Annotated in this window: 54 protein-coding genes and 1 pseudogene; 30 read left to right on the top strand and 25 right to left on the bottom strand. The window is 64.4% G+C overall.

Annotated features, from left to right (window positions below):
- Positions 1–180: 180 nt before the first annotated feature.
- From HDG33_RS24775 to HDG33_RS24765, 3 genes are read left to right on the top strand one after another with little or no spacing between them, the layout of a single operon-like run.
- Positions 181–657 (top strand): type VI secretion system tube protein Hcp, encoded by a 477-nt coding sequence (locus HDG33_RS24775; protein WP_184034798.1) that lies wholly within the window; start codon positions 181–183, stop codon positions 655–657.
- Between the two features lie 4 nt (positions 658–661).
- The gene (locus HDG33_RS24770) at positions 662–1144 is read left to right on the top strand and encodes a DUF2778 domain-containing protein (protein ID WP_184034796.1); all 483 of its coding nucleotides are present in this window, start codon (positions 662–664) and stop codon (positions 1142–1144) included.
- On the top strand, positions 1141–1419 hold the full coding sequence (locus HDG33_RS24765) for a hypothetical protein (RefSeq protein WP_184034793.1): 279 nt from the start codon (positions 1141–1143) through the stop codon (positions 1417–1419). Before HDG33_RS24770 ends, HDG33_RS24765 begins: the two co-directional genes overlap by 4 nt.
- A gap of 119 nt (positions 1420–1538) precedes the next feature.
- Here the strand turns inward: HDG33_RS24765 and pxpA are convergent, their stop codons facing one another.
- The 3 genes from pxpA to pxpB are packed head-to-tail and all read right to left on the bottom strand — an operon-like array spanning position 1539 to position 4014.
- Positions 1539–2291, bottom strand: coding sequence for a 5-oxoprolinase subunit PxpA (gene pxpA / locus HDG33_RS24760; RefSeq protein ID WP_184034790.1), 753 nt, complete (start codon positions 2289–2291; stop codon positions 1539–1541).
- Positions 2292–2311: 20 nt separating this feature from the next.
- Complete coding sequence (locus tag HDG33_RS24755) at positions 2312–3364, bottom strand: biotin-dependent carboxyltransferase family protein (RefSeq protein ID WP_184034787.1); 1053 nt, start codon at positions 3362–3364, stop codon at positions 2312–2314.
- Positions 3361–4014: a 5-oxoprolinase subunit PxpB gene (gene pxpB / locus HDG33_RS24750; RefSeq protein WP_184034783.1), complete on the bottom strand. Its 654-nt coding sequence runs from the start codon at positions 4012–4014 to the stop codon at positions 3361–3363. The genes HDG33_RS24755 and pxpB overlap by 4 nt, the downstream gene beginning before the upstream one ends.
- Before the next feature lie 210 nt (positions 4015–4224).
- On the opposite strand from pxpB, the gene HDG33_RS24745 reads away from it, so the two are divergent.
- The gene (locus HDG33_RS24745; protein WP_184034766.1) at positions 4225–4737 is read left to right on the top strand and encodes a winged helix DNA-binding protein; all 513 of its coding nucleotides are present in this window, start codon (positions 4225–4227) and stop codon (positions 4735–4737) included.
- 51 nt (positions 4738–4788) lie between these two features.
- Here HDG33_RS24745 and HDG33_RS24740 read toward each other — a convergent pair whose 3' ends face one another.
- A complete protein-coding gene (locus tag HDG33_RS24740; protein WP_260330584.1) occupies positions 4789–5331 on the bottom strand; it encodes a 5-formyltetrahydrofolate cyclo-ligase in 543 nt (180 codons plus the stop codon).
- A gap of 77 nt (positions 5332–5408) precedes the next feature.
- On the opposite strand from HDG33_RS24740, the gene HDG33_RS24735 reads away from it, so the two are divergent.
- The 4 genes from HDG33_RS24735 to HDG33_RS24720 all read left to right on the top strand — a co-directional run bounded on the left by HDG33_RS24735 (position 5409) and on the right by HDG33_RS24720 (position 10321).
- Positions 5409–7376 (top strand): lytic transglycosylase domain-containing protein, encoded by a 1968-nt coding sequence (locus HDG33_RS24735; RefSeq protein ID WP_184034763.1) that lies wholly within the window; start codon positions 5409–5411, stop codon positions 7374–7376.
- An 81-nt stretch (positions 7377–7457) separates the two neighbouring features.
- Positions 7458–8411 carry a complex I NDUFA9 subunit family protein gene (locus HDG33_RS24730; protein ID WP_184034760.1) on the top strand — a complete coding sequence of 318 codons (954 nt, stop codon included), beginning with the start codon at positions 7458–7460 and terminating at the stop codon, positions 8409–8411.
- 27 nt (positions 8412–8438) lie between these two features.
- Complete coding sequence (locus tag HDG33_RS24725; RefSeq protein ID WP_184034757.1) at positions 8439–9092, top strand: glutathione S-transferase family protein; 654 nt, start codon at positions 8439–8441, stop codon at positions 9090–9092.
- Positions 9089–10321 carry a multifunctional CCA addition/repair protein gene (locus tag HDG33_RS24720; protein WP_184034754.1) on the top strand — a complete coding sequence of 411 codons (1233 nt, stop codon included), beginning with the start codon at positions 9089–9091 and terminating at the stop codon, positions 10319–10321. The genes HDG33_RS24725 and HDG33_RS24720 overlap by 4 nt, the downstream gene beginning before the upstream one ends.
- Before the next feature lie 34 nt (positions 10322–10355).
- Here HDG33_RS24720 and HDG33_RS24715 read toward each other — a convergent pair whose 3' ends face one another.
- On the bottom strand, positions 10356–10550 hold the full coding sequence (locus HDG33_RS24715) for a DUF2905 domain-containing protein (protein WP_018418711.1): 195 nt from the start codon (positions 10548–10550) through the stop codon (positions 10356–10358).
- A 31-nt stretch (positions 10551–10581) separates the two neighbouring features.
- Positions 10582–11784: a class I SAM-dependent methyltransferase gene (locus HDG33_RS24710; protein ID WP_184034751.1), complete on the bottom strand. Its 1203-nt coding sequence runs from the start codon at positions 11782–11784 to the stop codon at positions 10582–10584.
- Positions 11785–11797: 13 nt separating this feature from the next.
- On the opposite strand from HDG33_RS24710, the gene HDG33_RS24705 reads away from it, so the two are divergent.
- The 6 genes from HDG33_RS24705 to HDG33_RS24680 all read left to right on the top strand — a co-directional run bounded on the left by HDG33_RS24705 (position 11798) and on the right by HDG33_RS24680 (position 18259).
- Positions 11798–12625 (top strand): SDR family oxidoreductase, encoded by an 828-nt coding sequence (locus HDG33_RS24705; protein WP_184034748.1) that lies wholly within the window; start codon positions 11798–11800, stop codon positions 12623–12625.
- A 91-nt stretch (positions 12626–12716) separates the two neighbouring features.
- A complete protein-coding gene (locus HDG33_RS24700; RefSeq protein WP_090802589.1) occupies positions 12717–13112 on the top strand; it encodes a dihydroneopterin aldolase in 396 nt (131 codons plus the stop codon).
- A 3-nt stretch (positions 13113–13115) separates the two neighbouring features.
- On the top strand, positions 13116–14117 hold the full coding sequence (ttcA, locus tag HDG33_RS24695; RefSeq protein WP_184034746.1) for a tRNA 2-thiocytidine(32) synthetase TtcA: 1002 nt from the start codon (positions 13116–13118) through the stop codon (positions 14115–14117).
- 141 nt (positions 14118–14258) lie between these two features.
- Positions 14259–15620 carry a bifunctional UDP-N-acetylglucosamine diphosphorylase/glucosamine-1-phosphate N-acetyltransferase GlmU gene (gene glmU / locus HDG33_RS24690; RefSeq protein ID WP_184034743.1) on the top strand — a complete coding sequence of 454 codons (1362 nt, stop codon included), beginning with the start codon at positions 14259–14261 and terminating at the stop codon, positions 15618–15620.
- 59 nt (positions 15621–15679) lie between these two features.
- Entirely contained in the window at positions 15680–17497 is a 1818-nt protein-coding gene (gene glmS, locus HDG33_RS24685; protein ID WP_184034741.1) for a glutamine--fructose-6-phosphate transaminase (isomerizing), read from the top strand.
- A 162-nt stretch (positions 17498–17659) separates the two neighbouring features.
- Complete coding sequence (locus tag HDG33_RS24680; protein WP_184034738.1) at positions 17660–18259, top strand: rhomboid family intramembrane serine protease; 600 nt, start codon at positions 17660–17662, stop codon at positions 18257–18259.
- 51 nt (positions 18260–18310) lie between these two features.
- On the opposite strand, the gene HDG33_RS24675 is transcribed toward HDG33_RS24680, so the two are convergent.
- Positions 18311–18571 (bottom strand): DUF6723 family protein, encoded by a 261-nt coding sequence (locus tag HDG33_RS24675; RefSeq protein ID WP_184035068.1) that lies wholly within the window; start codon positions 18569–18571, stop codon positions 18311–18313.
- A 240-nt stretch (positions 18572–18811) separates the two neighbouring features.
- Here HDG33_RS24675 and HDG33_RS24670 point away from each other — a divergent pair, with 240 nt between their 5' ends.
- The 5 genes from HDG33_RS24670 (at position 18812) to HDG33_RS24650 (ending at position 24306) form a co-directional block, all read left to right on the top strand.
- Complete coding sequence (locus tag HDG33_RS24670; protein ID WP_184034723.1) at positions 18812–20047, top strand: alkaline phosphatase family protein; 1236 nt, start codon at positions 18812–18814, stop codon at positions 20045–20047.
- Between the two features lie 8 nt (positions 20048–20055).
- Positions 20056–21342 carry a cytochrome-c peroxidase gene (locus HDG33_RS24665; RefSeq protein WP_260330582.1) on the top strand — a complete coding sequence of 429 codons (1287 nt, stop codon included), beginning with the start codon at positions 20056–20058 and terminating at the stop codon, positions 21340–21342.
- Between the two features lie 125 nt (positions 21343–21467).
- Positions 21468–22160, top strand: a complete 693-nt coding sequence (locus HDG33_RS24660) for a lytic transglycosylase domain-containing protein (RefSeq protein WP_090802598.1) — start codon at positions 21468–21470, stop codon at positions 22158–22160.
- Between the two features lie 195 nt (positions 22161–22355).
- Positions 22356–23273, top strand: a complete 918-nt coding sequence (locus HDG33_RS24655; protein ID WP_184034720.1) for a DUF2242 domain-containing protein — start codon at positions 22356–22358, stop codon at positions 23271–23273.
- 781 nt (positions 23274–24054) lie between these two features.
- On the top strand, positions 24055–24306 hold the full coding sequence (locus HDG33_RS24650; protein WP_184034717.1) for a hypothetical protein: 252 nt from the start codon (positions 24055–24057) through the stop codon (positions 24304–24306).
- Between the two features lie 79 nt (positions 24307–24385).
- Here HDG33_RS24650 and HDG33_RS24645 read toward each other — a convergent pair whose 3' ends face one another.
- On the bottom strand, positions 24386–25315 hold the full coding sequence (locus HDG33_RS24645; protein WP_184034714.1) for a DMT family transporter: 930 nt from the start codon (positions 25313–25315) through the stop codon (positions 24386–24388).
- 236 nt (positions 25316–25551) lie between these two features.
- Between HDG33_RS24645 and HDG33_RS24640 the strand changes: the two genes are divergently transcribed.
- A complete protein-coding gene (locus tag HDG33_RS24640) occupies positions 25552–26304 on the top strand; it encodes an IclR family transcriptional regulator C-terminal domain-containing protein (RefSeq protein ID WP_184034711.1) in 753 nt (250 codons plus the stop codon).
- Between the two features lie 265 nt (positions 26305–26569).
- On the top strand, positions 26570–26779 hold the full coding sequence (locus HDG33_RS24635) for a hypothetical protein (protein ID WP_184034708.1): 210 nt from the start codon (positions 26570–26572) through the stop codon (positions 26777–26779).
- 149 nt (positions 26780–26928) lie between these two features.
- Here the strand turns inward: HDG33_RS24635 and HDG33_RS24630 are convergent, their stop codons facing one another.
- The gene (locus HDG33_RS24630) at positions 26929–27204 is read right to left on the bottom strand and encodes a hypothetical protein (RefSeq protein WP_018418694.1); all 276 of its coding nucleotides are present in this window, start codon (positions 27202–27204) and stop codon (positions 26929–26931) included.
- 53 nt (positions 27205–27257) lie between these two features.
- Entirely contained in the window at positions 27258–28016 is a 759-nt protein-coding gene (locus tag HDG33_RS24625; protein WP_184035063.1) for a Mut7-C RNAse domain-containing protein, read from the bottom strand.
- 93 nt (positions 28017–28109) lie between these two features.
- Here HDG33_RS24625 and HDG33_RS24620 point away from each other — a divergent pair, with 93 nt between their 5' ends.
- Together HDG33_RS24620 and HDG33_RS24615 are read left to right on the top strand one after the other, a co-directional pair.
- Positions 28110–28979: an NAD(P)-dependent oxidoreductase gene (locus tag HDG33_RS24620; protein ID WP_184034705.1), complete on the top strand. Its 870-nt coding sequence runs from the start codon at positions 28110–28112 to the stop codon at positions 28977–28979.
- A gap of 106 nt (positions 28980–29085) precedes the next feature.
- Positions 29086–29721, top strand: a complete 636-nt coding sequence (locus HDG33_RS24615; RefSeq protein ID WP_184034702.1) for a LysE family translocator — start codon at positions 29086–29088, stop codon at positions 29719–29721.
- A 242-nt stretch (positions 29722–29963) separates the two neighbouring features.
- On the opposite strand, the pseudogene HDG33_RS24610 reads toward HDG33_RS24615, so the two are convergent.
- The 4 genes and pseudogenes from HDG33_RS24610 to HDG33_RS24595 form a co-directional block, all read right to left on the bottom strand.
- Positions 29964–30239, bottom strand: a pseudogene (locus tag HDG33_RS24610) (OmpW family outer membrane protein); the annotation flags it as partial.
- A gap of 109 nt (positions 30240–30348) precedes the next feature.
- Positions 30349–31296: an N-acetyl-gamma-glutamyl-phosphate reductase gene (gene argC / locus HDG33_RS24605; protein ID WP_184034699.1), complete on the bottom strand. Its 948-nt coding sequence runs from the start codon at positions 31294–31296 to the stop codon at positions 30349–30351.
- Positions 31297–31518: 222 nt separating this feature from the next.
- Positions 31519–32091: a flavodoxin family protein gene (locus HDG33_RS24600; protein WP_026225500.1), complete on the bottom strand. Its 573-nt coding sequence runs from the start codon at positions 32089–32091 to the stop codon at positions 31519–31521.
- Positions 32092–32182: 91 nt separating this feature from the next.
- Positions 32183–32779: a YbhB/YbcL family Raf kinase inhibitor-like protein gene (locus tag HDG33_RS24595; protein ID WP_184035061.1), complete on the bottom strand. Its 597-nt coding sequence runs from the start codon at positions 32777–32779 to the stop codon at positions 32183–32185.
- 269 nt (positions 32780–33048) lie between these two features.
- Here HDG33_RS24595 and HDG33_RS24590 point away from each other — a divergent pair, with 269 nt between their 5' ends.
- Positions 33049–33738, top strand: coding sequence for a response regulator (locus HDG33_RS24590; RefSeq protein WP_184034696.1), 690 nt, complete (start codon positions 33049–33051; stop codon positions 33736–33738).
- A gap of 144 nt (positions 33739–33882) precedes the next feature.
- Here HDG33_RS24590 and HDG33_RS24585 read toward each other — a convergent pair whose 3' ends face one another.
- A complete protein-coding gene (locus HDG33_RS24585) occupies positions 33883–34569 on the bottom strand; it encodes an orotate phosphoribosyltransferase (RefSeq protein ID WP_018418686.1) in 687 nt (228 codons plus the stop codon).
- A 312-nt stretch (positions 34570–34881) separates the two neighbouring features.
- On the opposite strand from HDG33_RS24585, the gene HDG33_RS24580 reads away from it, so the two are divergent.
- On the top strand, positions 34882–36126 hold the full coding sequence (locus HDG33_RS24580; RefSeq protein WP_184034693.1) for an MFS transporter: 1245 nt from the start codon (positions 34882–34884) through the stop codon (positions 36124–36126).
- A gap of 360 nt (positions 36127–36486) precedes the next feature.
- Positions 36487–38769, top strand: coding sequence for an NADP-dependent malic enzyme (locus HDG33_RS24575; RefSeq protein ID WP_184034690.1), 2283 nt, complete (start codon positions 36487–36489; stop codon positions 38767–38769).
- A 160-nt stretch (positions 38770–38929) separates the two neighbouring features.
- Here HDG33_RS24575 and HDG33_RS24570 read toward each other — a convergent pair whose 3' ends face one another.
- On the bottom strand, positions 38930–42526 hold the full coding sequence (locus tag HDG33_RS24570) for an indolepyruvate ferredoxin oxidoreductase family protein (protein WP_184034688.1): 3597 nt from the start codon (positions 42524–42526) through the stop codon (positions 38930–38932).
- A gap of 387 nt (positions 42527–42913) precedes the next feature.
- On the opposite strand from HDG33_RS24570, the gene HDG33_RS24565 reads away from it, so the two are divergent.
- The gene (locus HDG33_RS24565; protein ID WP_184034686.1) at positions 42914–43099 is read left to right on the top strand and encodes a hypothetical protein; all 186 of its coding nucleotides are present in this window, start codon (positions 42914–42916) and stop codon (positions 43097–43099) included.
- Between the two features lie 138 nt (positions 43100–43237).
- Here the strand turns inward: HDG33_RS24565 and hppD are convergent, their stop codons facing one another.
- Complete coding sequence (gene hppD / locus HDG33_RS24560) at positions 43238–44335, bottom strand: 4-hydroxyphenylpyruvate dioxygenase (protein WP_184034684.1); 1098 nt, start codon at positions 44333–44335, stop codon at positions 43238–43240.
- Positions 44336–44524: 189 nt separating this feature from the next.
- Here hppD and HDG33_RS24555 point away from each other — a divergent pair, with 189 nt between their 5' ends.
- Complete coding sequence (locus HDG33_RS24555; protein WP_184034682.1) at positions 44525–45022, top strand: Lrp/AsnC family transcriptional regulator; 498 nt, start codon at positions 44525–44527, stop codon at positions 45020–45022.
- 99 nt (positions 45023–45121) lie between these two features.
- Here the strand turns inward: HDG33_RS24555 and HDG33_RS24550 are convergent, their stop codons facing one another.
- The 8 genes from HDG33_RS24550 to paaA all read right to left on the bottom strand — a co-directional run bounded on the left by HDG33_RS24550 (position 45122) and on the right by paaA (position 51508).
- Complete coding sequence (locus tag HDG33_RS24550; RefSeq protein ID WP_184034680.1) at positions 45122–45790, bottom strand: GNAT family N-acetyltransferase; 669 nt, start codon at positions 45788–45790, stop codon at positions 45122–45124.
- Positions 45791–46068: 278 nt separating this feature from the next.
- Positions 46069–46680 carry a TetR/AcrR family transcriptional regulator gene (locus tag HDG33_RS24545; protein ID WP_184034678.1) on the bottom strand — a complete coding sequence of 204 codons (612 nt, stop codon included), beginning with the start codon at positions 46678–46680 and terminating at the stop codon, positions 46069–46071.
- Positions 46681–46697: 17 nt separating this feature from the next.
- On the bottom strand, positions 46698–47513 hold the full coding sequence (locus tag HDG33_RS24540) for a DUF1835 domain-containing protein (protein WP_184034676.1): 816 nt from the start codon (positions 47511–47513) through the stop codon (positions 46698–46700).
- A gap of 175 nt (positions 47514–47688) precedes the next feature.
- Positions 47689–48777 carry a 1,2-phenylacetyl-CoA epoxidase subunit PaaE gene (paaE, locus tag HDG33_RS24535; protein ID WP_184034674.1) on the bottom strand — a complete coding sequence of 363 codons (1089 nt, stop codon included), beginning with the start codon at positions 48775–48777 and terminating at the stop codon, positions 47689–47691.
- A 1-nt stretch (position 48778) separates the two neighbouring features.
- Complete coding sequence (gene paaD / locus HDG33_RS24530) at positions 48779–49348, bottom strand: 1,2-phenylacetyl-CoA epoxidase subunit PaaD (RefSeq protein WP_184034671.1); 570 nt, start codon at positions 49346–49348, stop codon at positions 48779–48781.
- Positions 49349–49355: 7 nt separating this feature from the next.
- Positions 49356–50177, bottom strand: coding sequence for a 1,2-phenylacetyl-CoA epoxidase subunit PaaC (paaC, locus tag HDG33_RS24525; protein WP_184034668.1), 822 nt, complete (start codon positions 50175–50177; stop codon positions 49356–49358).
- An 8-nt stretch (positions 50178–50185) separates the two neighbouring features.
- Positions 50186–50470 (bottom strand): 1,2-phenylacetyl-CoA epoxidase subunit PaaB, encoded by a 285-nt coding sequence (paaB, locus tag HDG33_RS24520; protein WP_018418671.1) that lies wholly within the window; start codon positions 50468–50470, stop codon positions 50186–50188.
- 36 nt (positions 50471–50506) lie between these two features.
- Positions 50507–51508 carry a 1,2-phenylacetyl-CoA epoxidase subunit PaaA gene (gene paaA / locus HDG33_RS24515; protein ID WP_184034665.1) on the bottom strand — a complete coding sequence of 334 codons (1002 nt, stop codon included), beginning with the start codon at positions 51506–51508 and terminating at the stop codon, positions 50507–50509.
- A 247-nt stretch (positions 51509–51755) separates the two neighbouring features.
- On the opposite strand from paaA, the gene HDG33_RS24510 reads away from it, so the two are divergent.
- Together HDG33_RS24510 and HDG33_RS24505 are read left to right on the top strand one after the other, a co-directional pair.
- Complete coding sequence (locus HDG33_RS24510; RefSeq protein WP_184034662.1) at positions 51756–53378, top strand: NAD(P)/FAD-dependent oxidoreductase; 1623 nt, start codon at positions 51756–51758, stop codon at positions 53376–53378.
- 96 nt (positions 53379–53474) lie between these two features.
- A complete protein-coding gene (locus HDG33_RS24505) occupies positions 53475–54755 on the top strand; it encodes an SGNH/GDSL hydrolase family protein (protein WP_184034659.1) in 1281 nt (426 codons plus the stop codon).
- Positions 54756–54919: the final 164 nt, after the last annotated feature.

The raw sequence follows: 54919 nt of genomic DNA, 5'->3' as shown, positions 1-54919 counted from the left end.
GATCAGAAGGCAACTGCAGACCACCGTATAGCGCGATCGCCGTGCTGAGCCAGGCCATCGCGATCAGCGCCGTGAATCTCTGGCGCATTTCTCGGCGGAGTCCGAGTCGTGTTGCATCCTGTGCCTGTTAGCTTCGTCAGAACTTTTTTCGCAAGCAACTAACAGGAAGGAGATCCAAGGATGGAACAGGACATCTTTATCAAGATCGATGGTATCGATGGCGAATCGCAGGACGCGGCTCATCTCAACGAGATCGATGTAATCGGATGGCGCTGGCAAGTTACACAACCGACCGGGATGCTCGCCGGTTCAAGCCGACATGTCCCAACTGCCACTGTCTCCGACCTTGAATTTACTCATCTGATGGACCGTGCCAGTCCGAATCTGGCGAAATACTGCTTCTCCGGAGAGCATATCTCCGAAGCGAAACTTACGGTGCGAAGGACCGGCGGCGTTCCTCGCGAGTACGCAAGAATCACGATGTACGACGTGATTGTCTCGTACGTTGAACCGATTGGAGGCGGTCATTGCTGCCACGAACAGGTGCGTCTGTCGTTTGCACGGATGAAGCACGAATACATATTGCAGAACAATCAGGGCGGAAGCGGGGGCACGGTGACTGCCCTAATAGACATCCGGGCAAACAGGCAGGGTTAATCAAATGCCCGTGTCTTGCACTTTCACATTGAATCGACGCCCCATGTCTAGCTTGCTTTGTCCCGGTCTTGGTAGTGTTCCTGCATTTTCGGGTAATGGGCGATATATCGATGACCCAGATTTCACGAAAGTGGTAAGCGCTGGCGCCATCCCCGCAGGCGAGTACTACATCGTCGATAGGGAAAGTGGGGGGCATTTCGGTTGGCTCTGGGATGCTGCGAAAGACTTATTGGCGGACACGCACCGCGCGGAATGGTTTGCTCTGTACCGCAATGATCAACACATTGATGATTGGACGTTCGTAGACGGTGTGCGACGCGGCAGCTTTCGGTTGCACCCGGTAGGACGATTCGGAGAAAGCGACGGTTGCATTACGCTTTCGTCCCGCGAGGAGTTCAAGGCGCTGCGGTCATACCTGAAAGCCCAGCCGCCCGCATTCATTCCCGGAACGATGACCAGATACTACGGCACGATCAACGTGAAATGAAAAAGGCGCTGATTTGTGTTGCGCTGGCACTGGTGCTGACGCTTCCCATCGCAGTGGGAATTGCCCGCATGCCGGGTATTGATGAATGGTTTGCGAGCGGCGCGGGCTCTGAGTTTTTTGCTCCGCTTTTCAAGGTGCTGGATTCGGTTGGCGGAGAAAACGACACGGACATCATCGTCGCAACGTTGCTCGTTGTCAGTTTTCTGGTCTCCTTGATATTGGCCGTCGCTCTATTAGCGATCGATAGTCATTTGCGTCGGCCGCGCCACCGTTGATTGGACAGCAGCAGCTTTCGGACGACGAGGTACTGCGTCAGATGGCCAGCACCTCGTCGATATGAAAGGAACCGCCGGATCGGATCGGCGTGCGGCGTGATCGACGGTGATGCGAACGCTCAGACGCGCGCGGTGGCCGCCGCATGCACTTCGATGCCTGCGTCGGCGAGCGCGCCGCGAATGCGTCGCGCGAACGCCAGCGCATGCGGGCCGTCGCCGTGCAGGCAGATGGTCTGCGCGTTCAACGGCACCCACTGTCCATCGACGGCTTTCACGCGCTGCTCGCGGATCATCACGAGCGTGCGCGCGAGCACTTCGTCCTCGTCGTCGAGCAGCGCGCCCGGCTCCTTGCGCGGCACGAGCGAGCCGTCGGCGCGATAGCCGCGGTCGGCGAACACTTCCTCGATCGCGGTCAGGCCCGCGTTGCGCGCGGCGCTCACGAGCCCGCTGTTGGCGAGCGCGAACACCGCGACAGACGGATCGAAATCGTGCACCGCGGAGACGATCGCGTCAGCGATCTTCGCCTCGCGTGCGGCCTGGTTGTACAGTGCGCCGTGCGGCTTCACGTGCGCGATGCGCCCGCCCTCGGCCTGCGCGATCGCCGACAGCGCGCCGAGCTGATACAGCACGCCCGCGTAGATCTCGCCCGCCGGCAGATCCATTTCCTTGCGGCCGAAATTCTCGGGATCGTTGAAGCTCGGATGCGCGCCGATCGACACGCCTTTCTGCACGGCCCAGCGCACGCAGTCGCGCATCGCGTTGGGGCTGCCCGCATGCCAGCCGCATGCGATGTTGGCCGAGCTCACGAGGTCGAGCAGCGCCTCGTCGGAGCCGCAGCCTTCGCCGAGATCGGCGTTCAGATCGATTTCCATGGGGATTCCTTTACTTTGTGTCACAGCGCCGCGAGTGCCACCCGGCGCGCGCAACGCTCTTCATGCATCGCGATCGCGGCATCGATCTGCCGCAGATACGTGCGTTCTTCCAGCAAAGCCTGGCGCGCTTCGTAGGGCGTCGTCGCAATGAAACGGACAGCACCGTTCAGGCGCACCTGCGCGAGCTTCCACAGATCGGCCTGAATCACCGCGCCGATCTTCGGATAGCCGCCGGTGGTCTGCGCGTCGCTCATCAGCACGATCGGCTGACCGTTCGGGGGCACCTGGATCGTGCCGGGCAGCACCGCGTGCGACAGCAGGTCAGTCTTGTGCGTGCGCTTCAGCTCGGTGCCGGCAAGGCGATAGCCCATGCGGTTGCTGTTCGGCGTCACGAGCCACTCGTCGGACCAGAACGACTGCTGTGCATCCGCGGTGAAGCTGTCGTATTCGGGGCCGCGCAGCACGCGGATCGGTATGGCCCACGGCACGCCCGACGGATGACGACCGCGCCGCAGCGGCTCGTTGACCAGCACGAACTTGCACCAGGCGGGCGCCTTCACGCCGAACTCGGGCGCCTCGGGCGTGAAGCCGAGGTGACCGCGCTGCTGCGGCGCGCCGACCGGCAGACGGTCGCCGTCGTTGAGCGCGCGGCCGCCGAGTCCGCCGAAATGGCCGGCAAGGTCGGTGCTGCGCGAGCCGAGCATCGGCAGCACGTCGATGCCGCCCGCCACGCAGACATAGCCGCGCATGCCGCGCTTCGCCGCGTGCAGCACGAGCTCCTGGCCGGCCTGCACGGGCAGACTCCAAAATGAATAGACGGGTTTGCCGTCGAGCGTCGCGCCGAACTCGGTGCCGGTGATCGCGACGCGCGTCGCGCGCAAAAAGCGCAGCGCGGTCGGGCCGAAGGTGATTTCGAGGCCGGCCGCGTCGGGGCGGTTGCCGACCAGCCGGTTGCCGACTTCGAGCGACAGCCGGTCGAGCGCCCCCCCCATCGCGACGCCGAGATGCCGATAGCCGTGGCGGCCGAGGTCCTGGATCGTGGTCTGGAGACCCGCGCGGATCACGTCGATCATGCGTGCATCCCCGCGATCGTGAAGCGCACCCGGTCGCCGGGCTGCAGCAGCGTGGGCGGACGGCGCGCCGGATCGAACAGCGGCACCTCGGTGCGGCCGATCAGCTGCCAGCCGCCCGGCGACACCGCCGGATAGATGCCAGTCTGCTCGCCGCCGATGCCGACCGAGCCCGCTGGCACCTCGAGCCGCGGCGAGGCGCGGCGCGGCGTGTACAGCGCGGTGTCGAGCCCACCCATATAGGCGAAGCCGGGCTGGAAGCCGAGAAAGAACACCACGTAGGCGCCGCCCGCATGACGTTCGACGACCTCGCGCGCGCTCAAGCCCGTATGTTCGGCGACCGCCTGCAGATCGGGGCCGAATGCGCCGCCGTACTGCACTGCAATCTCGACGTCGCGACCGGGCGCGACGGCTTTGGCCGCTGCGTTCCAGGCCGTCAGCAACTGCTCGCCGAGCGCGTCGGCGTCGGTCGAGAGCGGGTCGAACACGAGCGTCAGATTGTTCATGCCGGGCACGACTTCGAGCACCTGCGGCCAGTCGCGCGCGGCTTCGGCCGCAGCCCACACGCGCTGCTGGCACTCCAGCGTGGCGGGCGGCGGCGCTTCGCAGACGAGCGCGGCATCGCCGAGGGGAAAAATTCGTGGTTGGCTCATGACTGGGTGGCCCGGATCGAGTCGGAGGATGAGGCGGACAGCGCGGTGCGTTGGCGCATGCCCGGCGCGAAGTCCGCGACGTTTGAAGCGTACATTATCAATAAAATATCGACGATTTACCAATAAGCGTTTTTGCCAGGCTCGTCGGCGGCGGGCATCGTCGTACACTTGCGACACTTTTCCAGCCCATTTTCGTCACGGGAACCTCGTATGACGCGTCATCCCACCAAGATCGTTTCGTCGGAACATCTCGTCTCCGAGAGCAGCGCGGAACTCTCGGAACTCGAATACGCGCTGATCATGGCGGGCAATGCGTTCAACCGCTGGATGGTGCGCTGCATGTCGGCGGCGGGCGACAAGGACATGACCGCGATCGAAGTGTCGCTGCTGCACCACGTGAGCCATCGCGAACGCCGCAAGAAGCTCGCGGACATCTGCTTCGTGCTGAACATCGAGGACACGCACGTCGCGACGTACGCGTTGAAAAAGCTCGTAGCTAGAGGGTACGTAAAAAGCGAAAAGACCGGCAAGGAAGTGTTCTTTTCCGCAACCGGCGCGGGCCGCGAACTATGCCTGAAGTATCGCGAGGTGCGCGAAAACTGCCTGATCTCGACGCTCAAGGAAAGCGGCCTGACCAACCAGCAGATCGGCGAGGCCGCGCAGTTGATGCGCAATGCGTCGGGCCTGTACGACACGGCGGCGCGCGCGGCGGCTTCGCTGTAACGACGAAACACCGCGCAAGCGCCGGCGCGTCACACGCCGCGCATCGCGCGTTCAGCCCGGCAGCGCCGGATGAAACCCCGCCTCTGTGACGATCAGATCGAGCGCAATGTCATGCGCCTCGCGTTCCAGCGTGTCGGTGCGGCACGCTTCGTAGGCGATGCCGACCGTGATCGGCTTGTGCGCCGCCGGCCAGCCGGCCAGCGTGCGGTCGTAATAGCCGCCGCCGTAGCCGAGGCGGTAGCCGTCCGAGTCGAAACCCACGCAGGGCACGAACAGCAGCTCGGGCAGCACCACGCGCCCCGAGGTGGGCTCGGCAATCTTGTGATGGCCGATTTTCATCGGCGTCGCGGGCGTCCAGGCATGGAATTCGAGCGCCATGCCACGTTCTTTAACGATTGGCAGGCTGGCTTCGTGGTGCGAGTCCGCGGCAAGCCAGAGCGCAATCGCCCCGCGCGCGTCGAACTCGCCGGCAAGCGGCCAGTAGAATCCCGCGCTGCGTACCGCGTAGTGCTTCAGCGCGTCGAGCATCCGACGCCCGAGCGCGGCATTCTTCGCCGGCTCGGAAGCCGCTTGCAGACGGCTTTCCAGCAACATCCGGCGCAGCGCCTTTTTCGTTGCCGGGACAGGGTTGCATGCTATGCTTGGGTCCAATTCGCGCTCCAGAAACAACGATGTCAAAACGCCTTTTTCGAGTATATCGCGCGGCCAGTATCGCGCTTGCCGCAGCGGCACTCGTGGCCTGCAGCACTGCCTCGGCCGTCAAGCCCCTTCCGATCTCGCAACTCACGAACGACGACCAGATTTTCGTCCAGCTTCGCGAAGCCTCGCGTACTAACGACGCGGCGCGCGCAGCCCAGCTCGCGAGCATGATCCCGAATTATCCGGCGCCCTCGTATCTGGAGTACTTCCAGATCAAGCCGCAGCTGTTCGATTCGACCGGCCATGCGCGCATCGACGCGCCGGACGCGCCCGTGCTCGCGTTCCTGCAGAAGTACGACGGCCAGGCGATCGCCGATCGCATGCGCAACGACTACCTGACGGTGCTCGGCACGCGTCACGACTGGCGCAACTTCGACCAGCAGTACGCGAAGTTCGTGCTCGACGACGACACTCAGGTCAAGTGCTACGCGCTCGAATCGCGCGCGTCGCGCGGCGAGAACGTCGCGGACGCGGCGCGCGCGCTGCTCGTAGAGCCAAAGTGGTACGGCGACGGCTGCGTCGATCTGATCACGGTGCTCGGCGTGAACCACCAGTTCAGCGCCGACGACATCTGGGCGCAAATTCGTCTCGCGTACGAGCAGAACTACACGAGCACCGGCAGCAAGCTCGTCGACGCGCTCGGCGACCAGCCGCCCGACCCGGTGCTGTTCAGCCAGGCGACCAATACGCCGCCGCTATTGCTCGCGCGCGGCGTCGGACCGGATGCGCAATCGCACCAGCTGGCGCTGCTCGCCATCACGCGCATGGCGCGCAACGATCCGGCCATGGCCGCGGCCACGTTCGCGTCGGTCGCGCCGTCGCTGAATTCGCCGGAGCGCGCGATCGGCTGGGGCACGATCGGCTATCAGGGCGCGCTCAAGCAGATGCCTGGCGCGGTCGACTGGTTCCGGCTGTCGGCCAACGCGCCGCTGTCGAATCCCGCGTATGAATGGCGCACACGCAGCGCGCTGCTCGCAGGCGACTGGAACATGGTGCGCTGGTCGATCGAGCAGATGCCCGAGTCGCTGCGAAAGCAATCGTCGTGGGTGTACTGGCACGCGCGCGCGCTGAAGCAGGCCGGCGACACGGCCACGGCCAGTCAGGAATTCCAGTCGATCGCGTCGAACTTCAACTTCTACGGCCAGCTCGCGCTCGAAGAGCTCGGCCAGAAGATCACCGTGCCGCCGAAAACCACCGTGACCGACGCAGAAGTGCAGCAAGCCGGCACCACGCCGGGCTTCGATCTCGCGCAGCGCTTCTATGGGCTGAATCTGCGGCTCGAAGGCAATCGCGAGTGGAACTGGCCGTTGCGCAACATGTCCGACCGGCAACTGCTCGCCGCCGCCGAGTACGCGCGCCGCATCGAGCTGTACGACCGCACCGTCAACACCGCGGACCGCACGAAGAGCGAGCACGATTTTTCGCTGCGCTATCTATCGCCGTTCCGCAACATCGTCGAGCAGGACGCGCAGTCGAGCGGGCTCGACGTCGAGTGGGCGTACGGGCTGATTCGCCAGGAGTCGCGCTTCATCATCAACGCGCGCTCTGGCGTCGGCGCGGGCGGACTGATGCAACTGATGCCCGCCACCGCGCAACTGGTCGCGAAGAAGATCGGTCTGGGACCGGTGTCGCGCGAGCAGATGAACGACATCGACACCAACATCCTGCTCGGCACGAACTACCTGGCGATGATCTACAATCAGTTCGACGGGTCCGCCGTGCTGGCCACCGCTGGCTACAACGCAGGTCCGGGCCGTCCGCGCAACTGGCGGCAGTCGCTGCAGCGCCCGGTCGAAGGCGCGGTCTTCGCCGAGGCGATTCCGTTTCAGGAAACTCGCGACTACGTAAAAAATGTGTTGTCCAACACGGTCTACTACGCGGCATTGTTCGAAGGCCGTCCGCAATCGCTGAAGGCGCGCCTGGGTTACATCGCACCGTAAGCGCCTTGGCGCCGCAATCTCGCTTCGAGGTTGCGGCGCGCTTCGCCAGCCGTTGCCGCGGCTTCCATCAGGGAGTCGAAAATGCGACATCAAGCCATCGCGGTCATCGGCGGTTCAGGGTTCATCGGCAGCTACCTCGTCAACGCGCTCGTCGAGACGGGCAAGGACGTGCGCGTCGCCACACGGCGACGCTACAACGCGCGACATCTGACCATGCTGCCGATCGACGTGCTCGAAACCGACGTGTTCGATCCGGTGCAACTCGCGCGCTTCGTCGAGGGCGCGGATTGCGTAATCAATCTCGTCGGTATCCTGAACGGCAAACGCGGCAAGCCCTATGGGCGGGAGTTCGCGCATGCGCACGTCGAGCTGCCGACGCGCATCGTCGCCGCCTGTGAAGGCAAGGGCGTGCATCGGCTGATTCATCTGAGTGCGCTAGGCGCCAATCCGAACGGCCCGAGCATGTATTCGCGCTCGAAGGCCGACGGCGAGAAAGCCGTGCATGCGGCCAACGTCGCGTGGACGATCTTCCGGCCGTCCGTCGTGTTCGGACCTGAGGACGCGTTTCTGAACAAGTTCGCGTTCCTGCAGCGCGTGTTTCCGGCCATTCCGCTCGCGATGCCGGACGCGCAGTTCCAACCGGTCTATGTCGGCGACGTCGCGAAGGCGATCGTCAACGTGCTCGATCTCGATGGCGCGAGCGGCCGCACCTACGAGCTTGGCGGCCCGACCGTCTACACGCTCGAAGACCTGGTTTCGTACTGCGGCGACGTGATCGGCAAGCATGCGCGCATCATCCGTCTGCCGGAGCCGCTCGCGCGCCTGCAGGCGTTGAGCTTCGAATTGGCGCCGGGCGAACCGGTGATTTCGCGCGACAATCTCGATTCGATGAAGGTCGCCAACATTCTGAGCGGGCCGCTCGCGCCCGAGCTCGGACTCGAACCGGTCAGCATCGAAGCGATCGTGCCGACGTACCTGACCGGTGCTGCCTCGGGTTCGCGACTCGACACGTTCCGCGCCAACGCCGGACGCTGAAGCCTTTCCCTCTACCTGATAACAAGTATGAAACTGCTGATTGGTGACAAGAACTATTCGTCGTGGTCGATGCGTCCGTGGCTGCTGCTCACGCACTTCGGCATTCCGTTCGACGAGGAACTGATCCTGCTGTACGAAGCCGACACGAATGCGAAGATCCGCGCTCAGGCGCCGCGCGGACCGGGCAAGGTGCCGTGCCTGATCGACGACGCCGGGCAGGCCGTGTGGGATTCGCTGGCGATCGCCGAAACGCTCGCCGAGCGCTTCCCGCAACACGCGCTGTGGCCGCGAGACGCGGCGGCGCGCGCGCATGCGCGCAGCGTCAGCGCCGAGATGCATTCGGGGTTCGGCGAGTTGCGCTCGAAGATGTGGATGAACATCCGTGCGTCGTTCCCGGGCAAGAACGCGACGCCGGGCGCGCTCGCCGATATCGCGCGGATCGAGACGATCTGGCGCGACTGCCTCGAGACCTACGGCGGTCCGTTCCTCTTCGGCGAATTCGGCATTGCCGACGCGATGTTCGCGCCGGTCGCGATGCGCTTCAACACGTGGAAGCCGGCGTTGTCGGAGACCGCAGCCGCCTATGTCGAGCGGCTCACCGAGCTGCCCGCGGTCAATGCATGGATCGACGCCTCGCGCCGCGAAACGCACGCGATCGCCTATCAAGACGAATGCCCATGAATATCTATGCAGTAGGTGGCGCGGTCCGCGACGAGCTGCTCGGCGTGCCGGTGCAGGACCGCGACTACGTGGTGGTGGGAGCGACACCCGAGCAGATGGTCGCGCAGGGCTATCGGCCGGTGGGCAAGGACTTTCCGGTATTCCTGCATCCGCAGACGCACGAGGAGTACGCGCTCGCGCGCACCGAGCGCAAGACGGCGGCCGGCTATCACGGCTTCCAGTTTTTCTATGCGCCCGACGTGACGCTCGAAGAAGACCTCGCGCGCCGCGATCTGACGATCAACGCGATGGCGCGCGAGGTGCGCCCGGACGGCGAGCTGACCGGCCCCGTCATCGATCCGTTCAACGGCCAGGCTGACTTGCAGGCGCGGCTTTTTCGCCATGTCAGCGCCGCGTTCCTCGAAGATCCGGTGCGGATTCTGCGCATCGCGCGTTTCGCGGCGCGTTTCGTCGATTTCACGGTCGCGCCGGAAACGCTGGCGCTGATGCGCGAGATGGTCGCCGACGGCGAAGCCGATGCGCTGGTGGCCGAGCGCGTGTGGCAGGAGGTGTCGCGCGGGTTGATGGAGAAGAAGCCGTCGCGGATGTTCGGCGTGCTGCGCGACTGCGGCGCGCTCGCGCGGATTCTGCCGGAGATCGACGCGCTGTTCGGCGTGCCGCAGCGCGCCGACTATCACCCCGAGGTCGATACCGGTGTCCACGTGATGATGGTGCTAGACCATGCCGCGCAGCAGGGCTACGCGCTGCCGGTGCGCTTCGCGGCGCTGACGCACGACCTCGGCAAGGCGACCACGCCGGAGGACCTGCTGCCGCGGCACATCGGCCACGAGGGCCGCAGCGTCGATCTGCTGAAGCCGCTGTGCGAGCGGCTGCGCGTGCCGAACGAGTGCCGCGATCTGGCGGTGCTGGTCGCGCGCGAGCACGGCAATATTCATCGCGTGATGCAGATGGGGGCGGCTGCTCTGGTGCGCCTGCTCGAGCGCAGCGACGCGATCAGGAAGCCGGCGCGCTTCGCCGAGGCGCTGCAGGCCTGCGAGTCGGATGCACGCGGGCGGCTCGGCCTCGAGATGAGCGAGTACCCGCAGGCCGAGCGGCTGAGGCTTGCACTGGTGGCCGCGCGAGGCGTGGATGCAGGGGCAGTGGCGCAGCGGCTCGCCGATGCGCCGGCCGGCATCAAGGACGCCGTGCATGAGGAGCGCGTGCGTGCGGTAGAGGCTGCGCTGGCTTGAAGTCGCGCGGGCGTAAAGTAGCGCGCGACGGCGCCTACAACACCCGCGCCAACAGCGACAACAGCATCGACAGCACCAGCGTCGACATGAACGGAAACGGATACTCGCGGCCGAACAGCCGCAAGGTCACGTCGCCGGGCATCCGGCCGATGCCGAGCTTCCTCAGCCACGGCCAGCACGACGACAGCACCGCGACGGCAACGAAGGTCGTCAAAAGCCAGCGAATCATCGCGAGTCCTCGAGCCAGAGCGGATTCACAATCACAGCGTATGCGAACGATCGCCGCTCGAAAAGGCGCGCAGCGTATCGTCGAGTCCACGCGAAAACGCGATCACCTTGAAGAGCTCGCCCATCTCCGCCTCGGACAGCAGCTTCTGTACCGCGCTGGCGGCGGGAAGAAAGCGCGCGGCGTCGGCGGGATCGATTTCGCCGAGCACCTGGGTGACGCCCGCGTTCAGCAGAAAGCGCGCTTGCGATGTGAAGCCGAGCAGGTCCGCGCCGGTCTCGACGCCCGCCTCGGCGATGCCGGTGAATTCGACGTGCGCGGTGATGTCCTGCAGACCGGGGTACAGGAACGGGTCGCCGTGCGCGCGGTGCCGGTAGTGGCACATCAGCGTGCCCTGCGCGCGCTGGTCGTGGTAGTACTCGTGGCGCGGAAAACCGTAGTCGATCAGCAAGATTGCGCCGCGCGCGAGCATCGTGCAGATGGTGCGCGTGAAGGCGCGCGCGGCTTCGTGCGTTTCTGTCACGTAGTCGTCGCCGGCCGGTTCGCGGGTCGCATCGATTTCGGTCAGCAGCGCGAGGTCCGCGGCGGCCGCGACGGGGCGGTCGTCGAACGCGAAGGCGCCGTCGCGCCACACCACGCCGCGCTCGCGCCAGACACCGCCGATTTGCGCGAAGAGCCGCACCGGCATCGCATCGAGCACCTCGTTGCCGATCACCACGCCTTCGAAGCGCTGCGGCAACGCGTCGAGCCAGCGCACTTTCGCGAGCAGCGCGGGCGCGGCCGCCGCGATCGTTTCGCGCTGCCGCTCGCGCAGCTCACCCGATAGATCGATGATCGAATAGCTGTCGAACCCGGCGCCGAGCGTGTCGAGCGCATTGAGCAAGCCCGCGGCGAGCTTGCCGGTGCCGGCGCCGAACTCCATCACATCGCGCGTGCCACTCGCCTCCAACGCTTCGGCGAGCGGGCGCGCGAGCGTCGCGGCGAACAGCGGCGACAATTCCGGCGCGGTGACGAAGTCGCTGCCGTCGTCGGCGCGCAGGCCGAATTTACGCGCACCGCCGCTGTAGTAGCCGAGACCCGGCGCGTACAACGCGCGCTCCATGTAGCGGTCGAACGGCAGCCAGCCGCCGGCCGTGTCGAGCTGCGCGCGGATCTGGGCGACGAGCGCGTCGGACTGCGCGAGCGCGCTCGGGCCGGGAGCAGGTAAACTATCGGGCTGGTGAGCTTTGGGATTCATCCCCGCATTGTAAATGACCGTTTCTCCGGACATCGCTGCCCGCGCGGCTGAACTGCCGCTCGAAACGCCCCGCGTCGTGCTGATTACGGGCGCCGCGCGCCGCATCGGGCGCGCGCTCGCCCTCGGCTTCGCCGCGCGCGGCTGGGACGTGGCCGTGCACTACGGTGCCTCGCGTGAGGACGCCGACGAAGTGGTCGCGCAAATCATCGCGCTGGGCCGCCGCGCGGTCGCGCTGCACGCCGATCTCGGCGACGAGACGCAGGTCGCCCGGCTGCTGCCGGACTGCGCCGCTGCGCTCGGGCGGCCGTCGTGCATCGTCAATAACGCGTCGCGCTTCGAGGAAGACACGGCGCGCGACGTCGGCTACGAACTGCTGCTGAAGCTGACCGCGATGAACGTCGGCGCGCCGCTCGTGCTCGCGCGCATGCTTTACGACGCGACGCCCGATGCGGCATTGCGCGACGAAAGCCAGCGCGGCGTCGTCATCAACGTGCTGGATCAGAAGCTGTACAACATGAACCCGGACTATCTGTCGTACACGCTGTCGAAGGCGGCGCTGCAGACCGCGACGGTCGCGCTCGCTCAGGCGCTCGCGCCGAAGCTCCGGGTGGTCGGGCTCGCGCCCGGGCTGACCATGCAATCGGGCGACCAGACCCAGCACGGGTTCGAGGCCGCTCACCGTATGACGCCTCTTGGCCGTGCGTCGCGGCCCGAGGATATCGTCGCAGCCGCGCTGTATCTCGCGGATGCAGCCGGCGTTACCGGAACGACGCTGGTGGTCGACGGCGGGCAGCATCTCGTGCCGCTGCCGCGCGACGTGATGTTTTTGACGGGCGCCTGACACGCGCGCGTGGCCGGCCTTCGAGGCGGCCAACGCGTGTGGCGAAGCGCCCCTTTGCGTGCCCCGCACGCTTTTTTGGACTGGAACGAACATGTTTGCCGCTCTTTCGCACCCCCGGCTCGCCGATTGCCGCCGGCTTTTTCTGCGCAATTACGAAGTGCACATCAATATCGGCGTGCACGACTTCGAAAAGCGCGGCGAGCAGCGCGTCGTGATCAACGTCGAACTGTTCGTGCCGCTCGCGATGTCCACGCCGGTGCACGACAAGCTCACCGAAGTCGTCGACTACGACTTCATGCGCTCGACGATCGCGAGGCGCGTCTCGCAAGGCCATATTCATCTGCAGGAAACGCTGTGCGACGACCTCGTGCGCGCGATGCTCGAACATCCGCAGGTGCGCGGCGCGCGCGTGTCGACCGAAAAGCCGGACGTGTATCCGGACTGCGATGCGGTCGGCGTCGAAGTCTTCCGCATCAAGGAGGACTGAGCGATGAACGCACCGGAAATCCTGAGCGCAGACAACGAAACCGCTGACGCCACCGCGGCACCGAGCGCCGCCCGCGCCTCGAAATCGCCGCTCACGCGCCGCGAGCAGAAGGAAGCGTACGAGAACAACAAGCTCTTCAAGCGTCTCGCGCGCCAGGTCGGCCAGGCGATCGGCGACTACAACATGATCGAGGATGGCGACAAGGTGATGGTGTGCCTGTCGGGCGGCAAGGACAGTTACGCGATGCTCGAGATCCTGATGCGGCTGCGCGAGCGCGCGCCGATCAATTTCGACATCGTCGCGGTAAACCTCGACCAGAAGCAGCCGGGCTTCCCCGAGCACGTGCTGCCCGAGTATCTGACCCAGCTCGACATCCCGTTTCACATCGAGAATCAGGACACCTACAGCATCGTCAAGCGGCTCGTGCCGGAGGGCAAGACCACCTGTTCGCTGTGCTCGCGGCTGCGGCGCGGCATCCTGTATCGCGTCGCCGGCGAGCTCGGCGCGACCAAGATCGCGCTCGGCCATCATCGCGACGACATCCTGCAAACGCTGCTGCTGAACCTGTTCTATGGCGGCAAGTTGAAGGGCATGCCGCCCAAGCTGCAATCGGACGACGGCAAGAACATCGTGATCCGGCCGCTCGCCTACGTGAAGGAAACCGATCTGGAGAAGTACGCCGAGCTGCGTGAATTCCCGATCATTCCGTGCAATCTGTGCGGTAGCCAACCAAACCTTAAGCGCGCGGAAATGAAGGCGCTGGTCCGCGACTGGGAAAAGCGTTTCCCGGGCCGCATCGAGAACATGTTCAATGCGTTGTCGAACGTGGTGCCGTCGCATCTGATGGATCACCAGCTGTTTCCGTTCGCGGGGCTGCGCGCGACCGGCGCAGCCGACCCGCAAGGTGACATCGCGTTCGACGAAGAACCATGCTCGAGCGGCGACGAAGGCGCGCCGCTCACCAGTGCGAAGACCATTTCGCTGGTCCAGTTCGACGACCTGTAACGAGCGAAAAGTGCCTGTTCCGGCGGCATTCCGGCGCTTTTCCACTGGCTTGCAAGCCCTGCCGAGGCCGCGTCTGCGGCCTTTTTTGCAGGTGCAGCATGATAGAATCGTCCGCTCCAAACTCGTCTATTTGCCGACGCCATGAACATCGTCATTTTGGCGGCAGGTACCGGCAAGCGCATGCGGTCCGCGCTTCCCAAGGTGCTCCATCCTCTGGCCGGCCGGCCGCTCCTCGCTCATGTCATCGACACCGCCCGCGCGCTGAAGCCCGCCCGCCTGATCGTCGTGATCGGCCACGGCGCCGAAGCCGTGCGCGAAGCCGTCGCGGCGCCCGATATCCAGTTCGCGGTGCAGGAGCAACAGTTCGGCACCGGCCACGCGGTGCAGCAGGCGCTGCCGCTGCTCGATCCTTCGTTGCCCACGCTGGTGCTTTATGGCGACGTGCCGCTCACGCGTGCGCAAACGCTGCGCGCACTGACCGGGCGTGCCGGCCAGGACGGCTACGGCGTGCTCACCGTCACGCTCGACGACCCGACCGGTTACGGCCGCATCGTGCGCGATCGGCACGGCAACGTGCAACGCATCGTCGAGCAGAAGGACGCGAGTCCCGAGCAGCTGAAGATCGCCGAAATCAACACCGGCATCATCGTCGCGCCGACCGCGCGCCTTGCCGGCTGGCTCGCGGCGCTCAAAAACGACAACGCGCAGGGCGAGTTCTATCTGACCGACGCGGTCGAAATGGCGATCGAAGCCGGCCTCGAAGTCGTCACCACGCAGCCCGACGACGAGTGGGAAACGCTCGGCGTCAACAGCAAGCAGCAGCTCGCCGAGCTCGAGCGGATTCATCAGCGCAATGTCGCCGACGCACTACTCGTCGCGGGCGTGACGCTCGCCGACCCGGCGCGCGTCGACGTGCGCGGCACGCTCGAATGCGGCCGCGACGTGTCGATCGACGTCAACTGCGTGTTCGAAGGCCGTGTGACGCTGGCCGACAACGTCAGCATCGGGCCGAACTGCGTGATTCGCAACGCGAGTATCGGCGCCGGTACGCGCGTCGATGCGTTCACGCACATCGAAGGCGCGGAAGTCGGCGCGAAGGCCGTTGTCGGTCCGTATGCGCGCTTGCGCACAGGCGCGACGCTGCAAGACGAGTCTCATGTAGGGAACTTCGTCGAGATCAAGAACGCGGTGCTCGGTCATGGCTCGAAGGCCAACCACCTCACCTACATCGGCGATGCGGATGTCGGCGCGCGCGTGAATATCGGCGCGGGCACGATCACCTGCAACTACGACGGCGCCAACAAATTCCGCACCGTGATCGAGGACGACGTGTTCGTCGGCTCGGACACGCAACTGGTCGCACCGGTGCGCGTGCAGCGCGGCGCGACGATCGCGGCCGGCACCACGGTGTGGAAGGACGTCGCCGCCGACGCGCTGGTGTTGAACGATAAAACCCAGACGAGCAAGACGGGCTACGTGCGCCCTGTCAAAAAGAAAAGCTGATCGATACGGCGTGCCCACGAGGCGCGCTCACTGAATCCGGCACTGAAAAGGAATACACCATGTGCGGCATTGTCGGCGCGGTTGCGCAACGTAATATCGTTCCCGTCCTGATCGAAGGACTGCGACGCCTCGAATATCGCGGCTACGATTCGTGCGGCGTCGCCGTGCTCGGCGCTCGCGGGCCGAGCCGCGCGCGCAGCGTCGCGCGCGTGGCCGACCTCGAAGGCCAGGTGCGCGACGGTCACCTCGAAGGCGTGACGGGCATCGCGCATACACGCTGGGCCACGCATGGCGCACCGGTCACCGACAACGCGCACCCGATCTTCTCGCGGGATGCGCTGGCGTTGGTACACAACGGCATCATCGAAAACTACGAGACCTTGCGCGAAATGCTGCGCGGCAAGGGTTACGAGTTCGTCTCGCAGACCGACACCGAGGTTATCGCGCACCTGGTCCATAGCCTGTATCGCGGCGACCTGTTCGCCGCGGTGCGCGAGGCGATCGCGCAACTGCACGGCGCGTATGCGATCGCGGTGCTGCACAAGGATCAGCCGCATACGGTGGTCGGCGCGCGTCAGGGCTCGCCGCTCGTGGTCGGGCTCGGGGACGGCGAAAACTTCCTCGCATCGGACGCGCTCGCGCTCGCAGGCAGCACCGAGCGCTTCATCTTCCTCGAGGAAGGCGACGTCTGCGAACTGTCGCTCGATGGCGTGCGCATCGCCGATCGCCAGGGCGAGGCCGCGCAACGCGAGGTGCGCCAGGTGGCGGCCTATGGCGGCGCGGTCGAACTCGGCCCGTATCGCCACTTCATGCAGAAGGAAATCTTCGAGCAGCCGCGCGCGATCACCGACACGATTCCGCAGGCCGACGCGTTCGATGCGTCGATCTTCGGCGAAGGCGCGCGCCAGGTGTTCGCGGACATCGACAGCCTGCTGATTCTCGCGTGCGGCACCAGCTACTACTCGGGGCTCACCGCCAAGTACTGGCTCGAATCGCTCGCGAAGATTCCGACTCAGGTCGAGATCGCGAGCGAGTATCGCTATCGCGAGTCAGTGCCGAATCCGAAGTCGCTGGTGGTGGTGATTTCGCAGTCGGGCGAAACCGCCGACACGCTCGCGGCGCTCAAGCACGCGCAGGCGCTCGGCCACAAGCACACGCTCGCGATCTGCAACGTCGGCACGAGCGCGATGGTGCGGCAGACCGGGTTGTCGTTCCTCACGCACGCGGGCCGCGAGATCGGCGTCGCGTCGACCAAGGCATTCACGACGCAGCTGGTTGCGCTGTTCACGCTGGCGGCAACGCTCGCGAAGCTGCGCGGACGTTTGAACGACGAGCAGGAAGCGAGTTATCTGAAGCAGTTGCGCCACCTGCCGGCGGCGCTTAACAGCGTGCTCGCGCTGGAGCCGCAGATCATCGCGTGGTCGGAGGAGTTTTCGCGCAAGGAACATGCGTTGTTCCTCGGACGCGGCATGCACTATCCGATCGCGCTCGAAGGCGCGCTGAAGCTCAAGGAGATTTCGTATATCCACGCCGAGGCGTATCCGGCTGGCGAGCTGAAGCACGGGCCGCTGGCGCTCGTGACCGAAGCGATGCCGGTGGTGACGGTCGCGCCGAACGACGCGCTGCTCGAAAAGCTGAAGTCGAACATCCAGGAAGTGCGCGCGCGCGGCGGCGAGCTTTATGTGTTCGCCGATGCCGATACGAAGATCGTCAACGGCGAAGGGCTGCATGTGATCCGGATGCCAGAGCACTATGGCTTGCTGTCGCCGATCCTGCACGTCGTGCCGCTGCAGTTGCTCGCGTATCACACCGCTTGTGCGCGTGGCACGGATGTGGATAAGCCGCGGAACCTGGCGAAGTCGGTGACGGTGGAGTGACGAAGACGTAGCGGCAAACCGGGCCGCAAGCTCACGCAATCAGCCGCGACGCCATGCGCTCCGGCGGAGGAAACACCATCGGCATCTGTCTTGCCACGATGCCTCGACGTGAGGACGCCACATCGACTACCCTCTGTCGACATCCCACGTGGCCTCGTCATCATGAAGACCTCACCTCCCAACACGCTAACCGAAAAGCTGAAGTCACGCGTCATGCTAATCGCGCTGTTCGTCGGTTCGATGTGGGCGGTGTTCTTTCTGTCGGTTGCGTTGCCGTTCCTGCATCTGAACGAACACGGCGTCGTGCCGCGTTCGCTCGACGGCTTGCAGGGCATCCTGTTCGCGCCGTGGCTGCATGCGAGCCTCGGGCACATCGCCGCCAACACGAGCGGGCTCGTCGTACTCGGCTGGCTGTGTACGTGGCCGAACATCGCCGGCTTCTGGCGCGCGACCATCGGCGCGATGCTCGGCGCCGGTCTTTGCGCGTGGCTATTCGGCGCGCCGTATTCGGTGCACATCGGCGCGAGCGGGCTGGTGTTCGGCTATGCGGGTCACCTGGTTGCGCGTGGTTACTACACGCGCAATCTCGTGTCGATCCTCGTGGCCCTGGTCGTCGTCAGCAGCTACGGTCTAAGCCTGCTGTTCGGCGTACTGCCGATCTATCCGGATGTGTCGTGGCAGAGCCATGTCGGCGGCGTGCTCGGTGGTGTGCTCGCCGCGCGTACGGGGGCCGGCGCGGCAAACCGGGTACGCGTGCGCTGACCCACCCGCATTTTTTCGCGTGTCGGCATATCGCCGGGTGATCGACGAATCCTACAACTCCGGCCGCGCCAGATCGCTCGCGACGATGTGTTCGCCATACACCTGCGCGGCCGCGAGCGCTTCGAGTCGGCTCGCGTGTGGGCCCAGTTCGGGCGCGCCATCGAATGGAAACAGCACGCGGCCGTCGGTCGTGCGCAGCACCTTCAACACGCCGAAGAAGCGCCGGTAGCCGGCCATTTTCGCGCTCGCCGAAATCTCGAAGTCGTCCTCCGACGTGCCCGGGACGCTGGGAATAAACGCGGTCTTGCTCATAGCTGAAAACATCGGTTGTTCGTTGAGGCGGCGCGCAACGATGCGCGCGGCCGACGCGCATTGTCTCAAATCGGCGCGAAGCGTGAATCGAGTCGGCAATCCGCTGGTCCGCCAATGGTTTCATCGGTAAACGAATGTCAACTTTCACGGCAATGTCATAGGCGCTCCATAAAGTCTGCCCGCAAATAAAACCGCATTCCCGACAGGGCAACAAAGAGACAGCAACAGAGGGCAACGAACATGTCACACCGCATTGGGCTACGCGCACTCATCATGGCCGCTTGCGCGGCTTTAATCGCTTTGATCGTGGCCGCCTGCGGCTCGTCTTCTTCGTCCGGCGGGCTGCAACTGACCGGACAGCAGCAGATTCGCCACGTCTTCGTGATCACGCTCGAAAACGAAAACTACGCGACCACATTCGGCGCCAACACCAAAGCGCCGTATCTCGCGCAAACGCTGGCATCGCAAGGCGCGCTCGTGCAGCAGTACTACGGCACGGGCCACGTCAGTCTCGACAACTACATCTCGATGATCAGCGGCCAGTCGCCGACCAACGAGACCGACAACGACTGCATGACCTATCAGGACTTCAAGCTGACCGGCATGACGTCCGATGGCCAGGCGATCGGCTCGGGCTGCGTGTATCCAGCGAGCGTGAAGACGTTGCCGGACCAGCTGAAGGCAGCGGGCTATACGTGGAAGGGCTATGAAGGCGACATGGGCAACGATCCGTCGCGCGAAGCCGCTACCTGCGGCCATCCGACGCTGAACACGACGGACCTGACGCAGTCGGCCGAAGCGCCGAGCGCGGCCGTGCCGCTCGGCGACCAGTATGCGACGCGCCACAATCCGTTCATGTACTTCCATTCGATCATCGATTCGCCGGACTGCGGACAGCACGTCGTCAATCTGAATAACCTGCAGAACGATCTGCAATCGGTCTCGACCACGGCGAACTTCAACCTGATCACGCCGAACCTGTGCGACGACGGCCACGACGCACCTTGCGTGAACGGCCAGCCGGGCGGCCTGACGAGCGCGAACACGTTCCTGCAGAAGTGGGTGCCGATCATTACCGCATCGCCGGCGTTCCAGAAGGATGGCCTGCTGATCATCAACTTCGACGAAAGCAGCTACGCGACGGTCACGCAGTCCGCGTCGGGCGAGGATCTGGTATTTGCGGGCACGACCTGCTGTAGCCAGCAACCCGGCCCGAACCTGCCGTCGTTCCCGGAGACTTCGTCGCTCGCCTATAACGGCATCACGATCAACCTGACCAAGTCGAGCTACGGCGGCGACCAGACCGGCGCTGTGATGATCTCGAAGTTCATCAAGCCGGGTACGGTGTCCACGGTGCCGTACAACCACTATTCGATGCTGAAGAGCATCGAGGACATCTTCCAGCTGGACCACCTTGGTTATGCGGGACAGGCCGGTCTGGTGGGGTTCGGCAGCGACATCTTCACGAACCTGTAAAAGACTCGATGCTGTCTTCTGTCATGCGATTCACGGCGCGCGCGAGCGCGCGTCGGATAGCGCTCGCCGCCCTGATGGGCGGCGCGTTACTGGGGGGCGCCGGTGCGGCGCCCGCTGTTGCGTCGAATGCGACACCGGCATCCGCCGATGCGAAGCCCGTCTATAGCGACGCCGCCGCGCTCGGCAAACTGATGTTCTTCGATCCGGCGCTGTCGGCCTCGGGCAAGATGTCGTGCGCGAGCTGTCACAGTCCCGAGCACGCGTACGGGCCGCCCAACGGTCTCGCCGCGCAACTGGGCGGCGTGGACTTGCATCAGCAGGGCACGCGCGCAGTGCCGAGCCTGCGCTACGTGCTGAACCGTACGCCGATCTGGACGCATGCGCAGGCGGCGAGCCTGTCCGAGCGGCTCAGCGAAACGGACAACGCGCCGGTCGGCGGCTTCGGCTGGGACGGGCGCTTCAACTATCTGCACGATCAGGCGAACTTCCCGCTGTTCAATCCGAACGAGATGGCCAACAAGGATCCGGCCGCATTGCTCGCGAAGATGCAGCGCGCGCCATACGCTGCGCGCTTCAAGGAAGTATTCGGCCAGAACATTTTTGCCGATCCGACCAGGGCGTTCACCCAGGCGATGTACGCGATCGAGCGCTTCGAGCTCGAAGACCCGAGTTTTCATCCGTACACGAGCAAGTTCGACTACTACCTTGACGGGAAAGTGCAACTAACTGCACAAGAGTTGCGCGGCAAAAAACTGTTCGACGACCCCGCCGGCGGCAATTGCGCATCCTGTCATATCGACCAGTCGGGCGTGAACGGCGCTCATCCGCTTTTCACCGACTTCAACTTTCAGGCGCTTGGCGTGCCGCGCAACGCTGAACTGAAGGTCAACGCCGATCCGAAGTATTTCGACATGGGCCTGTGCGGACCATTGCGTACGGATCAGAGCGACAAGCTGAACTGCGGACTGTTCAAGTCGGTATCGCTGCGCAATACCGCGACGCGTCACGTGTTTTTTCACAACGGTCGCTTCCACACGCTGAAAGAGGCGTTGCGTTTCTACGTGCAACGCGATACGAACCCGGACAAGTGGTATCCAAGGGATGCGCAGGGCAAAGTCGACAAATTCAACGATCTGCCGGTCGCACTGCGCGTGAACGTCGATACGACCGACGAGCCGCTGACGCGCAAAACGGGCGAGCGTCCGGTCTGGTCCGAGCGTGATATCGACGACGTCGCCGCGTTCCTCGCGACGCTGAGCGACGGCTATGACCTGAAGTCAAAAGCGGTCAAATGAACGCATCGGAAAGCGGGACGAGTTCCGCTCACCCTTGATTTAAAAGACAAAAATTGCCGAGGAAAGGCGCCGCCCGACGCAGCGGCGCTATAATGCGCGGATCTTTGCTTCCTCCGACGTCCACTATGAGCCGGTTACTTTGCCTGATCGTGCTTTCGCTCGGCCTCGCGCAAACCGCGGCGGCCGACGAAAACACCGACCGAATATCGGCGTATCTGACGCAGAAGTTCGGTGTGGGCAAAGAAAAGGCTCAAAAGATCTCCGACGCGGTGCAATCCGCCGCCAACAAATACTCCCTTCCTCCGGCGCTGCTGCTCGCCATCATCTCGATCGAATCCCGCTTCAAGGAAAAAGCCCGCGGCGCCAATGGCGCGACGGGGCTGATGCAGGTCGTGCCGCAGGCGCACCGCGGGCTGCTGCGCAACGTGAAGGATCTGACCGAGCCGGGTGCGAACATCGAAGCGGGCTCGGCGATTCTGTACGGCTACATGCGCTCGGCGAACGGCGATCTGAATACCGCGCTCAAGAGCTATGGCGGCTCGAAGGCCTATGCGCAGAAGGTGAATCTGCGCGTGGAGGATTTCGCGGCGGTTGCGACACCTGCCGACGGCGCTTCCGGGGCCGCTGGGCGGGCCGCGTCGTGCGAGGCGGATCGTTGCGCCAGCGCGAATCCGTGGGCCGACGCGTTCAGCGTGCCGGCGGCGCTCATTGCATCCGCGGCACCCGCCGCGAGCGGGGCAGCCGGGGCATCGTCGGCCGCGACCTCTGGGTCGACTTCGGCCGCGACGGTGGGCTCGGCGCGCACGACGTCGAACTAGGCACGCACGCGCGGTCTCTTCTCGCATTTTCGCCCGTTTGCACTGCGAGGGCGCGGCGGCGTGCTTCAAGTTGACGCCCTGTTTCCCGCTGTAATAGGGTCCGGGCTGTACCTTGCACGCTTTTTACGCACCTGACGCTGCCCGCTCTACAATGCATTTCCATTCGCGCTCACGAGGCGCTTCTCGCAACTGATCATGCAGAACCCCTTTTCCCGCACCACCGCCGCGGCCCTGTTCGGGCTGGTCGCGCTCACGGCATGCAGCAGCACGCCGCAACCCAAATTCACTCAGGAACTATTCGAAACCGGTGCAAGCCCGTACGCGCGCAATTTCAATTCGAGTACGGACGATAGCTGCGAAGCCGCGCGCCGCGCATTGCTGAGCCAAGGCTATCTGACGACGATGTCGCGTCCCGATACCGTCGACGGCACGAAGAATTTTCAGCCGACCGGCGATTCGCACGTGGTCGTCGAATTTCACGTCGTGTGCACGCCCGGCGAAGAGGCGGCCGATACCAGCATCGTGTACGTGAACGCGGTGCAGAACGGCTTCGCATTGAAGAAGAGCGATACGTCGGCGAGCGTCGGGCTCAGCGTGCTCGGTTCGCTGTCGCTGCCGATTCGCTCGAATAGCGACGCGATGGTGAAGATCTCGAGCGAGACGATTCCGTCGGGCAAGTTCTATGACCGCTTTTTCGGTCTCGTCGATCATTACTTGCAGACGGTCGTGCGCACGCAGCCGGTGACGAGCAGCCCGATCGAGACGCGGGCGCTGCCGATGCCGGTAGCAGCGCTGCTTCGACTGACGATCCCTGAGCCGGTGCCCGAGCCGGTAGCGGCGACCACCTCCGCTGCAGTTCGAGCGACGCCGACCGTGCCGGTTCAGACGACGTCACCAGCGCTCGCGCAGCCGACGACCGACAAGCCTGTCGCCGTGGCGCCACCAGTTGCGGCTCAGCCGGTCCAGTCAGCGCCCGCGCCAGTGCAGTTAACCGCGCCCGCACCGGTTCCGTTGACGACACCGTCGACATCCTCGCCGGTCCAGCCCGCCGACCCGATTGGCCAGGCTGCAGCGATCGAACCCGCGAGCGGCACGGCGCCTCTGGTGCCGTGACAGCCGCGCAGCGGCTTTCGCATCGAGGCTGATCAAGGTCCGATCAGCCTCTGATTCAGGCGCGCAGCGATATTCACCTTATGGTGTTTACTTGATACGTATACATACGTAGTAGTAGTTAACAAGGGTTAACCGATTCTGTGGATAAGTCGCAAATGTCGCGCCGCTTCAACATCATGCGAAACCTATAACCCTGCGGAACACGTCGGTAGAAAAACTACATAACTGGGATAAGTTCGAACACCGTTAGCCGACCCTGATCTTTATCAAGATTTCGCGCACAGGCTGTTCGTCGCGGTATCCCGAAGTTATTCAGAGGTCGCTGTGGATAACCACGCCTCCGACCGACACTTCCCGTTGCTCCCGCATCGACGCTTCGCGCGACGCGAAGGGCTCGCCAACGCACAGATTTCCGCCCACCGAACGCGCACATTGATAGCTCGGTACGAAGATTGCACGCCTTCTTATTGCAAGCGCAACTGTTGCTATTTAGTCAAAACCATTTGCCCAGCGAACAATCCGGCATAGAGTTAAAGTGCTTTGTGAGGTTTCTGGTGCAGTGCGGGGGATGTATGAAACGCAGATCAGCACGACAGCTAGTCCGTCTTCTGTCGGACCTTCGACATGCGGCCCATTGCAGCTCGTTGCGCGCGGTCGCGACCAGTCGAATGATGGCGCTGGCAGCCGCCGAGGCCGCCGAGAACGGCGACGCCGCTCGCGACGACGACAGTCCCGAGTCCACGCGCGATGGGCAGCGCGACAAGCTGTTCCGGAGCAGATCATGAGAGCCGCGAGCGAACAGTCGTTGCGGTTTCTGGTCGAGAAGTGGCTTTCGCCATCGCCGGCCGAGCCGGTTCACGTGACGGAGTTCAGCCGCACACGTGCGGGCGGGCGGCGCTATGTGCGGGTGGAGACGTCCCCGGAACAAGGCGGGCGGGGTTTGTTCTTCTTTCGCCACGACGACGGCTGCTGGTGCGTGTTTCCGCCAACCGCCGATACGCCGAGCCCATTCGCTCATCCGCGCGCGGCATAGTTGGGCGAAGGGGCAGGACGCCTGTCGGCGCGCATCGCGCACCGAGCGTTGGCGTCGAATCGTTTTATAACGCTGTAAATCACATCACCTGCGGCGCACGCTGCCGGGCGCGTTTCCAGCCCGGCAGTATCTGACACACGATCAATCCCGCGAGCATCAGCGCAGAGCCGAACAACGCGCGAGTCGTCAGCGTTTCGCCGAGGACGAGCCAGCCCGCAAACGCCGCGAACACGCCTTCCATGCTGAAAATCACCGCCGCATGCGAGGGCGCCGCGTAGCGCTGCGCGACCACCTGGATCGTATACGCGACGCCCACCGATAACGCACCGCCGTACGCGATCGTCGGCGCGGCTCGCGCAATTATCGCGGCGCTAAAGGGTTCGACGGCAAGGCCGATCGACAGACACACGAGCCCACAGGTCACGAACTGCGCGAGTGCGAGCATCAGCGTGTCGTGGCGCGCCGCGAAGCGGCCGACCAGCATCATCTGCGCGGAAATCACCAGCGCCCCGGCGAGCTGATACCAGTCGCCGTACAGCATTGAAAAGTGCTCGTCGACGCTCAGGAAGTACATGCCAACGGCCGCCAGTAGCGCGCCAAGCCACGTACCGAGGCCAGTCCGGTGGCGAAACAGCACGCCAAGCAGCGGCACGATCACCACATACAGCGAACTGATGAAGCCCGCGTTCGCGATCTTCGTGTACTGCAGGCCGATCTGCTGCAGCGAGATCGACACGGCCAGCACGACGCCGAGCAGCCCGCCCGCGCCAAGCAGTTCGCGGGCTCCGCCGGGCGCGCGCTTCGTCAGCTCGGCGAGCGCCGCGCGGCGCACGCAGACGATCATCGTCAGCACGACGAGCGCGCCGAGCAGAAAGCGCAAGCCGGTAAACAGGAACGGGCCGATCGTATCGAGGCTCAGTCGCTGTGCGACGAACGCGGAGCCCCAGATCATCGCGGCGATCAGCATCAGCACGTTCGCGCGCAGGTGTTGGCGGGTATCGGGATTCAAGATTTCTTCTGATTTGTCTTGGGATCGCGCTGGGAAGCCGCGCAGGCGCGCCACGCGGTGCTCAGCCGGTAAGGAATCGCTCACATGATACGCGGGCGTCGCGCGCCGGGCAGGCAAACCCCGCGAGTCGCGCGATAATCGCGCAACGGCCGTGCGGTCGCCGGCCTGCGGATCGCGGTGATCAAGCGACTTGCGGACCGGACCGCGATCCCCCGCTCCTTCCACGAGCAAACGACATGGACGACAAGGACTGGATCGCGGGCGCCGCGAAGGCGCTCGCGATCATCGAAGCATTCGACGAAGAGCACGCGCGCATGACGCCAACGATGGTCGCCGCGCGCGCCGGCCTGTCGCGCACGGCTGCGCGCCGCTATCTGCTGACGCTGCGCGAGCTCGGCTACGTCGACACAGACGGCAAGCTGTTCTGGCTCGCGCCACGCGTGCTGCGGCTCGGCCAGTCTTACCTCGATTCGGCGCGGCTGCCGCGCATGGTGCAACCGTTCCTGCAGCGGATCACCGCGACCGTGCAGGAAACCGCGCTGGTCGCGATCCTCGACGAACACGACGTCGTCTACGTCGCGCGCAACGGCGTGAATCGGGCGCTGGCGGTCGGCTTCGTGACCGGCTCGCGCGCGCCGGCGCCGTTATCGTCGGCGGGGCTCGTGCTGCTCGCGTTCCAGCCGCCCGACAGCATCGACCCGTGGCTCGCGTCGTATCCGATCAAGGTTTTCACGCCGTACACCTATTCGACCGTCGAACGGCTCAGAGAAGTGCTTGGCGAAATCCGCCGCAACGGCTACGTGGTCACCGACCAGCAGCTCGAGATCGGTGTGCGCGGCGTCGCGGTCCCGCTGCGCGACCGGCACGGTACGGTGGTCGCGGCGATCAGCGTTAGCATGCCGATCGGCGAGGAGTCGGCGAACGCCGCGCTGCACCGCGTTTTGCCGGCGCTGCAGGAGACCGCGAGCCTGCTGCGGAACCTGGTTTGAGCGCCGCGAAGCGGTCGGCGAGGCGCGCGGGCAGCGGCTTCACGGGGACCTGGCAGGGTCCTTGGTGCGCCTTGCAGGTAGATGAAAGCACGCTGAAAGCAGGCTGTCTCCCGGAAAATACATATCGAGTTTTGCGCATGACAAACCGCCTACGCTTGGGTAATACTCTCCCGCGGGGAGCACAAGGCACCTCGAAGTCCAGCCGCTCTACCGTGCAGCTGTATTCATTCACATTGACTCAGTCGTCTGGTTTGGGGATCAACACATGAAAAAAGTTATCGTCTCGCTCGCAGCCGCTTCGATCGCACTCGTTTCCGTTCAGGCTTTCGCGCAGGCATCGGATGCCGCTGCTATGGAAGCAGCAAGCGCACCGAAGAAGCACCACATCAAGCAGCTGAAGACCCACGGCAAGAAGGCACACGTTTCCGCCGCAGCTTCGGCAGCAGGCACGAACGACAAGGGCGTGCAGAACTAAGCCAACGCGCGCTCGTTGGGCGCGACATAGCGCTGCGCCGCACCGTTTGCCGGTCGGTGCAGCCGGTGGCGGCAGATGCGTTGCCAGCAAAAAGGCCAGAGCGCGAGCTCTGGCCTTTTTGCTGTTGCGGCGGATATTGCGCGGGAAGATCAGCCCGCGAGCCCGCGCCGGATCACTTCATCCAGCAGCCCGTTCAGGCCGTCCGGATGACTGGCGGCGCGCGTTTTCAGCTCCTCCACCAGCTCGCCGTTGAGCTTGCACGCAAACGGGACGAGGCCTTGCGCCTGATCGAGCTTGCGCTGCTCGCGCCGGTCGATCTTCGGCTCGGTCGCCGCGTTCTTGCCGCCGCGGTTCGCGGTCGCCTGTTTCATCGCGTTGCCCAGTTTCAGCGCCTTGTTCTTTTCAAGGTCGGTTTTTTTCATCATCGGAAAGGCCTCTGCCAAATAGATCAACCCGCATTGTACGCAAGCGCGGGGCGTCAGCCGACGCGGTCCGGTGCGCCGGCGAAGACGCTGTCCATCAACGCGCGCATCCTCTGCCAATGCGTGCCTTCCCAGAACACGCGTCCGCATACATCGCAGGTCACGAAGCGGCTGTGCCGCTGCAGCACGCCGTGCGGCACGCGCGGGCCGGCTTCCTCGCGTGCGATGCGTCGCAGCGGCGCGTTGCATACGAGGCATAGCCGAAACGGTTGCGCGCTGCGCGCGAGGTCGAGCCGCTCGAACACTTCGCGCAACTGCTCGCGCGGCCGCAGCGCGCGCACGTAGCAGCCATGCGTGATGTTGCGGCGTTTGAGCAGCTCGCGGTCGCGCGTCAGCACGATGCGCTGCTGCGCGGCGGCGAGCGCCTCGATATCGGCGTCGGGAAAGTGGTTGTCGTACAGCGTATCGAAGCCCGCAAGCCGCAGAAGCGGCGCGAGGCCGCCGAGATGCGCATCGGCGATGAAGCGCATCACGCGCAACGGGCGCTCGCGCACGCGCAGCAGCGGCTGGATGTCGAGCGCCTCGAATTTCGGATAGACCGCGACGCGGTCGCCGTCGGCGAGCGGATGATCGAAACCGACCGAGTCGCCGTTCACCAGTATCAGCTCGACCTCGGTATGCGGCACACCGAGCACTTCGATCATGTGCTTGGTCGTTGCGCCGCGCGCGCAGACGCAGGTGAACGCGCGCCGGCGCAGCGGCCGGGCGATGAAGTCGTTCAGCTCCTCGTAGAAGCGGAATGTCGCGGTGACCATGCCTGCAGTATCGCACCGCTCGGGTTGCGCGTTGTCCTGCGCTTGTCGCATGAGTGTGCTCTACTTCGGGTTCTTTAGAAGACGGAGCGATAGATGGACATCGGTTTTATCGGTCTCGGCGAGATGGGCGCCGCGATGGTTGCAAACATTCTGAAAGCCGGGCACCAGGTGCGCGTGTGGAACCGCTCACCGGAAAAGGCTCAGCCGCTGGCCGGACTGGGCGCGCAAGTCGTCGCGACGCCGGCTGAAGCGTTTGCGGGCGACGCCGTGTTCTCGATGCTCGCCGACGATGCCGCGCTGCGCGAAGTCATCACCGCGTCGTTGCTCGAACATGCGCCGCGCGGGCTGATCCACGCGAATATGGCGACGATTTCCGTGGCGCTCGCCGAGGAACTGGCGACCGCGCACGCGTCGCGCGGCGTGCATTACGTCGCCGCACCGGTGCTCGGGCGACCCGACGTCGCGGCCGCGGGCAAGCTGACGATCGTCGCCGGCGGCCCGGCCGAATCGATCGACCGGATCCAGCCGATTTTCGACGCGCTCGGCCAGAAGACCTGGCGCATCGGCTCGCTGCCGCAGCAGGCGAACGTGATGAAGCTGGCCGCGAACTTCATGCTCGGCGCGGCGATCGAGACGCTCGGCGAAGCGGCCGCGCTCGTGACGGGCCACGGCCTCGCGATGCAGGACTTCCTCGACGTGATCACGAGCGGCCTGTTTCCGGGACCGGTGTACTCGGGCTACGGCAAGCTGATCGCCGAGCAGCGCTTCGAGCCGGCGCTGTTCAAGGCGCGTCTGGGACTGAAGGACGTGCGCCTCGCGCTCGCCGCCGCCGATGCGGTCACGACGCCGATGCCGGTCGCGAGCGTGGTTCGCGACAGCCTGATCGAGGCGATCGCGCACGGCGACGGCGAGAAGGATTTCGCGGTGCTGGGTCAGGTCGCGACGCGCCGGGCCGGCCGCTGACGGCGCTGTTGATCGCCGGACGCGAGCGATCGACGCAGCGTGGCCGCATCAGTCGCGCTGGGCGGCAAGGCATAATAGCCGCCCGATCCCCCTACACCCGATTTCGATGACTCTGCATACCTGGTGGCTGTTCGCCGCCACCGTTTTCGTCGTTTCCGCGATTCCCGGTCCCAACATGCTGCTCGTGATGACGCACGGCGCCCAGCACGGCCTGCGTCGCGCGAGCGCGACGATGGCCGGTTGTCTGTCGGCGCTGGTGCTGATGCTGGCGGTCTCGGCGGCGGGGCTCGGCGTGTTTCTGGCGGCATGGCCGACCATGTTCAACGCACTGCGCATGATCGGCGCGGCCTACCTCGTATATCTGGGCATCAAGGCATGGCGCGCGCCGGCCGACGAAACCGCCGCGCACAACGTCGACGACCTGACAGCCCGGCCCGCGCGCTCGCGCTTCGCGCTATTTCGCAACGGCTTTCTGGTCGCGAGCAGCAATCCGAAGGCGATCCTGTTCGCGGCCGCGCTGCTGCCGCAATTCATCGATGCAACCCAGCCGAAGTTGCCGCAGTTCGGCGTACTGCTCGCGACGTTCGCGTCGATCGAGGTCAGCTGGTATCTGGTGTATGCGGGTTTTGGCACGCGCATCGGCGCCAGGTTGAAGAGCCGCAGCGTCGCGCGGATGTTCAACCGGCTGACGGGCGGTGTGTTCGTCGGTTTCGGCGCGATGATGGCGCTGGTGAGGCACTAAGCACCGCGCGTGTCGGCAGACAAGGGAAAACTGAGCCGTACCCATGTGACCGTTGTATGTCTGCAACATTGAGGGTCAACCCTAATTTGCATGTTGCAACGCACCAAGCGGTCTGCTATAGTTCGTCTTGTCTCCTCCATGTCTCCTCTGATATGGATTCAGCCCGCCAACCTAGGTGGGCTTTTTTTTGCCCGGAATTCGCCGCGCGCTCAAAGCGGCGCCGCGACCGCGGAAAATCAAATTCAGAACTTATACGACACGGCCAGGAAGGAAATGATCGGGTTTGCGCTCAGATCCGCCTTCGACACGCCAAGCTCCGTCCCATCGGCCGCCTTGATGATGACCGACGACGTCGTCTTCAGCGGGATATACGTGACCGACGCAACGAGCCCCCAGTGCTCGGTGATGTGGTACGCAAGGCCCGCGTTGAACACCGGCGCCCACGATGACGACGCCTTCGCCGACACCTGCGTCAGCCCCGGCTTGCCCGCACCGGCGGCGAGTATGGCGGCGAGGCTACCAGGCAGAAATGTTTTGTATCAATTTTAATGAGCGGGCTTTAAAACAAAAAAACCGGTCTGCAAAGACCGGCTTTTTTCGTGGCACCGCCGATGCGGGTCGACTCGCCTAGCGTTTCAAACCGGTGTCTTCGGCCGCGCCGATCGCGAGATTCATGCACTGGATCGCCGCACCCGACGCGCCCTTACCGAGATTGTCCAGCCGCGCGACGGTCACGAAGCGCTCTTCGTTGCCGAACACGAACAGGTCGACGCGGTTGGTGTCGTTGTTCGCCTGCACGTCGAAGAAGCCGTTGTCGAGACTCGCGTCGGCGTTGAATGGCGCGACGTGCACGAACGCTTCGCCCGCGTAGTATTCGGCGAACTGAGCCTGGACGTCCTGCGGCGTCGTCTTCTTCGCGAGCTGGCCCGGCGAGAAGTACGTGGTGACCGCGAGGCCCTTGTAGAAGTCGCCGACGATCGGCGTGAAGATCGGCGCCGACTTCAGGCCCGTATGCGTGGCCATTTCCGGCAGGTGCTTGTGCGTGAGGCCGAGCGCGTACGGGCGCGGGCTCTTGAGTCTGTCGTTGCCGCCGGCTTCGTAGTCCGCAATCATCTTCTTGCCGCCGCCGCTGTAGCCAGTGATCGAATAGGCGTGCGCGGCGAACTCGGGCGCGACGACGCCGCCTTCGACGAGCGGGCGCATCGCGAGCACGAATGCCGAGGCGTGGCAGCCCGGCACGGCGATGCGTTTGGCGGTGCGCAGGCGCTCGCGCTGCGAGCGAGCCAGCTCGGGCAGACCGTAGGCCCAGTCGGGCGAGGTGCGGAACGCGGTGCTCGCGTCGATCAGCACCGTGCGGTCGTTCTCGACGAGCGAGGCCGACTCGCGCGAGGCGACATCGGGCAGACACAGGAACGTGACGTCCGACGCGTTGATGAGACGACGGCGCTCGTCCAGGTCCTTGCGCTTCGCTTCTTCGATACGCAGGATTTCGACGTCGGCGCGCTGCGACAGGTATTCAAAAATTTTCAGGCCGGTCGTGCCTTCCTGTCCGTCGACAAAAACTTTCGTGCTCATCTCGATCTCACTCGCTGGAAACGGGGCGCGACGCCGCGCCGGAACGTTATTCTAAGACGTCATCGCCGCGACCGTGCGGTGCAGCGCGAAAAAACGACGATGCGCGCACAACGTGACGTCGGCGTGACCCGTTGCGCGGCGAATGCGGGCTGATGACCGAAGATGAACCGCAGATGAGCCGCGACGTCGTTTCGGCGCCGTTCAGCCATTAGCCGCGCGGCGCTACCCGCGCGGCGCGATCCAGCGCGCGGTGACGCCCGCAATGCGCGCGCCGAACAGGCGCGCGGTTTCGAGATCGCCCGGCGGCGGCGCTTCGTCGGGCGACGCATCGGCCGCCGATTGCGTAAGCAGTCCGGTAAAGCCGCCGACGAAGTTCAGATCGTTGCGCGTCGCGGCCTTCGTGTTCGACGGCATCATGCCGGTGCCGGCCCAGATCATGCTGTGCTGCATCGCCAGCGTGACGAAGTACTGGATAGTCGAGAACTTGTCGCCGTTCATTGTCGCCGAGTTCGTGAAGCCGGCTGCGATCTTGTCTTTCCACGCCTGCGCGAACCACGGTTTCGAACTGGCGTCGGCGAACTTCTTGAAGTCGGCCGACGGGCCGCCCATATAAGTCGGCGCGCCGAAGATCAGCGCGTCGGCGGCGGCGAGTTCGTCCCACGAGGCGTCGTCGAGGTCGCCGACCGGCATCATCTTTGCCTGCGCACCGGCTTCCAGCGCGCCCGCGAGCACGGCTTCGGCGACCTTCTTCGTGTGGCCGTAGCCGCTGTGATAAACGATGACGATCTTCGACATGAAGTGCTCCAGCAAAGCGATCGGGAAGGCGAACGGCGCAAGCCAGGCGATGCGGCGCGGCGGCGCCCCATCACGACCGCGACGGCCGCCACTAGCGCCCGTAATTGACCACCAGCCGCGCGCTGCCGATCGCGGCCGTGCCGATCTCGTGATCGAACATCAACGCGGGACGTCCTTGCGCGAGACGCAGATCGGCCGAGTTCAGCGCGTACACGGTGATGATATAGCGATGCGGTTTGCCGGGCGGCGGGCACGGGCCGCCATAGCCGTCGGTATCGAAGTCGTTGCGCGCTTCGACCGCGCCGAGCTTGCCCAGGAAACCGGACGAGCTCGCATTCTCGGGCAGGCTGTCGACCGTGGCGGGGATGCCCGCGACCGCCCAGTGCCACCAGCCGCGCCCCGGCGCGTCCTCGTCGAACATCGTGATCGCGAAGCCGCGCGTACCGGCCGGCGCGTCGCGCCATGAGAGCTGCGGTGAACGGTTGCCGCCCTTGCAGTCGTTCCGATCGAATACCTGCGCATTCTGCACGGTGCCGCCCGCGCGCACGCTCGCGCTCGTCAGCGTGAACGGCTCGTCGGCCCGCGCACCGGCACTATGCGCTGCGAATAGCGCGAGCATCGCGCCGACGGCGAGCGATCGATGCCGCCAAGATGAAGCCAGCGAAACAACCAGGCAACGCACGCGCATATGCCGGTTCTCCTGTAAGGGCGCGAGGCGCGGGTCCTCGCGACTGTCGTTGTCCTGAATTGTGCCCCAAGGTTGAATCAAGTCTAACATCAGCGCTGATTAGCTCTGCGACGCAATATGTTCGCCTCCCGCGGAATTCGCAGACAGGAAATCAGCTATAGTAAGGGGGTTGTCGCGCGACCCTTACTGCATTTGACTCGTTTAAATAGCGAGCGTCAAAAGCAGTGTTAGAAGTTGTGGAGACCGGTTTATCCGTCCAGAGGAGGACGATGCAAGTTTCACTCAGGGTCGTGATGGCAGACGATCATCCGGTTATTCTGTTTGGCGCTGAAAATGCGCTGCTCAAATTTCCCGGTATGCAAGTCGTTGGGCGCGCAAGGCAGTCGACTGAACTTATCAAAATGTTGCAATCCACCGAATGCGACGTGCTCGTCACCGACCTGGCCATGCCGGGCGGTCAGTACGGCGACGGCTTGCAACTCATCGACTATTTGCGCCGCAATTTCCCGAATCTGCCGATCGTGGTGCTCACCATGCTCGAGAACGCCGCATTGCTCAAACGGCTCAAGGAACTTGGCGTGACGTCGGTCGTGAACAAATCGGACGATCTCAGCCATATTGCGCTTGCGGTACAACACGTGGGCCGTCGCATGACCTATATGAGTCCGTCGGTGAAGGCGGTGCTCGATGGGTTGCGGGTCAATTCAGCCGGCAAGCGCGACGACTCGAAGCTGTCGCGGCGCGAACTCGAAGTCGTGCGCCTGTTCGTATCGGGTATGACGATCAAGGAAATATCGGAGCGTTTGAATCGCAGCATCAAGACGATCAGCACACAAAAAAACGCGGCCATGCGCAAGCTCGGAATCGATCGCGACTCCCAACTATTCCAGTATGCGCAGAGCAATGGTTTGCTGAATCTTTCGTCGAACTCGAGTAAGGACATCGCGAACCAGTCCTGATATCGGGCCTCGTTTCGTCCGCCGGGTAATCGGCGATAAACAATCGGCGATAAAAAAAGCTGCCTGTTGCGAAACAGGCGGCTTTTTCATTCAATCCGCATAAAGCGGCTACGTTTTTATTGTCACTGCCTTAGCGCGATGGCCTTATTGCGGCGTAGACGTCGCACCGCCATGTGCAGCGGACCACTCGGCCGGCGCGTGCAGGAATTTTTCCACTTCGTCGATCGTCTTCGTGTCGAAGTAGTTGTTCTGCTTCGCGACGCGCAGCACGTCCCACCACGTGGCGAGCGCGTGCAGATCGACGTCGATGTCTTTCAGCACCGACACGCTTTCCTTGAAGATGTTGTAGTGGAACAGCACGAAGCAGTGGTTCACCGTCGCGCCGGCGGTGCGCAGCGCGTTGATGAAGTTGATCTTGCTGCGGCTGTCGGTCGTCAGGTCTTCGACGAGCAACACGCGCTGGCCTTCGGTCAGCAGACCTTCGATCTGCGCGTTGCGGCCGAAACCCTTCGGCTTCTTGCGCACGTACTGCATCGGCACCATCAGGCGGTCGGACAGCCATGCCGCGAACGGGATGCCCGCGGTTTCGCCGCCGGCGACCGCGTCGATCTGCTCATAGCCGACGTCGCGCAGGATCGTCGCTTCGGCCATTTCCATCAGGCCGCGGCGCACACGCGGATACGAGATCAGCTTGCGGCAGTCGATGTACACCGGGCTCGCCCAGCCGGACGTGAAAATATACGGTTTCTCCGCATTGAAATGCACTGCTTGCACTTCGAGCAGCATCTTGGCGGTGGTGTCGGAGATCGTCTGGCGATCGAAGCCTGTCATGGGCGGATCCTTCGGAGTGAGCGGGGGAGAAGCGGGCGCTGGGCCCGGTGGCGCAGCAAGCGGGGTATGCCGCGCCATGCTGGGCGGGATACGCGGCCGGGGGAAGAGCACGGACCGGCTTTTGCTGCGCGCGTGGGCCGCTATTTTACCTGAAATGGGTCGCACCGAGGAGGCCGTCGTGCGCGGCGGCGCAGCCGGCGGGCGCTTTGGCGCGCGCATCGTCTTGTGACCGGGTGAGGCCGCCTTTACACTCACGCGACTTTCCCGGGGCGCTTCCCACGCAGCCGCCTTCAGACCTACGGAATGCTTTCAATGAACGCCGCTCCACCCGCCTCCGCCTCCGCCACCGAAACCCGCTCCGCCGTCGAACCGGGCTATGCGGGCCGCGCGCTGCTTGCGTCGGTGCTGGGCTATGCGATGGACGGCTTCGATCTGCTGATTCTCGGCTTCATGCTGCCGGTGATCGCCGCCGACCTGCATCTGAGTTCCTCGCAGGCCGGTGCGCTGGTCACATGGACGCTCATCGGTGCGGTGGCGGGCGGCGTGCTCTTCGGCGTGCTCAGCGATTATTTCGGCCGCGTGCGCATGCTGACGTGGACGATCCTGATCTTCGCGGTGTTCACCGGCCTGTGCGCGCTCGCGCAAGGCTACACGGACCTGCTGATCTATCGGACCATCGCCGGGATCGGGCTGGGCGGCGAATTCGGCATCGGTATGACGCTGGTCGCCGAAGCGTGGCCGGCGTCGCAGCGGGCGCGGGTGTCGTCGTATGTCGGGCTCGGCTGGCAGCTTGGCGTGCTGGCGGCCGCGTTGCTGACGCCGCTGCTGCTGCCGGTGATCGGCTGGCGCGGCATGTTCGCGCTCGGGCTGCTGCCGGCGGTCGTGTCGTTCTTCGTGCGGCGCCGCGTCGAGGAGCCGGCGATTTTCAACCAACGCGTCGCGCGCGGCATGCGCAAGCTGCCGCTGAAACTGCTGTTCGTCGATGGACGCACGACGCGCGCGAGCCTCGGCGTCACGATCCTGTGCTCGGTGCAGAACTTCGGCTATTACGGGCTGATGATCTGGCTACCCAGCTATCTGTCGAAGACCTTCGGCTACTCGCTGACCAAATCGGGGCTGTGGACCGCCGCGACGATTCTCGGCATGGCGGCCGGCATCTGGCTATTCGGCATCGCCGCCGACCGCTTCGGTCGCAAGCCGACGTTCCTGTTCTACCAGGCGGGCGCCGTCGTCATGGTGTTCGTCTATGCGCAACTGACGACGCCGATGGCGTTGCTGATCGGCGGCGCGGCGATGGGGGTGTTCGTCAACGGCATGATCGGCGGCTACGGCGCGCTGATTTCGGAGCTCTATCCAACCGATGCGCGCGCCACCGCGCAAAACGTGCTGTTCAACGCGGGTCGCGCAGTGGGCGGCTTTGGGCCGGTCGTCGTGGGCGCGCTGGCGGCGCGCTACTCGTTCGGCGTGGCGCTCGCGCTACTGGCGTCGATTTACCTGCTCGACATCCTCGCGACCCTGTTTCTGATTCCTGAGCGACGCGGCGCCGAACTCGACTGACCGCGTCGACGAAGCGCGTCCTTCAATCGCTTCGAATACTGCGAATGCGTGGACCATGCGGCCCGCATGGCGCCCCGCCGCGTGGCGGAAAAGCATGGCCGGGTCGTGGCGACGCAGCGTCCTGAGCGCCTGTTTCGCTAATGGCGAGTCCTGTTAACCACTCAGTGCATCGACACGTCCGGGGTGTACACTAATCGACCCGCGAAGCACTCCACATCGTCCCGTCTTCGTCGAGGTAAGCCGTCGCGCCTGACCGGGCGCGTGCGAAAACCGCCTCGGTCGTCTATCCGTCCGACAGATGAAAGCGCTGCAACGATGTGTGTCGCCGGGCCCAATCACTTACGTTTCGCAGGCCTAGAAATGGACGAACAACTCAAGCAAAGCGCTCTCGCATATCACCAGAATCCGAAACCTGGCAAGATTTCGGTGACGCCTACCAAGGCGCTGTCGAACCAGCTGGATTTGTCGCTCGCGTATTCGCCGGGTGTGGCGGCAGCCTGTATGGCAATTCACGAGGAACCGCTCGACGCGCAGAAGTACACGTCGCGCGGCAACCTGGTCGGCGTGATCACGAACGGCACCGCGGTGCTCGGCCTCGGCAACATCGGCCCGCTTGCCGCGAAGCCGGTGATGGAAGGCAAGGGGTGTCTGTTCAAGAAGTTCGCGGACATCGACGTGTTCGACATCGAGCTGAGCGAATCCGATCCGGACAAGCTCGTCGAGGCGATCGCGATGCTCGAGCCCACGCTGGGCGGCATCAACCTCGAGGACATCAAGGCGCCCGAGTGCTTCTACATCGAGAAGAAGCTGCGCGAACGTATGAAGATTCCGGTCTTCCACGACGATCAGCACGGCACCGCGATCATCGCGTCGGCGGCGATCCTGAACGGCCTCAAGGTGGTCGGCAAGAGGCTCGACGAAGTGAAGCTGGTCTGTTCGGGCGCGGGCGCGGCGGCCATTGCGTGTCTGGATCTGCTCGTCAATCTCGGTCTGTCGAAGCAGAACATTCTCGTCGCCGACTCGAAGGGTGTGATCTACGAAGGGCGCGGCAACCTCGATCCGTCGAAGGAGCGCTATGCGGCGCACACCGAAGCGCGCTCGCTCGCCGATGCAATCCGCGGCGCCGACGTGTTCCTCGGCTGCTCGAGCGCCGGCGTGCTGAAGCCGGAGATGGTCGCCGAAATGGGCTCGCAGCCGCTGATTCTCGCACTCGCGAACCCCGAGCCGGAAATCCGTCCAGAAGAAGCGCGCAAGGTGCGCCCGGACTGCATCATCGCGACCGGCCGCTCGGACTATCCGAACCAGGTCAACAACGTGCTGTGTTTCCCGTTCATCTTCCGCGGCGCGCTCGACGTCGGCGCGACGACGATCACCGAAGAAATGAAGCTCGCGTGCGTGCGCGCGATTGCCGAACTGGCCGAGGAAACCGACCAGGGCGATGAAGTCGCGAAGGCCTACGAAGGCCACTCGCTCGAATTCGGTCCCGAATACCTGATTCCGAAGCCGTTCGATCCGCGCCTGATCATCAAGATCGCGCCGGCCGTCGCGCAGGCCGCAATGGATTCGGGCGTCGCGACCCGCCCGATCCAGGACATGGATGCGTACCGCGAACAGCTCGGCGCGACCGTCTATCGCTCGGGCATGGTGATGCGGCCGGTGTTCGCGGCGGCGAAGTCGGCACCGGCGCGCATCGTGTTCGCGGAAGGCGAAGACGAGCGCGTGCTGCGCGCCGCGCAGTTCGTGCTGCTCGAAAAGATCGCCAAGCCGATCCTGGTCGGCCGTCCGTCGGTGATCGAGATGCGTCTGAAGAAGATGGGCTCGAAGCTCAAGTGCGGTGAAGACGTCGAGATCGTCGATCCGGAAGACGATCCGCGCTATCACAAGTGCTGGCAGGCGTATCACGAACTCGGCGCGCGCGAAGGCGTGACGCCGGACGTCGCGAAGGCCGCGATGCGCAAGTTCAACACGCTGATCGGCGCGATCCTCGTGCGACTTGGCGAAGCGGACGGCATGATCTGCGGCATGATCGGCCAGTACCACACGCATCTGAACTTCATCGAGCAGGTGCTCGGCAAGGCCGACGACGTCGAGAACTTCGCCGCGATGAATCTGCTGATGCTGCCGGGCCGTAACCTGTTCATCTGCGACACGTACGTGAACGAAGTGCCGACCGCCGAGCAGCTTGCCGACATGACGATGCTCGCCACGCGCGAAATCGAGAAGTTCGGCATTACGCCGAAGGTCGCGCTGCTGTCGAATTCGAACTTCGGCAGCGCGCCGTCGTCGTCGTCGCAGCGCATGGCCGCGGCGCGCAAGCTGATCACGCAACGCGCGCCGTCGCTCGAAATCGACGGTGAAATGCACGGCGACGCGGCGCTGTCGGAGACGGTCCGCAAGGCCGCGTTCCCGGGCACGACGCTCGCCGGCGAAGCGAATCTGCTGATCATGCCGAACGTCGAAGCGGCGAACATCGCATACAACCTGCTGAAGGTCGTGGGCGGCGAGGGTGTGACGGTCGGGCCGTTCCTGCTGGGTGCGGAAAAGCCGGTGCATATCCTGACGCCGGCCGCGACCGTGCGCCGGATCATCAACATGACGGCGGTTGCTTCGGCGAACGCGCGCGAGTCGGTGAACGCGAAGTAACGTGTATCACGTGAGGTTGGCGTGGGCGCAGCAGTAACGCGCGCGCGGCGGCCTGGGCAGAAGCGCTACGGAACCCCGGTTCCGTAGCGTTTTTTTTGCGCCTGAAAAAAAGCGGCGGTCCGTGCAGACCGCCGCTTTTCGGTTCAGCTGGGAGAGTCGATCAAGCCGCGTGCTGCGTCTTGCCCGCATCCGGCGAACGCCAACGCGCGAGCAACTCGTTCCACTTGATGCGCACGCCTTTCAGGTTGTTTTCCTTCACATGCCCATAGCCGCGGATGCCGTCGGGCAGATTCGCGAGCTCGACCGCGAGATCGCGTTTCTGAGAAGTCAGCCCGCCGATCAGCTCACGCACCAATGCCTCGTATTCGCCGATCAGCGCGCGCTCGGTGCGACGCTCCTCGGTGTTGCCGAACACGTCGAACGCGGTGCCGCGCAGGAACTTGAGCTTCGCGAGCGCGTGCATCGCGCGGAACATCCACGGGCCGTACTTCTTCTTCACCAGATGGCCGTGCGCGTCCTTCTTCGATAGCGTCGGCGGCGCGAGATGCAGGTGCAGCTTCCAGTCGCCTTCGAACGTCGCGTTCAGTTTTTCGATGAACGCCGGGTCGCTGTACAGACGTGCGACTTCGTATTCGTCCTTGTACGCCATCAGCTTGTGCAGGTTCTTCGCGACCGCCTCGGTCAGCGGCATTTGGCCGTCGGCGGAATCGAGCGCTTCTTCCGCGGCTCGCAATTGCGACACCAGCGCGCGATAGCGCTCCGCGTACGCACGGTTCTGCCAGGCGGTCAGATAGTCGGCGCGCTTGTCGATCAGCGTGTCGAGCGCCTTCGGCGTATGCAGCGCGATGATCTTGCCGCCCGCGCTGTCGGCCGGATCGCCGCGTCCCTGCGTTTGCGCGAGCTTGCGTACCGCAGCCAGATCGTGCGCGGCACGCCGGCCCCATTCGAACGCCGCGCGGTTCTTGTCCACCTGCACGTTGTTCAGCTCGATCGCGCGAATCAGCGACTCGTGCGTGAGCGGCACCCAGCCGCGCTGCCACGCATAGCCGAGCACGAACGGGTTCGTGTAGATCGCGTCGCCGAGCAGCGCGACGGCGAAGTGATTCGCGTCGACGGTCGAGACGTTGTCATCGCCGGCCGCGGCGCGCACGTCGGCTTCGGTGCTGCTGCCGGGGAAGCGCCAGTTCGGGTTCTTGATCAGCTCGGCCGTCGGCGTGTGCGCGCTGTTCAGCACGACGCGCGTGCGATCCGCGTGCATCCGCGACACGCATTCGTCGCTGGCGCTGACGATCGCGTCGCAGCCGATCACGAGGCTTGCTTCGCCCATTGCGATGCGGGTCGCGTGGATGTCGGCGGGCTGCTTCGCGATCTGCACGTGGCTCATTACGGCGCCGCCTTTCTGCGCGAGGCCGGTGACGTCGAGCACCGTGACGCCCTTGTTCTCGAGATGCGCGGCCATGCCGAGCAGCGCGCCGATCGTGACGACGCCCGTGCCGCCGACGCCCGTCACCAGAACGCCGTACGGACGGTCGATGGACGGCAACTCGGGATCCGGCACCGGCGGCATTTCGGCGCCGGCGCCCGACGCCGCCTTCGGCTTGCGCAACTGGCCGCCCTCAACGGAGACGAAGCTCGGGCAGAAGCCGTTCACGCACGAGAAGTCCTTGTTGCAGGTCGACTGGTTGATCTGGCGCTTCGTGCCGTACTCAGTGTCGAGCGGTTCGACCGACAGGCAGTTCGACTTCACCGAGCAGTCGCCGCAGCCTTCGCACACCGCTTCGTTGATCACGACGCGCCGTGCAGGATCGGGATACGCGCCGCGTTTCCTGCGACGGCGCTTTTCGGTCGCGCAGGTCTGGTCGTAGATCAGGATCGTGGTGCCCGGAACCTCGCGCAGCTGACGCTGCACGTCGTCGAGCTGGTCGCGGTGGTGAATGTCGACGCCGGGCGCGAGGCCGACGTTTGCCGCGTACTTCTCCGGCTCATCGGTGACGATGACGATCTTTGCCGCGCCTTCGGCGGCGAGCTGATGCGTGATCTGCGGCACGCTCAGCACGCCGTCGACCGGCTGGCCGCCCGTCATCGCGACCGCGTCGTTGTACAGCAGCTTGTAGGTGATGTTCGCCTTCGACGCGATCGCCGCGCGAATCGCGAGCAGCCCCGAGTGGAAGTAGGTGCCGTCGCCGAGATTGGCGAACACGTGCTTGTCGTTCGTGAACGGCGCCTGGCCGATCCACGCGACACCTTCGCCGCCCATCTGGCTGAACGTGCTGGTGCTGCGATCCATCCAGACCGTCATGTAATGACAGCCGATGCCGGCCATCGCGCGCGAGCCTTCCGGCACGTTGGTCGACGTGTTGTGCGGGCAGCCCGAGCAGAACCACGGCTTGCGCTCGACTTCGACGCGCGGCCGCGCGAGCGCCTTTTCCTTCGCCTCGATCACCGCGATGCGCGCGGCGATGCGGGCGCGCACATCCGATGGCAGATCGAACTTGTCGAGCCGCGTGGCGATCGCCTTCGCGATGATCGCGGGCGACAGCTCGTAGTGCGCCGGCAGCAGCCAGTTGCCCATCGGCACCGACCATTCGCCGCCCGCGCCGTCCTTCTCGTCGAACTTGCCGAATACGCGCGGGCGCTGCGCGTCGGGCCAGTTGTACAGCTCTTCCTTGATCGCGTATTCGAGGATCTGGCGCTTTTCCTCGACCACCAGAATTTCGTCGAGACCGCGTGCGAAGGCCTGCGCACCTTGCGCTTCGAGCGGCCACACGCAGCCGACCTTGTACAGCCGGATGCCGATGCGCGAGCAGGTTTCGTCGTCGAGACCGAGGTCGGTCAGCGCCTGACGCACGTCGAGATAAGCTTTGCCGCCGGTCATGATGCCGAAGCGCGCATGCGGCGAATCGATTTCGACGCGGTCGAGTTTGTTCGCTCGCACGTAGGCGAGGCCCGCGTACCACTTGTAGTCGAGCAGACGCGCTTCCTGCACGAGCGGCGGATCGGGCCAGCGGATGTTCAGCCCACCGTCGGGCATCACGAAGTCTTCCGGCAGGATGATGTTGGTGCGGTGCGGATCGATATCGACCGATGCGGACGATTCGACCACGTCGGTCACGCACTTCATCGCGACCCAGAGGCCCGAGTAGCGGCTCATCGCCCAGCCGTGCAGGCCGAAGTCCAGATATTCCTGCACGTTCGACGGAAACAGCACCGGCAGCCCGCATGCCTTGAAGATGTGTTCGGACTGATGCGCGAGTGTCGAGGATTTGGCCGCGTGATCGTCGCCGGCGAGCACGAGAACGCCGCCGTGCTGCGACGAGCCGGCCGAGTTGCCGTGCTTGAAGACGTCACCGGACCGGTCGACACCTGGGCCCTTGCCGTACCACATCGAAAACACGCCGTCGTATTTGGCGCTCGGGTACAGATTAACTTGCTGCGAACCCCACACGGCGGTGGCCGCGAGGTCTTCGTTGACGCCAGGCTGGAACACGACCTGATGCGCGGCCAGATGCTTTTTCGCTTTCCACAGCGACTGGTCGAGCCCGCCGAGCGGCGATCCGCGGTAGCCGGAGATGAAGCCGGCCGTGTTGAGGCCGGCGGCGCGGTCGCGTTCCTGCTGCAGCATCGGCAGACGCACCAGCGCCTGGATGCCGCTCATGTACGCGCGGCCGCGATCGAGGGTGTATTTGTCGTCGAGCGTGACGGAAGACAACGCGGCTTCGAGCGAGGCTCGCTGACCTGCGTCTAGCGGGGCATTCATTATGTGTACTCCTCCACTTCAGCTTGGGATCACCAAAACTTTTCTGGCCCCCGGCATCTCGTGAATGCTGGGGCCGGGGTCGTCATATTGACGGGTTTTAAGCGATGGTAGCACTGGTGGAAACCCGCCGCAGCGGATCAAAAATCGCCCGCGCGCGATCTGATTTCGGCCGGTTTCGCGACGAGTTGCCTACGTGTTGTCAGCAGTTGTCGCGGATTTTCGCCGGAATGGAGTTGTATTGCGCCTGCGCGTGTAACAGGCTGTAAAAACTACAAATTTGCGGAACCGCAGTGAAAACCACTGTCTAACCCCGACCTGCGAGCGATGCCGAACGCCGCGCATTCTGTGCAGCTTCTGGACAGCAGGGCAGTTAGAAAAGGAGTACGCATGAACACAAGAAACATCCAGACCTTCCTGATGGTTTCCGCCGCTTTCTTCGCGATGAGCGCGCCGGTGCGCTCGAATCCGGGCAGTACGGGGGCACTGTCGAACGCGATCATCCGCACGGCGCAGGTGGCGCCGGTGCGGGTCGACGGTGCGATCGGCAGCGATCTGTACAGGCAGAATTCATGACGCAGCGCATCGCGCGCGTCTAATGACGACCGGCCGCCGTTCCGAAGAGAGCGGCGGCGTTGCAACGTAAAAGGGCGAGGATCCTGCGATCCTCGCCCTTTTTTCTTCTGCGCGCCGATCAGGCACGAGTCTCTGTGGTCAGGTCTTGTCCTGCACGACGCCGCGGCGAATCTGATCGAGCTCGATCGATTCGAACAGCGCCTTGAAGTTGCCTTCGCCGAAGCCCTGGTTGCCCTTGCGCTGAATGATCTCGAAGAAGATCGGGCCGATCTGGTTTTCGGTGAAGATCTGCAGCAGGAGATCGTCCGGTGCGCCGTCGATCAGGATCTTGCGCTTGCGCAGTTCCTCGAGCGGCTCGCCATGATTCGGCACGCGCCGGTCGACGAGTTCGTAGTACGTGTCGATCGTGTCGAGCAGTGAAATGTCCGATGCGCGCAGGCCGTCGACGGTGCGGTAGATGTCGCTGGTGCCGAGCGCGATGTGCTGGATGCCTTCGCCGTGGTATGCGTCCAGGTATTCCTGGATCTGACCGGCGGTGTCCGAGCCTTCCTCGTTGATCGGAATGCGAATCTTGCCGCACGGCGAGGTCATCGCCTTCGACTTGACGCCCGTCACCTTGCCCTCGATGTCGAAGTAGCGCACCTCGCGGAAGTTGAACAGGCGCTCGTAGAACTCCGCCCATTCCTGCATGCGGCCGCGATGCACGTTGTGCGTCAGGTGATCGATATAGGTCAGGCCGTGGCCGACCGGGTTCGGGTTCGCGCCCGGAATCGGCTCGAAGTCGACGTCGTAAATGTCGATGTCACCGATGCTGTTCGGCGTCGCGCCGTTCTTGCCGCGCCAGCGGTCGACGAAATAGATCAGCGAATCGCCAATGCCCTTGATCGCCGGGATGTTCAGCTCCATCGGGCCGGTCTTGTTGTCGAAACCCCATGCGCCTTTTTCGAGCGCTTGGGCGTAGGCCTTCGCGGCGTCCTGTACGCGAAACGCAATCGCGCAGATCGACGGGCCATGCAAGCGCGCGAAGCGCTGCGCAAACGAATGCTTCTCCGCGTTGACGATGAAGTTGATGTCGCCCTGACGATACAGCATCACGTCCTTGTGACGATGCCGCGCGACGGCCGTGAAGCCCATCTGTTCGAACAGCTTGCCGAGCGCTTTCGGGTCCGGCGCCGTGTATTCGATGAATTCGAAGCCGTCAGTGCCGACAGGATTTTCCCAAGTTGAAACCTGCATCGTCAGTCTCCAATCCCATGCAAGAGGGTTTCCGAGGCGCGCTGGCGGTGAGCGCGCGGAACGGTCGGCTGAGCGCGACCGGATGGGGCAAGTGTAGAACCGCGATGAAGACAAAAACTTGCGAACTTAATCACGCGTCGCTACGCTTGAGCCAGTTTATGGCTCTATTCGAACGACACGTGGCAGAACATGGCTATTGGCGAGATAGACGCGATCGATCGACGCATTCTGGCGATCCTTCAGGAGAATGGCCGGCTGTCGAATCAGGAGATTGCGGAACGGATCAATCTGTCGCCGAGTCCGTGCCTGCGGCGGATTCGCCGGCTCGAGGAAAGCGGCGTGATTCGCGGCTATGTCGCGCTGCTCGACGCGCAACGTCTCGGGCTTGACCTGCTCGCGTATGTCAGCGTGCGGCTGGAGAAGGGTGGCGGTCGCGCGTTCAGTCCGCATGGCGAGGCCACGCACGCCGATCTGTTCGGCGCGGCCGTGCAGACGTGGCCCGAAGTTGTCGCATGTCACGCGATGACGGGTGAGATGGATTACCTGCTGCGCGTCCAGGTGGAGGACATGGCGCACTTTTCGCGCTTCGTGCAGGATCAATTGCTGCGGCATCCATCGGTGATCGATGTGAAATCGAGCTTTTCGCTAGAAAAGATCAAGGAAACGACAGCGCTGCCCATTTTGTAGGCTTCACGCGCACGGTCCTACGCGTGGCGTTGATCGGGTACAGATAGAAAAAAGGGCGACCTTGCGGCCGCCCCTATCTCATTTCCCCGTAGCGATTATTCAGGCAGCGACAGCCACCGGCATGAACGACTCGAACAGTCGCGATGCCTGGCGTGCGTGGCGCTTGAGCGCGTAATCGAACACGGCGGCCTGCTCCTGCAGCATTTCCGCGAGGATGCTCGACTGATCGGCCGGCGACAGCGTCAGATAGGCGTCGGCCTCGCCGTACGCGTACTCGATCTTCATGCCGGCCTTCCTGGCGATGTGCATCATGGTCGAATTGCGCGCCAGGCAGTGGATGTACAGCGTCGTCACATGCGTGTTGCGGCTGCGGATCGCGGCGCGCTCGAATAGCCTCGAGCCGATACCGATGCCGCGTGCGCTTTCGAGCACGGAGACGCCGAATTCGGCGGTGCGCTTGTTGCCTTCGGCCGGCAGGTAGGCCAGATGGCCGACGCCGCTCAGTTCCAGCTTGCTGTTGAACACGCCGAACACGGTGTCGCGCGTAAAGTCGATCGCGCGCACGTAGTTTTCGATCACATGGTTCGGCACGACCTGGCCGAAGCGCAGCAGACGGTCTTCTTCGTCGAGCGCGAGGAAGTGAGCAAGCAGGCGTTCGCGATCGACCGCGGTGAGTTCGCGGACCAGAACGTGCGCGCGTCCAGCGGGCAGCGACGCGAGATCGTTCGGCGCGATCGGCTCGGTGTTGCGATGGGTCAGCATGTTCATGGTCGGGTTCTCCTTTTAATCAGGCGGCGTTGTGCACCGCAAAAGCGATTTTAACGGAAACCTAAGCCATTCACTAGGGAAAACCCGTATCAAAAACCGAGGTGAATACCTGGAGCGCTGGAACCCTAAATTTAATTAGCTGATTTTAAACAGAAATTAAAAGTTAGCGCACGTTCGTGACACGATGCCGCATGGATTCCCTGCGCTGATTTATTTGGTCTGCATGTTGTTGCTTTGCAACATCCAATGCGCGGGTTACGATCTGTTCAGACCATCGTCTACCTGACCGGCGCGCTGCCGAGACCATGCTCGACCATGCCGACCACCTGCTCGGCGAACTCGCGATAGCCCATCCGGCCGTCCGGCTTGAGCCACGTGAAGGTCCAGTTGATCATGCCGAACACCATCATCGTCAGCGCGGTCTGGTTGTCGCGTGTCGCGCGTTCGGGATAGGCGCGCACGAGCTGCCGCGCGAAGGCGGCGACTACGTCGCGCTGACGGTTCAGGATGATCTCGCGCTGCGAATCGACCAGATACTTGACATCGTTCAGCAGCGCGACGTGCCGGCTGTGCGACGTCTCATACTCGGACAGGAACGCGCGGATCAGCTCCGCGAAGGTTTCTCGCTCGCTCAGTTCGCGTCGCTGGCTCGATCCTTCCACCTCGGCGATGATCAGCATCAGGCGCTTCGTGTAGCGATCGAGCAGATCGAACAGGATTGCTTCCTTGCTCTCGTAATAGTGATAGAGGCGCGCTTTCGAGGTGCCGCTCGCCGCGGCAAGATCGGCCATCGACGTGCTTGGATAGCTGGTCTGCGCGAACTTCGCGGCGGCCAGTTCGAGAATCTGCTCGCGTTGGGTTTCGTGGTCGGGGGCTCGGGTGCGGGCCATATTCGTCTGTTCTTATCTTATTGGGGTGAGCAGGGGGCGGATGCCGCGCGCAGTTCGAGCGAGCGCCATTCGTTCGCATCGCCGCGCAGGCGGATGCGCCGCAGCGCCGCGAGTTCGCGCATGCGCCACAGCACGATGCTGTCGCTGACGAGGAACCACAACCCGGCGGTCATCACATAGGCGGCGACGCGCGCGGCGGGCTGCCAGGCGTCGGTTGCGCGGTCGAGGATCAGCGCGTCGATTTCGGCAACGCTGCCGCTCGTGAAGGTGTTGTCACGCCAGCGCCGCGTCTCGCCGTTCGCCTGTTTGACCTCCTGCCATTCGAGCGCGAGCCGGCTAATGCGCAGCACGGAAATCGGCGCGGCGTCCGGCAGGTGTGTCTGCAATACGTCCGGCGCAAACATGCCGACCGATGTCGCGCGATCCTTGCGGGTATGCGCCCACGCTTGCGGATCGGTCAGGTCGGCGATCGACAGACGCACTTCGTTCAAACGCTGCGGGCTGTTGCGCACCCGGTAGCAGACGCGGCGCAGCATCAGTTGATCGGACGCGCTTTCGGCGTGCCACACCACGAGATTCGCGGTGCTGCTGGCGAGGCCGTCGAGCACCGCGGCCTGTTCGCGGAACTCGCGCACGAAGTCGCGTTGCGTGTCGGCGCTGACGCGTTCCCAGAAGTCGGCGCGCACGTGCGCAGCGTCGTCGACGCCGCGTAACGGGCCGACCGCCAGATCGTCCCGCAGCGGCTGCACGCGATCGTCGCGGCCCGCCTGGTCCAGCGCGGTACGCAGCGACTCGGCGGCGACATCGCCGTTGGTGAGGTGAATCGTGCTCATGGGCAAGGGCTTGCAGTGACGTCAGCAGCTGTAACAAAAAGAGGCCGCTCGCCGACTGGAACCCGATGTCCCGATCGATGAGCGGCCCCTAGTTTAAGCGGATCCCGAAACGGCCGAAAGCGGTGGCGGACGTCACAGGAGGGCAGTCCGTACCTAGGCCACGAAAGCACGCGACTCAACGTTCGTCGTAACTGACGACGACCTTGTCGCTAACCGGATGACACTGACACGTCAGCACGAACCCGTCGCGGACCTCGTGTTCTTCGAGCGTGTAGTTCTTTTCCATCTTCACTTCGCCCTCGAGCACCTTCGCGCGACAGGTGCAGCACACGCCGCCCTTGCACGCATACGGCAGCGCGAGACCGGCGCGCAGCCCGACGTCGAGGACGCTCGTGCCCTGATACGGCAGGCGCAGCTTGCGGCGCTTGCCGTCGAGCACGATTTCGAGCTCGGCCGCGGGGGTGTCCGCGGTGATCTCGACGGGCGGCACGCCCGCCTGCGGCAGCGGCGTACCGAAGCGCTCGACGTGCACCTTCGCGGGCGGCACGCCGGCTGCCTTGAGCGCGGCCTCGGCCGCATCCATCATCGGCGCGGGGCCGCAGATGAACGCTTCGTCGATCGCGTCGGCCGGCAGCAGCTGCTCGATGAACGCCGCGCATTTTTCCTGGTCGAGCACGCCGTTAAACAGCTCGACGTCCTGCAGGTCGTCCGACAGCACGTGATACAGCACGAAGCGGTTCATGAAGCGGTTCTTCAGATCCTCGAGCTCCTCGGCGAACATGATCTGGTCGACGCTGCGGTTGCCGTAGACGAGCGTGAAGGTGCTGCGCGGCTCGACTTCGAGGGTCGTCTTGATGATCGCGAGCACCGGCGTGATGCCCGAGCCGCCCGAGAACGCGAGGTACTGCTGCCCCTGTTCCGCGTTCAGGTGCGTGAAGAAGCGGCCGTCCGGCGTCATCACGTCGATCGTGTGGCCCGGCTGCAGCGTGTCGAACGCGAAGTTCGAGAAACGCCCGCCGCGCACGCGCTTGATGCCGATGCGCAACTCGCCGTCGCGATCGTAGTCGGTGACGCCCACGCAGATCGAATACGAACGGCGCGTTTCCTCACCGTCGATATGCGTCTTCAGCGTGACGAACTGGCCCTGCGTGAAGCGATAGTGGTCGCGCAGTTCGGGCGGGACTTCGAAGGCGACCGAGACCGCGTCGGCGGTTTCGGGGCGCACTTCGCGGATACGCAGCGGATGGAATTGCGGGGTGGCCATATCAGTACGGTTTGAAGTAGTCGAAGGGTTCGCGGCAGTCGAGGCAGCGATACAGGGCCTTGCAGGCGGTCGAGCCGAATTGCGCGAGCCGCTCGGTGTGCGCCGAGCCGCAGCGCGGGCAGCCTGGGGCCGGCAGCGCGCGCGGCACGAAGCGCAGCACTTTTTCCTGCGGCGCTGACGTCGCGGCCGCGCCGCAGTTGCCCGTCGGCGGCGCGATGCCGTAGACGCGCAGTTTTTCGCGGGCTTCGGCCGTGATCCAGTCGGTGGTCCACGCCGGCGCGAGCACGGTGGCGACGCGGTATGGCGTGAGCTGCGCGGCCTCGAGCGCACGGCCGATGTCTTCGGCAATCTGCGACATCGCCGGGCAGCCCGAGTAGGTCGGCGTGATCACGACTTCGAGCGCGCCGTCGGCGGCGCGTCGCACGTCGCGCAGGATGCCGAGCTCGCGGATCGACACCACCGGGATCTCCGGGTCGGGTACCGCTTCGAGCACGGTCCATGCGCGGGTGAGCGCGGGATCGGTCGTGGCAGCGGCGGCGTTCGCGGGCTGTGGAACGGTCGAGGTCGTCATCGCGTGCTCACCAGCTGGCGCCCGGATGCTGGCGCGCGAGGCTCTGCATTTGCGCGAGCACGAAACCCATGTGCTCCGAATGCTCGCCGTGCTTGCCCGTGCTCACGTGCCGCAGCACCGCGGGCAGCGTCAGCGTGGCATGGTCGAGCGTGGCGCGCACGTCGTCGAGCCACGCGGCTTCCAGCGCCGAGGTGCGCGGGCCGATGCCGGCCGCGGCGACCGCGTCTTCCACCGCGTCCGCGCTGAAGAACTCGTACGTGTACGGCATCAGATAGTCGAGCGCGGCCTGCGCGCGACGGTGCGATTCGTCGGTGCCGTCGCCGAAACGGATCAGCCACTCGCTCGCGTGATGCACGTGGTACTGCGTTTCTTTGATCGACTTCGCGGCGATCGCGGCGAGCTGCCCGTCGCTGGAGCCCGTCAGCGCACCCCACAGATGCATCATCAGCGTCGCGTACAGGAAGTTGCGCACGATCGTGACCGCGTAATCCTTCCCGGCCTGCGCGGTGCCGGCGAGCGGCCCGTAATGCGGCAGCTCGGCGAGCGTGTAGTTCGCGAATTCGCGCTCGGCGCGGAAGTACGCGTAGTCGTCTTCGCTGCGCTCGCGGCCGGTGAGCTGCGCTTCGAGCGCGGCCGCGTGCGTGTACAGCAGGCGCGCCTGGCCGATCAGGTCGAGGCTCATGTTCGACAGCGCGATGTCCTCTTCGAGGATCGGGCCGTGGCCGCACCACTCGGTGTTGCGCTGACCGAGGATCAGCGCGGTATCCGCGAGGCGTAGCACGTACTGGAGATGTTCGGGCGTAATGGGCGTAGTGGACGTAGTGGTCATGGCCGCGCTTACATGTGGTTGACTTCGTCGGGGAGCGTGTAGAACGTCGGGTGGCGATAGATCTTGTCGCCCGCCGGTTCGAACAGCTCGGCCTTCTCGTGCGGCGCCGAGGCCGTGATCGCCGAGGACGGCACCACCCAGATGCTCACGCCTTCCTGGCGGCGCGTGTAGACGTCGCGCGCCATGCGCAGCGCCATCGGCGCGTCGGCGGCATGCAGACTGCCGCAGTGTTTATGGTCGAGTCCCTGCTTGCTGCGCACGAACACTTCCCAAATCGGCCATTCCTTGTTCATTGCTGATCTCCTGAATCCTTTGATGTGCGGTGCCACTCAGGCGGCGTGCTGTTGCGCGCGCTGGCGCTGCTTTTCCGCATGGGCGAGCGCGGCTTCGCGTACCCAGGCGCCGTCTTCATGGGCCTTCACGCGGGTCGCGAGGCGCTCGCGGTTGCACGGGCCGTCGCCATTGACGACGCGCCAGAACTCTTCCCAGTCGATGTCGCCGTAGTCGTAGTGGCCGCGCGCCTCGTTCCATTTGAGGTCCGCGTCGGGCAGCGTGACGCCGAGCACCTTCGCCTGCTCGACGGTCGCGTCGACGAATTTCTGGCGCAGGTCGTCGTTGGTGATGCGCTTGATGCCCCATCTGGCCGACTGGTTGCTGTGGACCGAATCCCTGTCGCTCGGGCCGAACATCATCAGCACCGGCCACCACCAGCGGTTCACCGCCTGCTGGACCAGCTCGCGCTGCGCCTCGGTGCCGGCCATCATCGCGAGCAGCGCGTCGAAGCCCTGGCGCTGATGGAACGACTCTTCCTTGCAGATGCGGATCATCGCGCGGGCGTACGGGCCGTACGTGCAGCGGCACAGCGGGATCTGATTCATGATCGCCGCGCCGTCGACGAGCCAGCCGATCACGCCGACGTCGGCCCAGGTGGGTGTCGGGTAGTTGAAGATGCTCGAATACTTGGCCTTGCCCGCGTGCAGCGCGTCGATCAGTTGCTCGCGCGAGACACCGAGCGTTTCGGCGGCGCTATACAGATAGAGGCCGTGGCCGGCTTCGTCCTGCACCTTGGCGATCAGGATCGCCTTGCGCTTGAGGCTCGGCGCGCGCGTGATCCAGTTGCCCTCGGGCAGCATGCCGACGATCTCCGAGTGCGCATGCTGCGAGATCTGCCGCACCAGCGTTTTGCGGTACGCGTCGGGCATCCAGTCCTGCGGCTCGATCTTGCCGTCGGCGGTCATGACCGCGTCGAAGCGAGCCTGTTGTTCGGGCGAATTCGCGTCCGCGTCCAGCGGGGCGACGTTGCCGGGGATATCGAGGGATTGGGTGTACATGAGGGACGCTCTCTCTGGAGGAGTGGTCTGTGTCGGCGTAGTATAAACCAACCGACCGGTCGGTTAATAAATTTTTTGTGCAGAGACGTTGGGGCTGATAGCTCATTGAGGGCGTCGAAGCATGCATGCTGGTTTGCCCGGTTTCGACGGGCCGGCGCTTCATGACCGGCCGTCACCCCGCGCCGACACTTACCGGTAAAATTGCGAATTGGCCGCGATTTGCGGCCCACTTGCATTTCCGGTACTCATGTTACGTCTAAGCGAAATCAAACTCCCGCTCGATCATCCCGAAAGCGCCCTCGAAGCCGCCATCCGTGCGCGCCTCACGGAACTCGGCGTGGCGCGGGATGGGCTCATCCGATACACCGTGTTTCGCCGCGCGCACGACGCGCGCAAGCGCGCCGACATCAAGCTCACCTACATCGTCGATGTCGAGGTCAAGGATGAAGGGGCCGCGCTGAAACGGCTCGCCGACGTGCCGCATTGCGGCGTGACGCCCGACATGAGCTACAAGTTCGTCGCCGAAGCGCCCGCCCAACTGAGCACGCCGCGTCCGGTTGTCATCGGCATGGGGCCGTGCGGACTGTTCGCGGGCCTGATCCTCGCGCAGATGGGCTTCCGGCCGATCATCCTCGAGCGCGGCAAGGCCGTACGTGAGCGCACCAAGGACACGTTTGGCCTGTGGCGCAAATCGGTGCTGAATCCCGAGTCGAACGTGCAGTTCGGCGAAGGTGGCGCGGGCACCTTTTCGGACGGCAAGCTCTACAGCCAGATCAAGGACCCGAAACACTACGGCCGCAAGGTGCTCGACGAATTCGTGCGGGCCGGTGCGCCGGAGGACATCCTGTACCTGAGCCGGCCGCATATCGGCACGTTTCGTCTCGTCAGCATGGTCGAGAAGATGCGCGCGAGCATCCACGAGTTGGGCGGCGAAGTGCGCTTCGAAACGCGTGTCGAGGACATCGACATCGACAACGGCCAGGTGCGCGGGCTGACGCTGTCGACCGGCGAGACGCTGCGCTGCGACCACGTTGTACTGGCGGTCGGCCATAGCGCACGCGATACCTTCCAGATGCTGTACGACCGCGGCGTTCACGTCGAGGCGAAGCCGTTTTCGCTCGGTTTTCGGATCGAGCATCCGCAAGGGATCATTGATCGGAGCCGTTTTGGGAAATTTGCCGGTCACAAACAGCTCGGCGCAGCCGACTACAAGGTGGTGCACCACTGCAGCAACGGGCGAGCGGTTTATAGCTTCTGCATGTGTCCCGGCGGCACCGTGGTGGCGGCCACGTCCGAGCTGGGGCGCGTCGTCACGAACGGCATGAGCCAGTACTCGCGCGCGGAGCGCAACGCGAACGCGGGCATCGTGGTCGGCATTACGCCAGACGACTACCCGGGCGGGCCGCTCGCCGGCATCGCGTTCCAGCGCAAGTGGGAGGAGCGGGCGTTCGAGCTCGGTGGCGGTAACTATATGGCTCCGGGGCAGTTGGTCGGCGACTTCATCGCGGGGCGGCCGTCCACTTCACTCGGCTCGGTCGTTCCGTCGTACAAGCCGGGCGTGCGGCCAACCGATCTCAGCACCGCGCTGCCCGACTACGCGATCGAAGCGATTCGCGAAGCGCTGCCGCAGATGGAGAAGAAAATCGCCGGTTTCGCGATGCATGATGCGGTGCTGACCGGCGTTGAAACGCGAACTTCGTCGCCGGTACGCGTGCGTCGCGGCGACGACTACCAGAGTGTCAACGTCAACGGGCTGTATCCGGCGGGCGAGGGTGCGGGGTATGCGGGCGGGATCTACTCGGCGGCAATCGACGGAATCGAGGTCGCCGAAGCGGTCGCGCTGAAGATCATGAGCCAGCAAACGGCGTGAGTCCGAGCCGGCACAGCCGCCGGGGTAAGCGGACCTGCCGGCGATTGCCGCGTCGTTCGGGCACAATGCGCGTTTCGCCTCGAACCGATCCTCCGAATGACCATTCGCACCCTGGCTGCCGCATGCGGCGCGGCGCTGCTCGCCCAATTTGCCCCGTTTGTCGTTTCCTCGAGTGCGTTCGCTGCCGAAGCGTCCGAGCATTGGGTCGCCGTTTGGGCGACCGCGCTGCAACCGATTCCACAGCGGGCCGAGTTGCCACCGCTGTATCGCGCGCCGGAAGTCGCCGGGCGCACCGTTCGGCAAATCATGTATCCGACGTTGTCGGGGAGGGTGGCGCGAATTCATCTGAGTAATGCGTACGGCAAGACGCCTCTCGTCATCGACGAACTGCGCATCGCGCGCTCCGCCGGTGGCGCGGCAGCAGTCGAGGGCGCCGGCAGTCGGGTGACGTTTGGCGGTAAGGGCGCGGTCAGCGTTCCGCCTGGCGGCGAGATGGACAGCGATCCGGTCGCGATCGATGTCGTCGAGGGCGCGCCATATGCGATCAGTGCGTTCGTGGGACCGGAGCAGCGGATCGTCGCATGGCACCGAGTGTCAAATCAGGTGAATTATGTGTCCGGGCCCGGCAATCACACCACCGACGCGTCCGCCACGGCGTTTCCCGGCCGCTTCACGCAATATGTGTGGGTCACGGGTTTGTCGGTGGAGGCGGCGGCACCGTCGCTTGCCGTGGCCGCGATCGGCGACTCGATCACCGACGGCATGCGCTCCACCCTCAACCAGAACCGTCGCTGGCCGGATGCGCTGGCTCGGCGGCTGGCGGCGAGCGGCGCGCAGTCGACCGCGATCGTGAATCTTGGCATCAGCGGCAACCGGCTCCTGAGCGACTCGCCTTGCTATGGCGACGCGCTTGCGAGCCGCTTTGAGCGCGACGTTTTGCGACGTCCAGGCGTCAAAGCGGCGATCCTGCTGATTGGCATCAACGACATCAACTTTGCGGCAATGCCGCCTCATGGCGGGCTCGACTGCGATTTTCCTCATACGTCGGTCACGGCTGCCGATCTGATCGCCGGTTACCAGCGAGTGATCGCGGCCGCGCGGCGCAACGGTGTCAAGATGTTCGGCGCGACGCTGACGCCGGCGTCGCTGCCACAGGAGCGGGAAAACATCCGACTCGCGGTTAATCAGTGGATCCGAACTAGTCGTGCTTTCGATGGCGTCGTCGACTTCGACGCGGCGTTGCGCGATCGGGCGCAGCCGGAGCGTCTGCAGCGCGCTTTCGATAGCGGCGATCACATCCATCCAAGCGACGCGGGCTACGCGGCTATGGCCGCTGCAGTTCCTGTCGAGGTCGTGGTGGATGCGACCCGGAAGTGAGCGGCAACTTTTTTTAAGCGAAAGCAAAAACGAACATTGACGAGACGCGAAAGAGTCTCCATAATTTCATTTCTCTGCTGCAGACGCAGCGACGCAAACGAAGCAGTGCCGGGTAGTGGTGGTTCAGGCGCGGCGGGTTTGGCGGACCGATCTTTAAAAACTAA

It is taken from the genome of Paraburkholderia sp. Cpub6, from assembly GCF_014201065.1.
GTDB classification, from domain to species: domain Bacteria; phylum Pseudomonadota; class Gammaproteobacteria; order Burkholderiales; family Burkholderiaceae; genus Paraburkholderia; species Paraburkholderia tuberum.
This window is presented reverse-complemented; position numbering and strand designations above follow the sequence as displayed.

What these genes read in the sequence shown, in the direction of transcription:
- HDG33_RS24775 (WP_184034798.1), top strand. Translation starts at nt 181, where the DNA reads ATGGAACAGGACATCTTTATCAAGATCGATGGTATCGATGGCGAATCG.
- HDG33_RS24770 (WP_184034796.1), top strand. Translation starts at nt 662, where the DNA reads ATGCCCGTGTCTTGCACTTTCACATTGAATCGACGCCCCATGTCTAGC.
- HDG33_RS24765 (WP_184034793.1), top strand. Translation starts at nt 1,141, where the DNA reads ATGAAAAAGGCGCTGATTTGTGTTGCGCTGGCACTGGTGCTGACGCTT.
- pxpA (WP_184034790.1), bottom strand. Translation starts at nt 2,291, where the DNA reads ATGGAAATCGATCTGAACGCCGATCTCGGCGAAGGCTGCGGCTCCGAC.
- HDG33_RS24755 (WP_184034787.1), bottom strand. Translation starts at nt 3,364, where the DNA reads ATGATCGACGTGATCCGCGCGGGTCTCCAGACCACGATCCAGGACCTC.
- pxpB (WP_184034783.1), bottom strand. Translation starts at nt 4,014, where the DNA reads ATGAGCCAACCACGAATTTTTCCCCTCGGCGATGCCGCGCTCGTCTGC.
- HDG33_RS24745 (WP_184034766.1), top strand. Translation starts at nt 4,225, where the DNA reads ATGACGCGTCATCCCACCAAGATCGTTTCGTCGGAACATCTCGTCTCC.
- HDG33_RS24740 (WP_260330584.1), bottom strand. Translation starts at nt 5,331, where the DNA reads ATGTTGCTGGAAAGCCGTCTGCAAGCGGCTTCCGAGCCGGCGAAGAAT.
- HDG33_RS24735 (WP_184034763.1), top strand. Translation starts at nt 5,409, where the DNA reads ATGTCAAAACGCCTTTTTCGAGTATATCGCGCGGCCAGTATCGCGCTT.
- HDG33_RS24730 (WP_184034760.1), top strand. Translation starts at nt 7,458, where the DNA reads ATGCGACATCAAGCCATCGCGGTCATCGGCGGTTCAGGGTTCATCGGC.
- HDG33_RS24725 (WP_184034757.1), top strand. Translation starts at nt 8,439, where the DNA reads ATGAAACTGCTGATTGGTGACAAGAACTATTCGTCGTGGTCGATGCGT.
- HDG33_RS24720 (WP_184034754.1), top strand. Translation starts at nt 9,089, where the DNA reads ATGAATATCTATGCAGTAGGTGGCGCGGTCCGCGACGAGCTGCTCGGC.
- HDG33_RS24715 (WP_018418711.1), bottom strand. Translation starts at nt 10,550, where the DNA reads ATGATTCGCTGGCTTTTGACGACCTTCGTTGCCGTCGCGGTGCTGTCG.
- HDG33_RS24710 (WP_184034751.1), bottom strand. Translation starts at nt 11,784, where the DNA reads ATGAATCCCAAAGCTCACCAGCCCGATAGTTTACCTGCTCCCGGCCCG.
- HDG33_RS24705 (WP_184034748.1), top strand. Translation starts at nt 11,798, where the DNA reads ATGACCGTTTCTCCGGACATCGCTGCCCGCGCGGCTGAACTGCCGCTC.
- HDG33_RS24700 (WP_090802589.1), top strand. Translation starts at nt 12,717, where the DNA reads ATGTTTGCCGCTCTTTCGCACCCCCGGCTCGCCGATTGCCGCCGGCTT.
- ttcA (WP_184034746.1), top strand. Translation starts at nt 13,116, where the DNA reads ATGAACGCACCGGAAATCCTGAGCGCAGACAACGAAACCGCTGACGCC.
- glmU (WP_184034743.1), top strand. Translation starts at nt 14,259, where the DNA reads ATGAACATCGTCATTTTGGCGGCAGGTACCGGCAAGCGCATGCGGTCC.
- glmS (WP_184034741.1), top strand. Translation starts at nt 15,680, where the DNA reads ATGTGCGGCATTGTCGGCGCGGTTGCGCAACGTAATATCGTTCCCGTC.
- HDG33_RS24680 (WP_184034738.1), top strand. Translation starts at nt 17,660, where the DNA reads ATGAAGACCTCACCTCCCAACACGCTAACCGAAAAGCTGAAGTCACGC.
- HDG33_RS24675 (WP_184035068.1), bottom strand. Translation starts at nt 18,571, where the DNA reads ATGAGCAAGACCGCGTTTATTCCCAGCGTCCCGGGCACGTCGGAGGAC.
- HDG33_RS24670 (WP_184034723.1), top strand. Translation starts at nt 18,812, where the DNA reads ATGTCACACCGCATTGGGCTACGCGCACTCATCATGGCCGCTTGCGCG.
- HDG33_RS24665 (WP_260330582.1), top strand. Translation starts at nt 20,056, where the DNA reads ATGCTGTCTTCTGTCATGCGATTCACGGCGCGCGCGAGCGCGCGTCGG.
- HDG33_RS24660 (WP_090802598.1), top strand. Translation starts at nt 21,468, where the DNA reads ATGAGCCGGTTACTTTGCCTGATCGTGCTTTCGCTCGGCCTCGCGCAA.
- HDG33_RS24655 (WP_184034720.1), top strand. Translation starts at nt 22,356, where the DNA reads ATGCAGAACCCCTTTTCCCGCACCACCGCCGCGGCCCTGTTCGGGCTG.
- HDG33_RS24650 (WP_184034717.1), top strand. Translation starts at nt 24,055, where the DNA reads ATGAGAGCCGCGAGCGAACAGTCGTTGCGGTTTCTGGTCGAGAAGTGG.
- HDG33_RS24640 (WP_184034711.1), top strand. Translation starts at nt 25,552, where the DNA reads ATGGACGACAAGGACTGGATCGCGGGCGCCGCGAAGGCGCTCGCGATC.
- HDG33_RS24635 (WP_184034708.1), top strand. Translation starts at nt 26,570, where the DNA reads ATGAAAAAAGTTATCGTCTCGCTCGCAGCCGCTTCGATCGCACTCGTT.
- HDG33_RS24630 (WP_018418694.1), bottom strand. Translation starts at nt 27,204, where the DNA reads ATGATGAAAAAAACCGACCTTGAAAAGAACAAGGCGCTGAAACTGGGC.
- HDG33_RS24625 (WP_184035063.1), bottom strand. Translation starts at nt 28,016, where the DNA reads ATGGTCACCGCGACATTCCGCTTCTACGAGGAGCTGAACGACTTCATC.
- HDG33_RS24620 (WP_184034705.1), top strand. Translation starts at nt 28,110, where the DNA reads ATGGACATCGGTTTTATCGGTCTCGGCGAGATGGGCGCCGCGATGGTT.
- HDG33_RS24615 (WP_184034702.1), top strand. Translation starts at nt 29,086, where the DNA reads ATGACTCTGCATACCTGGTGGCTGTTCGCCGCCACCGTTTTCGTCGTT.
- argC (WP_184034699.1), bottom strand. Translation starts at nt 31,296, where the DNA reads ATGAGCACGAAAGTTTTTGTCGACGGACAGGAAGGCACGACCGGCCTG.
- HDG33_RS24600 (WP_026225500.1), bottom strand. Translation starts at nt 32,091, where the DNA reads ATGTCGAAGATCGTCATCGTTTATCACAGCGGCTACGGCCACACGAAG.
- HDG33_RS24595 (WP_184035061.1), bottom strand. Translation starts at nt 32,779, where the DNA reads ATGCGCGTGCGTTGCCTGGTTGTTTCGCTGGCTTCATCTTGGCGGCAT.
- HDG33_RS24590 (WP_184034696.1), top strand. Translation starts at nt 33,049, where the DNA reads ATGCAAGTTTCACTCAGGGTCGTGATGGCAGACGATCATCCGGTTATT.
- HDG33_RS24585 (WP_018418686.1), bottom strand. Translation starts at nt 34,569, where the DNA reads ATGACAGGCTTCGATCGCCAGACGATCTCCGACACCACCGCCAAGATG.
- HDG33_RS24580 (WP_184034693.1), top strand. Translation starts at nt 34,882, where the DNA reads ATGAACGCCGCTCCACCCGCCTCCGCCTCCGCCACCGAAACCCGCTCC.
- HDG33_RS24575 (WP_184034690.1), top strand. Translation starts at nt 36,487, where the DNA reads ATGGACGAACAACTCAAGCAAAGCGCTCTCGCATATCACCAGAATCCG.
- HDG33_RS24570 (WP_184034688.1), bottom strand. Translation starts at nt 42,526, where the DNA reads ATGAATGCCCCGCTAGACGCAGGTCAGCGAGCCTCGCTCGAAGCCGCG.
- HDG33_RS24565 (WP_184034686.1), top strand. Translation starts at nt 42,914, where the DNA reads ATGAACACAAGAAACATCCAGACCTTCCTGATGGTTTCCGCCGCTTTC.
- hppD (WP_184034684.1), bottom strand. Translation starts at nt 44,335, where the DNA reads ATGCAGGTTTCAACTTGGGAAAATCCTGTCGGCACTGACGGCTTCGAA.
- HDG33_RS24555 (WP_184034682.1), top strand. Translation starts at nt 44,525, where the DNA reads ATGGCTATTGGCGAGATAGACGCGATCGATCGACGCATTCTGGCGATC.
- HDG33_RS24550 (WP_184034680.1), bottom strand. Translation starts at nt 45,790, where the DNA reads ATGAACATGCTGACCCATCGCAACACCGAGCCGATCGCGCCGAACGAT.
- HDG33_RS24545 (WP_184034678.1), bottom strand. Translation starts at nt 46,680, where the DNA reads ATGGCCCGCACCCGAGCCCCCGACCACGAAACCCAACGCGAGCAGATT.
- HDG33_RS24540 (WP_184034676.1), bottom strand. Translation starts at nt 47,513, where the DNA reads ATGAGCACGATTCACCTCACCAACGGCGATGTCGCCGCCGAGTCGCTG.
- paaE (WP_184034674.1), bottom strand. Translation starts at nt 48,777, where the DNA reads ATGGCCACCCCGCAATTCCATCCGCTGCGTATCCGCGAAGTGCGCCCC.
- paaD (WP_184034671.1), bottom strand. Translation starts at nt 49,348, where the DNA reads ATGACGACCTCGACCGTTCCACAGCCCGCGAACGCCGCCGCTGCCACG.
- paaC (WP_184034668.1), bottom strand. Translation starts at nt 50,177, where the DNA reads ATGACCACTACGTCCACTACGCCCATTACGCCCGAACATCTCCAGTAC.
- paaB (WP_018418671.1), bottom strand. Translation starts at nt 50,470, where the DNA reads ATGAACAAGGAATGGCCGATTTGGGAAGTGTTCGTGCGCAGCAAGCAG.
- paaA (WP_184034665.1), bottom strand. Translation starts at nt 51,508, where the DNA reads ATGTACACCCAATCCCTCGATATCCCCGGCAACGTCGCCCCGCTGGAC.
- HDG33_RS24510 (WP_184034662.1), top strand. Translation starts at nt 51,756, where the DNA reads ATGTTACGTCTAAGCGAAATCAAACTCCCGCTCGATCATCCCGAAAGC.
- HDG33_RS24505 (WP_184034659.1), top strand. Translation starts at nt 53,475, where the DNA reads ATGACCATTCGCACCCTGGCTGCCGCATGCGGCGCGGCGCTGCTCGCC.